Here is a 57,671-nt window from a genome sequence, read left to right as displayed (position 1 = left end):
TTCATCCGCAGCGGAAGGCGTCGCGACAAAGTCGTCGGCCCCCGTGCCCAGCAGCTCAGCCAGCGAGATATCCCCGGTATGGGCGTTATGCATCACCACGTCACGCAGCGAGGGACAACACTGGCGTAACTGTTGCAGATAGTCGTCGTTAGCAAAAAGGCCGTGCTGGCGGTCGGCAATCAGCAATGCCGGTTCAATCTGGCTGGCATAGGCGTCCAGTTCCTGGCGTTGATGACTGAATAGCGCGTTAACCGGCGCCACACCGATTTTCAACAATGCAAAAAACACCATGTAGAATTCCGCGATGTTGCCCAGCTGGACCAGTGCGGTATCGCCACAGCGCAGGCCGCGTCGCTGTAACGCGGCGGCTAACTGGTGTGCAGACTGCTCAAGATGCTGATAGCTGAACGGCCGATCGCCGTCGATCAACGCAATATGCTGGCTTGCCGCATGGCGGCTGAGAATGTCCGTCAGCGGTAAATCCAGCCAGTAGCCCCGTTCGCGGTAACGCGCAGCCAGCGACGCCGGCCAGCGGGTATAGGAAATTGTCATCAGTGATATCCTTATTGCAGACCAAATACTTTCATCATGGTGCTAAGCTTGACGCCGGTTTCATGCCATTCCGCTTCGGGGGATGACGCCGGGACAATACCCGCCCCGGCAAACAGCCGGATACGGTTCCCCGCCAGGGTGGCGCAACGAATAGTCACCACCCATTCACCGTCCCCCTGCTCGTCACACCAGCCGACAATGCCGCCGAACAACTGACGATCGAACGGTTCCAGCCGCTCAATCCATTGCCGGGCCAGTTCATGTGGATAACCGCTCAGCGCGGGGGTGGGATGCAACAGGCAGGCCAGCGATAAGGCGTTTTCCGTGGAAGAACTGACCTCGCCTTCAATGGGCGTCGCCAGGTGCCAGAGAGCTGACGTCGTGATCAAATCCGGTTTTTCCGGCACCATGAGAGAATGACTCCGGGACTGGAGTACCGCCTGCATCGCCTCAGTGACCAGACGGTGCTCGTAGCGATCTTTTTGCGAATACATCAGTCGTTCACCCACTGCACGGTCAGCATCATCGCTGCTGTCATCGCGTCGCGCCGATCCAGCCAGTGGCAAAGAGGAAAAATGGTTACCGGTTTTACGCAATAACAACTCCGGGCTGGCACCCAGTAACGTACCGCCATCCGCGAGAGGAACATGAAAGTGGTAACTGGTTGGGTTCAGCGCCATCAGCCGATCCATCATCGCGTAGGCTTTTACCGGGGTCGAGGTGGTAATATCGAACAGCCGGGACAAAACCACTTTGTCCAGTTCAGGCTGTGCCGTCGCTTCCGCTGCCTGCGCAACCATCGCCATAAACGCGTCTTTTTCTGGAATAACCTGACGCCCGGTGATGACTGGTAACGGGCCAGCCATCGCCTGCTCCGCCATCGTTACCCGCTGCTGGCGCGAAAAATACTTACAGCGCTGTGGAATAAATAACGCCGAAGGCTGGCGTGTATCGAAGGGGATCGCCCCCACCAACAGCGGCTTATCAATGCCGCTTTCTCTCGCCTCGACAAACGCGCTGCGGACCTTTTTCTGCAACTCACTCTGCAAGTCATGGCCTTGCCACGCGGGGGTATCCAGGGTGGTAAAGCATCCCTGCGTGACAATACTCTTCCAGGGCGATGTAAAGAAAAAGCTGTCATCTGACAGGAAATCCGGTGAACGCGCCGCGTCATCCGCACAGAGTTTATTCATAATGGCCTCCCGCCATAAAAGATTAACTGATAATGATTACCACTTATGCCATCACCACTTTCTTTCGCTAAAAGCCATCCTGTATTTATTTATCGGTGATAGTTTCCGTCACTGGCGTGGGCGCGGGCTGTCGATAACGGCGCAGCGCCCCCAGCAATAAGGTCAGCGCAACGCTGATAACAGCCAGTCCTGTCCCACCGCTGCTGGCGGCAAGCACCGGAGTCATTACCGCGGTCAACATCCCCAGTAACAGCGCGCCCAGTGAATCGCCCAATACGTTCTGTGCGGTCCATAAACCGTTAATACGTCCCAGCATCACGTCGGGTGTTTGCGTCTGGATCAGCGTGTATTGCAACAACGCGCTCAGCCCGCTGAGGTAGCCAAACAGAATCAGACAAAGCGCCCCCGGCAACCAGTAAGGCATCAGGCTAAAAATAGCCAGCATCGCCAACGCCGCGATTGCACTTAACAGCAACACCATGCCAGGACGGGAATGCCGGGCCAGATTGCCGCTGGTCAGCGCGCCAGCGGCAGCGCCAAGCGGAACTGCGGCATACAACAGACCAATCTGCCCGGCACTCATCTGCCAGTGGAGGGCCAGCGCCGGGTAGAGCACCCGTACCGCAGAGGCCATAGTGAGCAACGCGCCAGTCAAGGCGATCCCCCCCAGTAACGGATGACTGACCAGATAACGTCCCCCTTCAATCAACGCCATCAGCGGCTTCGCCTGGTGATCGGCTGGCGGCGCCAGGGGGGGCAAACGCAGCAACGGTAACAGGGTGATAAAGGTTCCGGCCGCGGCCAGGCAGTAGTTCCAGAAAACCCCACCGGAAGCCAGCAGCAGTCCGCCGAGCATCGGCGATATCACCGACCCCAACCGCACCGTCAGCATGGTGATGGCCCCCGCCTGCATCAGGTTATCTCTGCCGACCAGCGCCGGTGTGGCCGCCAGCAGCGCCGTCACGCCTATCGCCCCAAAAAAACCGTCCCACAGTCCAAGGAGGTAAATCATCAACAGTGAGGGGGAAGGCAACGCAGCATTCAGGCTCAGGCCAATAAAACCCAGCCCACAGGTGGTTCGGGCAAACAGGATCAGTTTCCGCCGTTCATAGCGATCAGCCAATACCCCGCCCATCATCAAGCCGGTAAACATCGCCAACCCAGTCAGGGTAACGCCAAGGCTGACCTGCAGCGATGAGCCGGTCAGTTGTTGGATCTGTACCGGTATGGCAACCGCCAGCAGGCCCAACGCCAGAATTGAGATAAAACGGGCCAGAAATACCGCCCGAAACGCCGGGTTGGTCTTCAGCAGACTGAGATTAAGAAAAAAAGAGTGTTTTTTCATTTTTCGGCCTGCTGCAACAGATCATTAAGACGTGGGCCAATCAACTCAAAGGCCGCTGCCGAAATAATATCGACATGCGAACAATCAACAAACGACGTCTGCAATTTACCCATCCAGTCCGCCCAGGCACTTTCAGCCTGCTGATACGGTTTCAGCGTGCGTTTCGCCACAAACAGAACCGCTTCACCATTGAAGCGTCTGCTTTTGGCGGTCGCCAGCAACCTGACCGCATCAGCGTAATTGCCCTCAATAGCGGTAAACAATTCGCCGCTCTGATCGGCTTCCAGCGACTGACGCAGTTCCTGCTGGGCGCCGATAAAGGCTTCTCGCTCACGGTTGATCTCCTGTAACACTTCTTCATCCAGCACCAGCCCCTGCTGCTGTTGCGCCCAGTATTGTGTTTCCGGTGGCCAGGTATCCAGCAATCCAAGGAACGCCACCTCTTCTCCTGCCGCCTCCAGGCGTGCCGCGATGGCATGCGCCAGGGTGCCGCCAAGGGAGTAACCCAACAAGTAGTAAGGGCCATGAGGCTGCTGTTGCCGCAAGATTCGCAAATGACTGTCACACATTTCATCCAGGCTGGTGGCCTGCTGCAATGGGCCGCCAGGCCGCGGCGACTGGATCCCGGTCAGCGACCAGCGCGCATGAAGATAACGCTGCAGAATACTGAACTGCCAGGCAAAGCCCGAGGCGGGATGGAAGCAAAACAGGGTCGGACCGTTACCACGGCGTAGCGGCAGAATGGCGTCCATACCGGCACGGCAGGCTTCCTCTTCGCTTTGTTGCAGCGCGAGCTGTTCTGCCAGCGCCAGCACACTGGAGGCAACCATCACCTGTCCGACCGTCACCGGTCTGGCAAGGCGACGACGCAGATCGACCGCCAGACGCATCGCCAGCAAGGAATGACCACCAAGGGCGAAAAAGTCATCATTGACCGAGTGGATCTCACAATCCAGTACGCGGGCAAACGCCCCGGCAATAGTGATCTCCAGTTCCGTCTGCGGAGGGCGTCCTGCCGCAGTGGAGGCCAGTTCAGGTTGCGGCAGCGCTTTACGATCCAGCTTACCGTTAGCGCTTAAAGGAAATGCCGCGATCTGCACCAGCGTCACCGGGACCATATGCGCGGGCAGTCGCTCACTGAGGATTTCACGCAGGCGAAGCGCATCCAGCGGCTGGCCGTGGCTGGCAACGACATAGCCCACCAGTTGACGCTGATCCCCACCTCCTGCGCTGTCTTTACGCAACACGCAGGCACAGGTCACCGCCTGCGCCACCCCTTCCAGCGCCAGCATCGCCTGATCGATTTCGCCCAGTTCGATACGCTGACCGCGGATCTTCAGTTGATCGTCGCTACGGCCCAGGTATTCCACGGCGCCATCGGGCAGCCAGCGAGCCACGTCCCCGGTACGGTACATGCGTTCGCCTGCGTTTTGTGGATCGGCGATAAAGCGGCTGGCAGTCAAATCGGCTCGCGCCAGATAGCCCTGCGCCAGTTGTATGCCAGTCAGATAGAGATCGCCAGCGATGCCTGGCGGCACGGGCTGCATATTGCCATCCAGAATACGCAGACCCGTGTTCCATACCGGGTAACCGATCGGTACGCTGGCCCCCGTCACCTGTTGCAGCGATTCGCCAAAGGCCGGATACCAGCTGACATCCACCGCGGCTTCGGTCGGACCATATAAATTGTGCAGCGGCACAGCGGTTTTGTTTTGCCAGACATGGCACAACTCAGTGGGCAACGCCTCACCACTGCAATACACCCGTTTTAACGAGGCGCAGTGCGCAATCGCCTCATCATCATGCAATGCTGCCACAAAAGCGGCCAGCATCGACGGGACGAAGTGAGTGGTAGTGACGTTGTAATGTTTAAACAACTGCAACAAAACCTGTGGATCGCGGTGCGCTTCAGGAGGCGCCATCACCAGTTGAGCGCCGACGATCAACGGCCAGAAAAACTCCCAGACCGAGACGTCAAAACTGCAAGGTGTTTTTTGCAGCACCACATCATCCCCGGTCAGTTGATAGTGTTGCTGCATCCACAGCAGCCGGTTAACTATCGCGCGCTGCCCAACCATCACCCCTTTCGGTCTGCCGGTTGAGCCTGAGGTATAAATAACATAAGCCGTATGCTCAGGTCGGGAAGCGCGACTGACCGTTGCCGTCGCGGGCAACAGGGCGTGATAGTCAAAACAGTTCAGGCCTTTTACCTGCGCAAAACGCGCCGTCTGAGTGGTAATCAGCAGACGCGGACGGGCATCCTCCAGCATCATTATCAGCCGATCGTCGGGATAACCCGTATCCAGCGGTAACCAGGCGGCGCCCAATTCAATGATTGCCTGTAGCGACAGCGACAGGAAAACGGATCGAGGTAGCGCCACCGCCACCACATCCCCCGCCTGCACGCCCTGCTCCGCCAATTCTGCCGCCAGTGCCTGTACCTGCTGGCGCATTTGCTGATAGCTGAGCTGAACATGCTCATCGGCCAGCGCGGGGGCATCCGGCGTGCTGGCCGCCTGACGAGCAATCAAACTGCTGAGCGTCTCCTGCGGCAAACTCACTGCCGTGTCGTTAACCTGTTGTAAGAGCGCTATTTCCTGTGGGTGTAACAGGTGTACCTGACCGCAACGCAATGCCGGTTGGGCAGCAAACTGCGCCAGCAATAACGGCAAACGGTCCAGATGTTTTCTCAGCGTATCGGCCTGATAACGACTGGCATTGGCCAGAATCTCCAGCGCGGCATTGCCCTGTTCATCGATGTACAGCGCTATCTCCAGATCCCGCACCGGCCCGGATGCCAGTTGGTGGGTAATGCCTGCGATACCGTTAAAATCGAGCCGGTAGTCAAACATCTTCAGGTTAAGCACCGGACCAAACAGCGGCTCGTTCAGTTGCCCTATATCACGCTGGATTTGCTCAGCATCGTAACGTTGGTGGCGACGGACTTTTTTCAGTTGCTGCGCCAGTGCGCAAGCCAGTTGCGGTAAAGTCTTCTCCGCCTCGATCTTCACCCCCACTGGCAGTACATTCAGTACCGCCCCTCCTGCGCTGATCGCGACCGACCCCAGACGCCGCATAAAAATAAATCCGGCGCTGTATTCATTACGGCCACACAGACGCCCCAGCCATAACGCCACCAGCGCTAACGCCATATCCGCGGGCGTGAGATTGTCTTGTGCCGCGTGGTTATCCAGCAACTGACGGAAGTGCGGGTGGTCAAAAGTCAGAGTCTGACGGATCAATTGCGTGGTGGTACCCTGGCCACTCAACGGCAACAGCGAAAGGCTGGCTGGCATTGGCAACTGCCGCGCCTGCTGCTGCCAGAATGCCGCGTCCCGCTGCCAGTTCGCCGAATCGTGATAGCGGATATACTCATCCACCACCTCACTAAACTCGGTGAACGGTGTGGGTGCGGGCTGCTGCTGACGACACAACGCGGTATATATTTCCGCAATCCGCCGGGTGATAGCGGTAAAACTAAAACCGTCCACCACCAGATGATGGAAACGCTGATACCAGAACCAGCGGCGCTCCGACAGGCGAAAAATGATGTGGTGATACAGCGGGCGACCGCTGGCGATCCGGTTATCCTGCTCCAGGTCCTGCTGCATCAGAGCCAGCGCAGCCTGCGTCGGCGCCTGGTGCTGGCGTAAATCAACAAACTGCGGCGGCGTAAAGCAGGCCGAGGTATCGACCCATTGCACCGGTACACCCTCCTCCTCTGAAAAACGCAGGCGCAGGGTATCCACCTCCGCCATACCGTTCAGCACCGCCTGGACCAGTAGCGCTTCATCCAGGCAACCGTTTAACTCAACATAGTGCGCCACGCTCCATGCGTTTACTGCCGTTGACAGCTGTTCCGCCATCCAGATCCCTGGCTGAGCGGCCACCAATGGCATGACCCTCTCTTTTTTCCGCATCAACGATTCGCTCATCATTTTTCCTCTGCGCAAGGTGCGGCAAAAGAAGCCGGAATCAGTTGTTGCCAGTGCTGATTCAGCCAGTCGTGGCACTGCTGCTGTTCATGAGGGCCAGAAATAATCCGCCATCCCTCTGGCAATGCGCAATGCTGTGGCCACAGACTGTATTGCTGTTGCGGGTTTTGTAGGATCAGGAACTGTCCCTGAGGGCAATCGAAAGGATTACTGTATTCCATGTCAGGCTCCATTTATGACTCATTGTCCTGCTGCAACGCCGTCAGGTCTGGCCATCAGGCTCCCCTGCCAGCAGAGCACAACCGCCGTCAAACTGGCGGCACAAAAGAAAGAGGGATATTTTTTGCAGAAGAGAAACCTGCCTGCAGAACGTGACGGTATCGGCAGCCCTGCTCTTATCCCTGTGGGCTGCCCACTAAAAACCTGTTGTTGCCACGCCGTGTGGGCTATCCGATCGCCACCACCAGTCATACCAATAACCTTACTTTCCTAATAATGAAACATTTCACGATATCAGATGATAATAATATTGATAATTATTTGCATTTGCAACACAGAAGGGAAAATCAGATCAACCTTGCCAATGATGAACGGATCAAAACGACACTGGTAGGCGTGAAGAATGCGCTCTAGTGGCTGAGCCGCAGAGCGATTTAATCATTATGATGTCAGCTTATGCCTGGGGAAGACTGACTTCTTTTATCTCAGGTTCGTTATGCAAACGCTGACGGCGACGCAGACTGGGGAACAATTTCATCCACAATGCGACCACCATTAACGTGCCAATCCCACCGACTAGCACGGCGGGTACGGCGCCCAGCCAGGCCGCCAGCATACCGGATTCAAATTCACCAAGTTGGTTTGAAGTATTGATAAATATCGAATTCACCGCACTGACGCGCCCGCGCATTTCATCCGGTGTATCCAGTTGTACCAACGAGCCACGGATCACCACGCTGACCATATCGCAACCACCCAGCGCGAACAGCGCCAGCATCGACAACCACAACGTCGTTGACAGCGCAAAAAACAGCGTCGCCAGGCCAAAACCCGCCACGGCGGCAAACATCGTCATCCCGACGTTACGCTCCAGAGTCCGGCGGCTGAGCCAGAAACCGACCAGCAACCCACCAACCGCCGGGGCGCCTCGCAGTAAACCCAACCCCCACGGCCCGGTATGCAACACATCTTTGGCGAAAATCGGCAACAGTGCAGTGGCTCCGCCCAGCAAAACGGCAAACAGGTCCAGCGAGATAACGCCAAGAACATCGGGCCGGTTACGAATAAACTTCACTCCGGCAAAAACACTGGCAAACGTTGCCGGAGTGCGTGACGGTGGCACATGATCGTAGTGAAGGCGGCTGACCATGGTTATGGAGATCAAATACAACATCGCGGTCGCGGCGTAGACCGTTCCCGGCCCGGCGACGTAAAGAAAGCCCCCCAACGCGGGGCCGAGCATGGATGCGGTCTGCATCGAAGCGCCATTGGCCGCCGTGGCGCGGGCCAACATCGCGGGAGGCACCAGGGCCGGCAGCATCGATTGCAATGCGGGTGCCTCCAGCGTACGGGCAATGGAGATGATAAAAATCAGGCCGAGGATAATCCGTTCGTCGGTCATCCGCATCAGAGTCAGTGTCGTCAGCACAACAATTGCCAGCCATTCGGTTATCTGCCCCCACAACACCACCCGTCGCCGGTCAAACTGGTCAGCGACATGTCCGGCAGGCAGCGCCAGCAGCACAGCAGGCAGAAACTGGGCCAAACCAATCAGACCAAGATCCAACGCCCGCCCCGTAATGGCGTAAATCTGCCAGCCCACCGCAATCGACAGCATCTGAAAACCGAAGCTGGAGCTGGTGCGGGCCAGCCAGAAAGCCACAAAAGAACGATACTGAAACAGCGAATCCGCCCTGGCGGAAAATGGCGACTGCATAGCAATTCCTGAATTGAGGAGAATTTTTTATCGACCTGGCTTTGTTCCCCCATTGGCACTCAATGCGGGCGCGGTTCAAAAACGTGTCTCGCCCCTTCGTCCAGCACATATACGCCAGTGTGAGGCGGCGTAATAGTCAACCATCAGGCGAGGTTGCCGGTTTGGCATATTTCCATAGCCAACGCCCACTGTTCATCCTGCGATAGAAGAAGATGCCACGGACTATCCAGTCAAAAAACATTCCCAGCCAGATCCCCACCACGCCGAACCCCAGCAGCACGCCCAGGGTATAACCGGCGACAATACGGCATCCCCACATTCCCAACAGCGAGATCCACATGGTGAAACGTGCGTCGCGCGCACCTTTCAGACCGGCGGGGAGCACCCATGAGGCGGCCCAAAATGGCATAAAGGCGGCATTCAACCACACCAACACTTTGACCACATGGATAACATCCTCTTCACGGGTGTAGAACGAGGCCAACAGCCCCGCAAAGGGGACTGTCAGCGCCGCCAACAGACACAGGCCAATCGTCGACAGCCAGAAAATATGCCGTAACTGACGTTCAGGCTGCCCGAGTTGCCCTTTACCCAGCCGGGTGCCGACAATAATGGTGGAAGCCGAACCCAACGCATTCCCCGGCAAGTTTATCAGCGAGACAATAGAGAAGGCGATAAAGTTACCGGCAATCACGTTAGTCCCCATCCCGGCGACAAAAATCTGCGTCAGCAGTTTACCGCCGTTAAACAGCACGGATTCGATGCTGGCAGGTACGCCGATCCCCAGCACTTCCATCAAGATGCTGATATTCAGGCGAGAAAAATAGCTACGCAGGGTGATTTTTAACTGAGGATTAAAGCCGATCATCAGGACGTAAATCACCGCGACAGCCCCAATGTAACGAGAGAGGGTCAACCCCAGTCCGGCACCAACAAACCCCATCCCCTTCCACCCCAGACAGCCGTATATCAATACGGTACTGAAAACGATATTAAGGATGTTCATCCCGCCGTTAATCAACATCGGGATTTTGGTGTTGCCCGCTCCGCGCAACGCACCACAGCCAATCAGCGCAATGGCCGCCGCCGGGTAGCTCCAGGCGGTAATATTCAGATAAATTAGCGCTAATTCTTTGACTCTGGGTTCGGCGTTACCGGCAATAACGTTGATAATATGCGGACCAAAGAATTCAATGCCAATCGCCAGCAGGATAGCGAATAACGTCATCAGCACCAGCGACTGGCGTGCGGCCGCCTGCGCCCTGTCGCGGTTCAGCTTACCGAGGCTGAAGGCGACCACCACTGTGGTCCCCAGGTCGATTGCCGCGAAAAAGGAAATCACCACCATGTTGAAGCTGTCAGCCAGCCCCACTCCCGCCATGGCTTCTTTCCCTAACCAACTGACCAGAAAGGTACTCAGCACCCCCATCAGCAGGACGCAGAGATTTTCGAAAAAAATCGGCACCGCCAGCGGCGTAATCTCGCGCCAGAATAAAACCCGGTAGGAACGTCGTTTGGGATACCACGCAGAATGCTTAACCGCCTGCAGCAGAGAAACTCTGAAGTTTTGCAAGATTATTCCAGCCAGAAAAAGAAAAAAGAGTTATCGACGTCATACTTCAAACCACAGGTGCGTTGACAACATCCTGTCAGTTGAATCCTTTACCCGGTGAGCACATCAGGATGCCTTGACCTGGCATGAGAAGTATAAAGGGTATAACAAATGATGGTAATAGCCTGACGACTCTGCAAAGTCTTTTTCTGGTTTTTTTGTGCTACATAGCGGAGGCGGGCGTATTTACTGGCGGGAAAGACGGAAAAGTTTAGGGGCAACCGGCACCAGTCTGCCCCTTTTACGCTTTACAATGGCCGTACCGTTTACTGCGTCTTAGGCTCGCCCATCGCCTTCAGTTTTTTCGACAGTTCACGACGTTCTTTCGACAGATCGGCGTTTTTGATGATGTAATCATCAACACGATCTTCATAGTCACTGCGCATGCTGCTGATAATTTCCTGAATCGCTTCAATGCTCATACCCGGTTTGATGTATTCACCCAGGTTATCCAGCAGCAGGACACGTTTCTGGTTATCACGAATTTTTTTCTCGTTATCGTGAATCTCGCGCTGTAGCTTGTTCTTACGACGGAACATTCGCACAAATTCCAGCACGTCCTGAAATGATTGCTTTGCATTTTCCATGGAGACACCTTTCATTAAGGCCTGTTCGCACAGGCGTCATTATCGTCGCTCTCAGCTTAGCGGTGTACCGCGGCCGATGGCAATGTTGAGTCGAACTGTGGCTATCTTACCGCGAAGCACCTTTGCCCGCAGTAAGTTGTTGCAAATCACTTATTTTCTCAGCACCAGTCGCATCAGGTCGGATAACCTTTCCAACTGCCCGGCCATTTCCAGATTCAGCCAGACATAACCATGAATGGGCGTTTCCACCAGCTCATCGCTGTTCGATTCTTTAATCAACTGCCGCAATTCACGGCTGATATCGGCCAGTTCGGCGCTGTTAGCGGCAATCTTTTCCGTGCTGCCTTCCACAATTGCCGTGGACAGCGCGCGCAGGGTATTTTCCGTCATCTGCTGCGTTCGCCGCAACGTCGGCGCATTAAGCATAATCAGATGGCTGGCGCGCGATGCCCACCAGGCATTCAGCAACAACTCCAGCGTACAGACCATATTGCGGTTCAGCGTCTGGATACCTTCAAACACCGAGCGCGGCGTACGCGTCTCCTTGCTCGATGGTTCGATCAACGAACGCATCTTTACCACACTGGTCAACAGACGTTGCAAGGGGCGCGTCAGACGGGGTTTCTCTACCAGATTCGGCGAAAAACCGGCATGGTAAATCTTGGCCGTTTCCAGCAAGGTATCCGATAATTTAATTCGCCAGTGGATATACGCTTTCTGCGGATAGATGCTGGTAAACAGCAATGCCAGGATCGACCCCAGAATAACATCGCCCCCACGCCACAGCGCGGTGGTCATATCCCCCGGCGGCGCACCGCAAATGACCGCCAGCGTAATGCCAATCAGCAGCGCCATATACGGATGCTTGCCTAAGGTCAGAAATCCGCACAAAAACATCACTGCAGTACACCAGGCCAGCATCACCGGCAGCGAGTACAGCTCCAGCTTCAGGGCAACCAGACCGGAGACCGAACCGGCGATGGTGCCCGCGATCCTTTGCAACGCACGGGGAAACACATTCCCCCATGATGATATGGGCCCCATCACCACCACCAGGGTAATCAGCGGCCAGCTCCCTTCCGGGATCGCCAACAGGCGAACCAGCAAAAAGGTTAGCACAAAAGCCAGCGCAATCCGGATACCATGGACCGTGCGGTAATTGCGGTAGAGGGCGAATTCGAAGGTCGATAATGGCTTGTCGGGACGCAATGCTTTCTCCTGAACAGGTGTAACCGTGGCTGATCATACCCGATAAAAATCCCGGAAGATGAATGCTGCTCTATTTTTTATGCAGGAATTTCCCTGCGCCATAGGGCAAGGGGGTATCTTCTGAGCCAAAACTTCAGCAGACCGGACGCCCTGCTCTGATGATTCACCAGACCTCCTGGTGGTCAGCGTCTGGCTCTTTCTCCTGAAAGCGGCAGCGGCCAGCGTCACAGTGATCGTTGGCCGCATAACCTTCAGGCGAACCGCTATCGGCTCGCCAGCAACTTACAGTTTCTGTTTGATATAATCGGTAAGACGCGTGATCATTCCCGCTTCATCAACCGCATTCAACGTGACCAGCGGATATGAGGCCAGTTGTTTGTCGCCATCGACCAGTTGAATAGTGCCTACCTGCTCATGCAGTTTCAGCGGCGCCTGCAAGTCTTTACGATCAAGAACGTATTTCGCTTTGATCTTATTCACTTCATCACGCGGCAACGCCAGATAGAGATCTTTATCGCTTCCAACAGCCACCTGATGCGGATTGCCGTACCAGACATTTTCATGCCCAATCGCTTTCTCAGCGTGGAACAATTGCACCGTGTCGAAATTGTTTTGACCCCAGGTCAGCAATTTACGCGCTTGCTCTTCACGGCCTTTGGGACTTTTACCGCCCATAATCACCGCGATCAGACGGCGCTGACCATCAACGCTGGACGCGATAATGTTATAACCGGCGGTTTCGGTATGACCGGTCTTCAAACCATCAACTTGCAGAGTTTTATCCCATAACAAACCGTTACGATTTTGCTGAGTAATGCCGTTCCACGTCAGCGATTTCTCGCTATACATCCGGTAAAAATCGGGTTCACCGTAAATAATTGCGCGGGTCAGTTTCGCCAGGTCGCCCGCCGTAGTGTACTGTCCCGGCGCGTCCAGACCATGTACGGTCTCAAAGTGCGTATTGGTCAGTCCCAGTTTATTGACATACTGATTCATCTGATCGACAAAGGCTGCCTGGCTACCGGCGACATAATCCGCCAGCGCCACACAGGCATCATTACCAGAATCGATGATCACCCCCCGGCTGAGATCGCGTACAGACACTTTCTCGCCCGGTTTGAGAAACATCAACGACGACCCTTTAAATACCGGGTTACCCGCAGCCCACGCGTCTTTCCCGACGGTAACCATGTCGTCACGACTAATGCGCTTACTGTCGATCGCGCGGTCAACGACATAACCGGTCATCAGTTTCGTCAGACTGGCTGGATTACGGCGTTCGTCAGCATTGCCCTCGGTCAGAACCTGACCCGTGGTGGCATCCATCAATACCCAGGACGCGGCATCAATGGCGGGCGGCGTGAGCGGAAATGTTAACGGATTTTCATCTGCGTGTGCCACGGCGGCAAAAGCCAGAACCAAACTCAAACTTGCAAGCTGACGCTTCTTCAACGGAAAACCCTCGATAATAATTTTATGATGAAAAAAATCAGCTTGTTGTACGGGATCCCCGGCGACAGAGTGTTAATAAATTGCAAGAAAATATTAACTTTCAGCCGATTAGCGCCACTATCCTCTCCTTTCAGATTCAGCTGGTTTAAGACCAGTGATTAATATCGGACCAGGGAAAATCTGATAAGTTTTACTTTAGGAACATAACCCATTGATTATAATAACAACTATTCTACCCTCTCCTCTATATAATACGAATATTGACAGAACAGGGGTAAAATATGTCATCAACGAGAGGCTGGTCCACGGAACTGGAAGGGCTACGGGGAATTGCGTCACTCTGGGTACTACTCGGTCATATCAGTTTGCTGATCCATTGCCATATCTTGCTGATTTCCTCACCGGGTATCGGAGTTGATCTCTTTATTCTGCTTTCAGGTTACCTGATGGCGAAGAACTACATTGAGCGTCAGCAGAAAGAACCCTGGCAAAGTGCCAGCACCATAAAGAAATTCTGGACCCGCCGCTTTTTCCGTATTGCCCCCCTCTACTATTTGCTGTTGATCATCGCCCTGATGTACGGCCCGTGGTTTGGTGAAATGCGCGATACTATCGCCCACTTCTATTCCGGTACCGCGACAGAAAGTTCCCGCTACACCGACCAGTCACTGGCAAATATCCTGACACACTTCAGTTTCCTGTTTGGTTTGTTGCCCGCTTATGGCTTTAACACGGTCCTGCCGGACTGGAGTATCGGCCTTGAAATGCAGTTTTACCTGCTGTTCCCCTTTATTATGTTGGTGACGATGCGCTGCGGTTATGCCGCTTCACTGATTGGCATTATGGTGCTGTGCTGCGTCGGTCGCTATCTGCTGGCTGACTATTACCAGGCCTTTAGCATGCCTTCGATGATCCTGATAAAGCTGAATATTTTTATTTCTGGCATGCTACTGGCCGAAGCGGTACGCCGCAAATCACTGCTTTATGTGGTGCTGGCCCTGCTGGGGCCGGTCGCCAGCATAATTATCGGACTGAGGGCGATCCCGCTGCAAATCGCCATGGAAGCACTGATGATTGTCGGCATGGCCGTGTTCCTCTGGCCGCATGCCGAAGGGAGCCTGATGGCACGGCTGATAGCCTTCCCACGCAAGCTGCTGAATAATCGTCTCAGCACCTGGCTGGGCGACGTATCATTTTCCGTTTACCTGCTGCATCTGCTGATCGTCATTCCGGCGATTGCCCTGCTACTGACCCACACCGACTTGAGCCATAAAAGCGATTTCATGCGCTTCGCCACGGTCTGCGTCGTCTGCATCCCTGTTATCTACGCGCTGGCTTATTTGTTGTTTAAGTTTGTCGAAAAACCGGGCATTTGGCTGGGAAAAAAAGTGCTGGCGCCACCACCGGCGCAACAGGATGTCGTGGGATGAAGTATTGTTCAGGCTGAAATAATCAGCCTGAACTGAAATATTTACTTTTTACACTTATCGCCATATGAGTTTTATTGATAAGACTGGCGGGGGCAGCGTCTGTTTACCTCACTGGATAAGCTACAGCTTTATGCAACACCGTGGCAATGGTTTTATAATCACGAAAGACCTAATATGGCACTGAACGGTTATACACCGATGCAGCATATGGCCTGATTCTACTTAAGTCCTCCGTTAAAAATGGGGGATTACCGTGCTATGATCAGAATCGCTCAGCCCAGTTGGCGATTTGGGATATTCAGCGATTGTTCAGATCGCATAATCTGGACTGAGTTCCCTTAAAAGGATCTACTATTCGGCGCAGCTATTGCGGTAGTGAACTCTTCATTTCCTAACGATAATTTAAGGAATAAATTTTCCAATATAATCTGATTGGACAAATCCTTCTATATTGATTGTTTCTTCAATTATTTTATCAAAAAGATCTGGGCTATATTCTTTAAGTAACCCTGTTGAAATTTCTAAAGGGGAAGGTAATATATCTTCTATTTTATTGAAGGTACTTACTGAAGATATTTTTTTTACAATTGATTTAGTTCCTTCATTAAAATATAAATTCACCTTTTTCTTGTGAATTTCGTAATCTAACAAACAAGTAGACACTGTCGAAATTGCCATTTTACAATAAGGAATAAGATCATTGCTACCTTCTATGTTATGAAAATAAATATCATTATGTAATCCATAGAGTAGAACATTCTTGGGCCTAAATTTGCTAATCATGGCACTATAAGTATTATCATTCAGTTCTGCAGGATGTGGACTCCAAATGAAAATTTCTTCAGGTTTAGTGATTGCGTAATCAAATACAAGTTTAAAAAACAATCTTTTGTCAAAAAGACTATAAAGATACCAATTTGTATTAGAGGTGATAAGATTAAATTCAGGTAAGATTCTCTCCTTATAATTGTATTTATATATGGTTCTTGGATATCCTACACCACCAGGGCCATACCACCATATTTTTTTTGTTGATATTGAAGGGAAGTTTTCACCAAATCCATAATAATATGACATGTTATCAATTATTTTCGAAGAATCTGTTAAATTGTAGCCGGATTGAAAGAGACCATGTGGCATTTCATAGATAGGTTTTTTTAGTTTAAGGGCTGCTGATAGAATTTGATTATAATAATCAGGAAGAAATAATTGAATACTACCAATAAAAACTACAATTTTATCTATATCTTTAAAGAAGGATACTAATGATTGTAAATTGTTAAATAATTTTACTTTGTCTTCTTTTAATGAATCTGATAGGTAAGCAATGTGCTGTTCCATGTTTTCAATAAAAATATAACTTTCATGTTTACTATGTTTAGCGATAATGCAGGCCATTTCAAATTGTGAGCGATTGCAGGGTAGATAAAGTACTTTTAAAACCATCTTGTTGCCATTTTTTATTTCTTCGAAATTACCTTTTATATTATTAAGCATTTTGCTTCCTTTTAATATCAAGTTCATTTGAAAATATCATTCATATGAATATAATTCAAAAGCCTTATCATAAGCTTTCAAACCAGCAGTGAGAGATAATTCCGGTTTTTCTATGATGCTTTTTATTGTTGAATACCAGTCATGTTCGTACTGACAAATCCATCCATTAATGCCATGTTCTATAGATGAAGAAAATTCTTCTGCTGGAGAGGCTATAACAGCTGTACCTTGTGATGCAGCTTCAATAAATTTTATGTTAGACTTGGCATCATTGAAGATTGTTTTTTCTAAAGGTACCAATACCAAATCATGTTTACCTATTGTTTCTAGCATAGATTCAAAACTTTCATAAGAAATAAAATGGGAATCAATGTTCAATATCTCTAATATTTTAGATTGATCTTTAAGTTCTCCCATAAAGTTAAATTCTATCTTATCATGAAAATCTTGGCACAATTTTAATAGTGGGCCACTAATTAAACTATAATCTTTCAAGTGGGTAATAGTACCTGATAAGTATAATATTTTAATTTTTTGGGGATGTTTTTTGGTTTTTGATTGAATAATGTAATTCTTATCACGAAAGAAAGATTTGGGGAGTTTGTTTTTTTGTACAGTAATATAACTATTCAGATGTTTGTATTTATCTAAAATCAATTTAGTTGTGCACGTTATTTCATCAGACAATGTCAGTAGTGCAGAATCTATCATTAAATGATTAAACATTAATTTGTAATCTGCTACATCAGACCTTATTGCTCCTTTCTCATCAGTATATTCCGGTAGCATTAAGTCATCAAAATCATAAATAACTCTTACTCCTAAAACTCGACTTAGTTGAATAAGAAATATAGTTTTTTCATTGTTACTTGGTCTGACAAAAACACAGGATTTCGCTGAAAAAAAGGAAGTTAGAATGTCAATAAGCGTAGATTCGTAATTAACAATTACTACATCTTTCTCGGTTCTAGAAGGGAAGTCTATTCGATAAAGAAAAGATCCATTATTGGCAGGGAGTTGAGAAAAATAGACTTTTTTACTCGGTATCGAAGATAAGATTGGTGCTCTGTTATGTAACATTGGAGGAAAAAAAGTTCTTCCTTCAGATTCGCCATAAGAAAAATAATGTTCAATTGGACATATCCCTGCATCTTTAACATCTTGGTATGTTGAAAGATAACAATCACCATCCATAATAAGTGTCTTAATGATATGTTTGGGGATATCAGGGCGAAGATTAGATAGTACTGAAAGAGTGTCAGTATTTAAATCAACCTCTTGAGTGTTTGCTTTTTTACTGCCAAATAAGAAGTGCATCTCAATAACCTGAGTTATAAAAAATAGTAATACTACTATTCTATACTATGAACTCAATAAATCTCAAGATGTAGATTTGAAGCTCTAAAAACGATTTTGAATTCCATATATCAGTGGGATTGTCTTTTCTGGTAGTATGGTAGAAAAGAAGTGGATATGATATCCTACAATTATTTACTTTCTTTAAAAAATATTATAAATCATAATGATAGGGGATTATTTTTGCATATATGACTCTACTTTTATGCTATTCATTTGCCACTTGTACTCAACTTGGCTAAGAGTCTATCCCAATAGGTTTTTATTCCAGACAATGAGGCCTCAGGAAAAATGCATCATCGCCTCATAATTTTCGACTTTCTTTTCCCAGCGGATCAGAACCCGACGGAAGCAATTCATCCAGTCAGGCGATTGGGGGCACCGGGCGTATCACTGTGGTTCTTCGATCTTCCGGGGAGTTTTGCCATCGTTGCCAGGTTCGGACACTGAGCTCAACTTCGCGGCAGGCCACCGACCGGCGGGCTCCGGTCGCGACAGCTTCATTTATCCACGCGATAAACTGTTGCCGTTCATCACCTGATGTCAGTCGTCCCCGTCCGTTTCCCCGTAGTAGTCCCTGAGCTTTTTTCGCAGCACCAGTAGGCTGCCGCCTCCGCCAGCGCCTTCTCTTTACGGACCAGTTCACGCTTCAGTTGTTTAATCTCTTTCTGATTCTGCTTCAGCGTTGCACGGTCATCCACTGATGGCACCTGCAGGAATGCCTGTTTCCACTGGATTATCTGTTCAGGGTAAAGGCCTTTTTTACGGCAGTATTCCGCTTCACTGAGTGTGGCGGTTTCGATTATCACGGCAAGGCGGGCTTCGGCTGGCCACTGTTCACTGCTTTTCTCTGCACCCGGCACCGGTTTTCTCTCATGTTTAGCCTGATTTCGCCAGTTGTAGAGGGTAGCTTCCGATATCCCTTCCATCTGTGCAACCGCCGCGACAGTCATGTTGTAAGGTGGCAGCAATTTCGCCAGTACACTGGCCTTACGCTCCGGGGAAATACGTTTCATTTGTCACTCCGTCGCCTTCAGATTGATTTTTCAGAGGGGGTGACAACTGTCCTGAGACTGAGGGTTACCCCCGGTCTGTAGGGTTCTGTCCTGTTTTTTGAGCCAGACAGCGGTGATTTCGTCATACAGCCATCCATCGAGAGCCATAACGAGTCAATGGAGTCCTGTTGCTCACAGGCCAGCAACCCGTTCTGCCAGAAGCGTTCAAAAACCCGGCGTCACGCCATTCCTGGAAACGACGATAGGCCGGGCTGATGAGCAAATATCAGTCGCATTCTGTGCATTATACGATAATCCCTTGTGGGATAGGCTCTAAATCGAATGAAAAAGCCAGTCAGGACAGACGTCGAATACTCGACAAACGGCTGTACAGAAAACGCAATGTCGTGGAACGTTGTTTTGCGATGCTAAAAGAAAATCGTCGTATTGCAACACGCTCAGAAAAAACAGCAAGAAACTACCTGAGTATGCTAAAACTGGGAGCTGTCAGGCTGTTTTTAAAGCGGTTGTTAAGTTAAGGGACACACCCTGGCAGCATGGCGCAGCACCTTTTTCATCCTGACAGTCAGAGAAAGTGCTGTAGTTAGCATCGTTTCTGTAGCAAATTATTATATCTCTTTACGAGTTCTTGCTATTCATCCTTTTTCAGTGGCAAAATCAGAACATTCTCAAATGCAGAATAATTACATGTTGAAATTATTTACAATGTATACCTCTGTTGGTATGTTCAACACAGCTATCCACTGGCTCATTTTTGCAGCCATGCTTTATGCCGGGTCAAGCCAGTCCACTGCGAATCTGGCTGCATTCTGTGTCGCCGTGACATTCTCTTTTTTTGCTAATGCAAAGTGGACGTTCAGTGCGAAGGCGACAACCATTCGCTATGCCATGTATGTTTTTTTTATGGGAGCTATGGCAGCAGGTGTGGGGAACATAGCTGACTATGCACACATTAATCCTGTAATCACGCTCATTTCATTTTCAGCGATAAGCCTTGTGGCTGGCTTTATCTACTCAAATTTCATTGTGTTCAGGGAGAAGAAATGAAGATATCTCTTGTTGTCCCGGTATTCAATGAAAAGGACGCCATACCTATTTTTTATCAGGCAGTGCGTAATGAACTGGCACAGCATGATGTGGAGATAGTCTTTGTTAATGACGGCAGCACTGACAATACAGAGAAAATTATCAATGCCCTGTCGGTTTCTGATGAGCTGGTGATACCAATCAGTTTTACGAGAAATTTCGGCAAAGAACCCGCACTGTTCGCAGGTCTTGAGGTATCTACTGGCGATGCTGTTATACCGATTGACGTTGATCTACAAGATCCGATATCCGTTATCCCGAAATTGATTGAAAAATGGCAGGAAGGCGCTGACGTTGTTCTGGCTAAGCGCCGCGATCGAGAATGTGACGGTTATATGAAGCGCAGAACCGCAGAATGGTTCTACCGCCTACACAACATGATCAGCAATCCTGAGATCGAGGAAAATGTCGGTGATTTCCGGCTCATGTCACGTGAAATAGTTGAAAACATAAAACGCCTGCCAGAACGGAATCTGTTCATGAAAGGGATCCTGTCGTGGGTTGGTGGGAAAACGGAAATTGTCGAATACACCAGATCTGTGCGGGTCGCTGGTCAGACTAAATTTAATGGCTGGAAACTGTGGAACCTGGCTCTCGAGGGGATTACCTCGTTTTCAACATTTCCACTGAGGATGTGGACATATGTTGGGATATTTGTGGCTGCCCTGTCATTCCTGTATGGCGCGTATCTAATTGTTGATACTGTGGTTTTTGGAAACCCAATCAAAGGTTACCCGTCAATACTTGTATCAATCCTTTTCCTTGGCGGTGTTCAATTAATCGGGATCGGTGTGCTCGGTGAATATATAGGAAGGATTTACACGGAAACAAAAAAAAGACCTCGATATATAATTAAAAGGAACTTCAAATAAAATGATAAAAAATATCAATCATAAATTAGGGGTTGTTTCAATAACAGGATTTATGATCCTTTCATTCATTATCATCGCAATGCGAAGACCTGACGTAATAACTGCTGCTCAACCGTGGGCTGAAGATGGTAAAGTATGGCTGGCCGGAATATACAATGATGGCTTTTGGAATTCAATCATTCTACCTCAGAATGGATATTACCAGACAATTTCCAGGATTACATATGGCATTGCATTGTTATTCGGATTATCTAACGCACCTTTGGCGGCAAATATAATAGCAATTCTAATTAGGTGTTTCTTTGTTGGTTTTATTTTATCTGATAGGATGGGATTTGCTCCTTTAAAATTCAGAATTTCTGTCGCAGCATATTTTATTCTGATGCCAAATATTTCCGAAGGATTTGTAAATATTACAAATGCGCACTGGTATCTATCAATGTACCTCATGGCCGTGTTGATGGCTAAAGAACCTGAAAGCCCTGTGGGGAAAGTTCACGACTTCATTGTTCTTGTTGTTAGCGGTCTGAGCGGACCTTTCGTTGTATTCATCGTACCCTGCCTTATCATAAAGCGAATCTGTCTTCGCGGAGGCATCATCAAGGCTGTGCGTGGGATCAACGCTTTCGATGTGGTTATGGCTTTATGCTGCATCATTCAAATCATCGCCATTCTTAAAACATCAGGCGCAACCCGAATCGATGCCCCTCTTGGCTATAGTTTTGGTCTTCTGTCAGACATCATTTCCTGTAGATTGATTTATGGTTCATTCCTGCCATTCTATTTAGCAAGGGAAATGGCAGTGCATGGAAATGTAAACATTTTTTTGTTTATTATCCTTTGTGCCGCCTTGTTTTTTTCTTTCCTGAAATATAACTGGAGAATAAAATGCCTTATTCTGTTCCCAGTTCTGATGATAGGGTTTGCCCTTAAGAGTCCAGTTATAGCTTTCAATCAGCCACAGTGGCCTCTAATATTTAACACCGAGGCTGGCGAGAGATATTTCTATGTAACAAATGTGGCACTTGCATGCCTCGCAGTTTCGCTAGTTTCGGTTATACCGAAGTTCAGAACAGTAACACTGATTGTTGGATTGATAATTTTTGCAGCGATAGTGCCGAAGCACTTCAGATTGCCAAATTTGCCAGAATCCGGATACGCACAAGACATACAGGCTTTTAATTTCAAACCAAAAGGAGAGAAAGTTGAGATAAGAATTCTCCCTCCAGGCTGGACAATGAAGCTGATTAAGAAGTGATAAAGACCCCCACCGGAAGGTGGGACTTTTTTAAGCCAGTTCAATGTTACCAGTATTTACACTTCCCTCTCCAGTATCCAGTGCCGTCGTAGCGCAAGTGTGGTACGAGTCACCTTCAGACAGGGAATGGGTTTTACCAGTTGTGCGAAATGAGTCACCAGAAAATATGAACCGCCCCGGAAATCCTGGAAACCAGGGCGTGTCCCGTAACTATTTTTTGAACAATCTGGCTCATGGTTTAACTACAAAAAATTCTTCAATTTGGCTCGTTACGATTTCCCTGATGATGCATGGGCGCTGATTTCCCCCATACTGCCAGCTGAAAGAGGTTCTTCCTGAGGTGGACACCCTTACTTTTCGCACAGACATGTTATGAATGGCATATTCTGGGTACTCTGTTCTGGCGCCCCCTGGCAAAATTTACCTGAACGCTATGGTCACGGGAAAACGATTTACAACCGTTTTAACCGGTAGTCTAAAAGCTGGGAGCTGTCAGGCTATTTTTAAATCGGTTGTTAAGTTAAGGGACACACCCTAGCGGAAGATGGGATCAGCGATCACTTCATGCATGGCCAAAGATGGTTTACCATGTAAACAGCTCGATACCACGCCTGCTAATGATATATTTATATTAATATATTTTTCAGTTAGTTATGTAAAAATCACCGATAAAGAACAAAAATGAAAAACCAGCCAGTCCCGCCAACATTCCTTTTTCATGATTACGAAACCTTCGGTAAAAGTCCGTCTCTGGACCGCCCTGCGCAGTTCGCCGGGGTGCGCACGGATATGGATTTCAACATCATTGGCGAACCGGAAGTCTTCTACTGCCAGCCTGCTGATGACTACCTGCCCCAGCCGGAAGCGGTGATGGTCACCGGGATAACACCGCAGATAGCACTGGCGAAAGGGATCAACGAGGCAGCATTCGCGCAACGGATCCACCCGTTGTTTAGCGCACCAGGCAGTTGTATTGTCGGCTATAACAATGTGAGATTTGATGACGAAGTCACTCGCAACCTGCTATACCGCAATTTTTATGATCCCTATGGCTGGAGCTGGCAACATGGCAACAGCCGTTGGGATTTGCTGGATGTGATGCGTGCCTGCTATGCGCTGCGGCCAGAAGGGATTGAGTGGCCGGAGAATGATGACGGCTTCCCCAGCTTCCGCCTGGAACATCTGACCAAAGCCAACGGTGTGGCACATGAGAATGCGCATGATGCAATGTCTGACGTCTATGCCACTATCGCTATGGCCAGGCTGGTAAAAGAGAAACAACCGCGGCTGTATGACTTTTTATTCAGCCACCGCAACAAACAAAAAATCACTACGCTGATTGATATCCCCCAGATGAAACCACTGGTGCATATCTCCGGCATGTTTGGCGCTTTTCGCAGCAACACCAGCTTAATCGCCCCACTGGCCTGGCATCCGGTGAATAAAAATGCGTTGATCACCTGTGATCTGGCTGGCGATATGGCTCCCCTGCTGGAGTTGGATGCCGATCAACTTCGTGAGCGTCTTTATACGCCCAGGGATCAACTGGGTGATAATTCCCTTGTGCCGCTCAAACTGGTACACATCAACAAATGCCCGGTCATCGCCCCCGCCAATACCCTGCGCCCACAAGATGCTGAGCGGCTGGGAATCGACCGTCAGAACTGCCAGAATAACCTTACCCTGCTGCGCCAACATCCGGAAATTCGTGAAAAGGTGGTCACGTTGTTTGCTGAAGCCGAGCCTTTCACACCTTCTGACGATGTCGATGCCCAGTTGTATGATGGCTTCTTCAGCGATGCGGACCGTGCGGCAATGAATATCATCCGGCAAACTGCGCCAGAGCACTTACCGGCACTAAATCTGACCTTTAATGATGACCGTATTGCCAAACTATTATTTCGTTATCGCGCCCGGAACTTTCCTGGCACGTTAGATGAAGCTGAGCAAAATCGCTGGCTGCAACACCGGCGCGAAATACTGAATCCGCAACGGGTACAAAACTACGTGCAGGAACTGGAGAGGCTATTTAATCAGTATCAGGGAGACAACGCGAAACTGTCTCAGCTCAAAGCGTTGTTCGATTATGTGCAGGCGTTGGTTTCCTGAATCCGCTATACCGTGCTTTATTGGCCGGGATCATTCCAGGCTAACAGGGCGCCGCAGCGCCCTTTTCTTTTCATCCGCAATATTACAACAGATCTTCAGTACACTGTGGTACCGGATTGCGGAAACTGCGAGTGACGAAGGCCAGATATATCAGGCCAATCGCACCCCATATCAGGCCAAGGATCATCGAGCTCTTTTCCAGATTAACCCATAGCGCCCCCACCGTCAGCGCGCCACACAGCGGCAATAGCAGGAAGTTAAGATTGTCTTTCAAGGTTTTATTGCGCCCCTCACGGACCCAGAATTGCGATATCACTGACAGATTCACAAAGGTGAAAGCCACCAGCGCGCCAAAGTTAATCAGCGCCGTCGCCGTGACCAGATCGAAGGTGATCGCCGTCAACGCAATCACCCCGACCAAGAGCACATTCAATGCCGGCGTCCGCCATGTAGGATGGATGTAACCAAAAAAACGTTCCGGGAACACACCGTCGCGCCCCATCACATACATCAGACGGGAGACGCCAGCATGTGCTGCCATACCAGATGCCAGTACGGTCACACAGGAGAAAATCAGGATGGCAAACTGGAAAGTTTTACCCGCCACATAAAGCATAATTTCCGGCTGCGACGCATCAGGATGTTTAAAACGCGAGATATCGGGGAAGTACAGTTGCAGGAAGTAAGACACCACCACAAAAATCACCCCACCAATCAGCGCCGTCAGGAAGATCGCTTTCGGGATCACCCGCCCCGCGTCTTTCGTCTCTTCAGACAATGAGCTGATGCCGTCAAAACCGAGGAATGAGAAGCATAAGATGGTCGCACCGGTAATCATCGGCACAACATGCGCGTTTTCAGACCAGAAGGGTTTGCTGCTTGCCAGCGTCCCGCTACCTTCACCATGAGCCACGCCGTAGATGACCATGCCAACAATGGCCACCATCACCACCACCTGCAAAACCACGATAACGCTGTTGAAATTGGCAACCGTCTTGATGCCTTTCAGGTTAGAAAGCGTCATAAATCCAACCAGGACCACTACAAAAATCCACGAAGGGATCCCCGGGACTAACGCTTCAAAATAAATTTTTGCCAGCAAAATATTGATCATCGGCATGAACAGGTAGTCCAGCAGCGATGACCAGCCGACCATAAAGCCAATATGAGGGCTGAGAGCCTTCTGGGCATAGGTATACGCCGAACCCGCAGACGGAAAGCGGCGAATCAACTTGCCATAGCTCAGCGCAGTAAACAGGATCGCAATTAAAGCGAAAACATAAGCCGTGGCCACATGGCCATCGGTCAGACCAGAAACAATGCCAAAGGTATCAAACAAGGTCATCGGCTGCATATAAGCCAGACCGATCATCACCACCGGTAGTAAGGTCAGTGATTTTTTCAGTTGCGCGCGCGACTGAGTCGCTGGAGTCTGAGAATTAAGCGACATGGTTCAGTCTCCCCATTGCGTCAACCTTTCTACGTTGATCCTCGGGGAAACGTCGCGTGGTGCGAGAGTTTTGCTTATCTGGGGTAATGGATGGGTTGGTGGACATGAAGGTAAACCCCGTTGCCGCGCCATAGTCGTCACGCAGATGTTTGCCGGCCGCCGCCGGGGTAATAAAGTGTTGCCCCATTTTTACTTATCCTCAACAAGACACGTCAATGCGTGCTTAAAGCGTGTATCTATCCGGTAGTGAACCGGCTCCTGAATGCAATCGTGTTTTTTCAGCAAAAAATAACCGACGCAATCAATAAGCGTCGGTTATAGATATCATTTTACCGGGCGCATATTCTGCACCACCCGATGGGAAGAAAACAAGCCGTTCAGAGCCACCGTGATAATTAAGATGTTTTTACCGCCTACCGTCAATTGTAGTCGCGATGATCAACGGTTCACTCGGTTTTAATATTAGCCATTCCTCCAATGATCAGCTTGATAAATCACCAGCCGATGCGGGAAATCAGTCCCGGTTTGCAGGCACAGTCGCAAGCGAAGGGAAGTCCAGGGATAATTCACATCACCTACACCTACCTGTTGGGGTCTTTATACAATGCAATGCACAACTCATTGCCATGGCATATTCCCCGGGTCAGGGTACTGATACGCAAAGCCCAGATCACGGCAGATCTGACTGCCATCAATTATCTTGCCGGCGGCGGGTTCCGTCTCTTCGCGGAAAGTGGGTGCGGGCAGCCCCAACTGACGGGCAGCGGCGGGATAGAATACCTTGCGGGCGGGGTGTTTTGGCGCACTGAGGTTGTAGATATGGCCGCCTTTCGGGGTTTGCAGCAGCAATGTGATCGCCTCAATCACATCTTCCAGATGCACCAGGTTAACTCCGTGGCTGCCATCGGCTACCTCGGTTTTACCCGCCAGAAAGCGCCCCGGATGTCGCCCCGGGCCGACTAACCCGGAAAGCCGCAGGATATCGACCGAGGTGCCAGGCAGATGATGCAGCCAGTCTTCCAGCATCTTCAACGTGTTACCAGCTTCGGTCACCGGTTCAAGCGGACTGCTCTCTTGCGTTACTCCGCTCGCACGGCCATAGACGGCAGTAGAACTGGTGAAGATAATCCGAGGGATAGCAAAGGCTAACGCGCTGTCGACAAGTTGCTGCACCGCCAGCAGATAATTTCCGCCCCCAACAGCGGTACGACTGGCTGGCAGCGTGATCACCAACGCATCGACACTCAGCAAGGCACGGAGGTCGCCGGGTTCACAAACCAATTCAGGCGTCAGTGTCAAACAATAGCTTTCAATACCACACATCCGCGCCGCTTCCACACCGTCCGCAGTGGTTTTACTGCCAGTCACCTGCCAGCCCCGGGCGGTTAACGACAACCCCAGAGGCATCCCCAGCCAGCCTAACCCCACTATCGCAACGCTTTTCATCCCCTGACTCCCGTGATTATCCGCACCATTAAGCCCTAAAACTACGCCAGCCATCGGTCAGAGACAATCAGTAGATGATGAGAGAATCGTGCGTCATTAACAAAAAAGGGTTGCACGGCGCGCGCATTCTGGTTAGGTTATTGCTCACGATAAGGACCCAACATTTATCTGAGAAAATTTTATGACTCGCGTTCAATTCAACCACCATCATCACCATCATCCTGACTAGTCTTTCAGGCGATGTGTGCTGGAAGACGTTTAGGATCTTCCAGTGGTGCAGGACGCAAGAGAAGCCCCCGGAAGATCATCTTCCGGGGGCTTTTTTTTGGACGCTTGTCCGGCCCGCAATGGATGAACTGCTGAGCTCATCAGGTCACAGGAAAAGAGGATAAGTACCGATGTTAGATAACACGCGTTTACGCATAGCTATGCAGAAATCCGGCCGTTTAAGCGATGATTCACGCGAACTGCTGGCCCGTTGCGGGATCAAAATCAACCTGCAACAACAGCGTCTGATCGCCTTCGCCGAGAACATGCCCATCGATATTCTGCGGGTTCGCGATGACGATATCCCAGGGCTGGTGATGGATGGCGTGGTTGATCTCGGCATCATCGGTGAAAATGTGCTGGAAGAAGAGTTGCTGACTCGCCGCGCTCAGGGTGAAGACCCGCGCTATTTTACCCTGCGTCGCCTGGATTTTGGCGGTTGCCGCCTGTCGCTGGCTATGCCGGTTGACGATGAATATAGTGGGCCACAATGTTTACAAAACGCCCGGATAGCCACCTCTTATCCTCACCTGCTGAAGAAATATCTCGACCGACAGGGGGTGGCTTTTAAATCCTGCCTGCTGAACGGTTCTGTCGAGGTGGCGCCGCGTGCCGGTCTGGCGGATGCCATCTGTGACCTGGTATCAACCGGCGCCACACTGGAAGCTAATGGCCTGCGTGAAGTTGAAGTCATTTATCGCTCCAAAGCCTGTCTGATCCAGCGCGATGGCGAAATGCCCGCAGCGAAACAGGAACTGATTGATAAACTGATGACCCGAATTCAGGGCGTTATCCAGGCCCGTGAATCAAAATACATTATGTTGCACGCCCCGAGTGAGCGTCTGGAAGATATTATTTCCCTGCTGCCTGGCGCCGAACGCCCTACGGTACTGCCGCTGGCGGGCGATAAAAGTCGCGTGGCCATGCACATGGTGAGTAGCGAAACGCTGTTCTGGGAAACGATGGAAAAACTGAAGGCGCTGGGCGCCAGTTCCATTCTGGTGCTGCCGATTGAGAAGATGATGGAGTGACTGATGGCTAACTTCGCAACCCCGATCGACTGGCAGGCATGCAGTGCGGAGCAGCAACAGGCGCTGCTGACCCGCCCGGCGATTTCCGCGTCAGAAAATATCACAACCACCGTCCGCGAAATCCTTGATAAGGTGAAAGCAGAAGGTGACGAGGCGCTACGCTATTACAGTGCCACCTTTGATAAAACCCAGGTTAATGCCCTGCGCGTGACCGAAGAACAGCTGGCAGCGGCTTCCGCGCGCCTTGGCGATGAAATCAAGCAGGCGATGGCTATCGCCGTTCGCAATATCGAAACGTTTCACGTGGCGCAGCAACTGCCGCCGGTTGATATTGAAACTCAGCCTGGGGTGCGCTGCCAGCAAATCACCCGTCCGCTGGCCTCTGTCGGCCTGTATATCCCCGGTGGCTCTGCCCCGTTGTTTTCTACCGTACTGATGTTGGCGACCCCCGCCCGCATCGCGGGTTGCAAACGGGTGGTTCTGTGTTCTCCGCCGCCGATCGCCGATGAGATCCTGTATGCGGCAACCCTGTGCGGCGTGCAGGAAGTGTTTCAGGTCGGCGGCGCACAGGCTATTGCTGCGCTGGCGCTGGGCACCGAATCTGTGCCGAAAGTCGACAAGATTTTTGGGCCGGGCAATGCTTATGTCACCGAGGCCAAACGCCAGGTTAGCCAGCGTCTTGATGGCGCGGCGATTGATATGCCCGCCGGACCATCAGAAGTCCTGGTGATTGCCGATGAGCGCGCCACCGCGGATTTTGTCGCCTCTGACCTGTTGTCTCAGGCGGAACACGGCCCGGATTCCCAGGTCATTTTGCTGACCCCGTCATGGGATATGGCGCAAGCGGTTGCCAGCGCGGTAGAAACACAGTTAGCGGCCCTGCCGCGTGCTGAAACCGCACGCAAAGCGCTGGCCAGCAGCCGGTTGATCGTGGCGAAAGATTTGCAGCAGTGTGTGGAGATCAGTAACCGCTACGGACCGGAGCACCTGATCATCCAGACCCGCCAGGCGCGCGAACTGGTCGACAGCATCACCAGCGCCGGTTCGGTGTTCCTGGGGGACTGGTCGCCAGAATCTGCCGGTGATTATGCTTCGGGCACCAACCATGTGTTGCCCACCTATGGTTACACCGCAACCTGTTCCAGCCTGGGGCTGGCCGACTTCCAGAAACGTATGACGGTACAGGAACTCAGCAAGCAGGGCTTGATGCAGTTGGCCCTCACCATTGAAATTCTCGCTGCGGCAGAACAACTGACCGCCCATAAAAATGCCGTTACCCTGCGCGTTGCCGCGCTCAAGGAGCAACCATGAGCAACAAGATTGCCGCACTGGCCCGGGCGAATGTTCGCGCCCTGACGCCCTATCAGTCAGCCCGCCGTCTGGGCGGTAATGGCGATGTGTGGCTGAACGCCAATGAATATCCGCTGGCGGTGCCCTTTGACCTCCGTCAGCAAACACTAAACCGCTATCCGGAATGCCAGCCGAAACAGGTGATTGAGCGCTATGCCGCCTACGCCGGAGTGACCACCGATCAGTTGCTGGTCTGTCGGGGGGCTGATGAAGGCATTGAGCTGTTGATCCGCGCTTTCTGTGAACCAGGCAAAGATGCCGTCCTGTTCTGTCCCCCCACCTACGGCATGTACCACGTCAGCGCAGAGACTTTTGGCGTGGAACACCGCACAGTGGCGGCGCGTGATAACTGGCAGCTCAACCTGCCCGCGATTGCTGCACAACTGGATGGCGTAAAGGTGGTCTATGTCTGCAGCCCGAACAACCCCACCGGTAACGTTATCAATCCTGATGATATCCGTCAGTTACTGGAGATGACGCGCGGCAAAGCGCTGGTGGTGGCCGACGAAGCCTATATTGAATTCTGTCCGCAGGCCACGTTGAGCAGCTGGCTGCAAGACTATCCACAACTGGTTATCCTGCGCACCCTGTCCAAAGCCTTTGCGCTGGCGGGTTTACGCTGTGGTTTTACGCTGGCTAATGCTGAAGTGATTGAGCTGCTGATGAAGGTCATCGCACCTTATCCGCTCTCCACCCCGGTGGCCGATATCGCCGCCCAGGCATTGAGCGAACAGGGCCTGGTGCTCATGAGAGAACACACCCGCCAACTGATTGCCAACCGCGAGAAGTTGATCGCCGACCTGCGTGAATGCGGGTGCGTAGAACAGGTCTATAACAGCGACACCAACTACGTGCTGGCGCGCTTTACCAATTCCAGTCTGGTGTTTAAAAACCTGTGGGATCAGGGCATTATTCTGCGTGATCAGAACACACAGCCGGGGCTGTCAGGATGCCTGCGTATTTCTATCGGCACCCGTGAAGAATGCGACCGGGTGATCGCTGCATTACAGGCCCTGGCGGGCGCGTCTGTTTCCAGGGAGCAAGCATGAGCCAGAAAGTACTTTTTATCGATCGTGACGGGACCATTATTACTGAGCCACCGGAAGATTTTCAGGTGGACAGCCTCAACAAACTGGCTTTTGAGCCGGATGTCATCCCCACCCTGCTGTCGCTGCAACAGGCTGGATTTAAACTGGTGATGGTGACCAATCAGGATGGCCTCGGTACCGCCAGTTTCCCGCAGGCAGACTTTGATAGCCCACATAACCTGATGATGCAGATCCTGACTTCTCAGGGGATCCACTTTGACGCGGTGCTGATTTGCCCGCATAAGCCGGAAGACAACTGTGACTGCCGCAAGCCAAAAACCAAAATGGTCGCCGCCTGGCTGGCCGAAGGGGTGCTGGATACCGCTAACAGTTATGTAATTGGCGATCGGACCACTGACCTGCAGTTAGCCAGCAATATGGGAATTCAGGGGCTGCATTATTCGAAAGATGGCCTGAACTGGCAAACGATTGGGCGGCAACTGACCCAACGTGATCGCCACGCGGTGGTTGATCGTCATACCAAAGAAACCCAGGTCCACGTAGAAGTCTGGCTGGATCGTGAAGGCAATAGCCAGTTCAATACCGGCGTCGGTTTCTTCGACCATATGCTGGACCAAATCGCTACCCACGGCGGTTTCCGCATGAACATTGAGGTGAAGGGGGATCTTTATATTGACGATCATCATACGGTGGAAGACACCGGTCTGGCGCTGGGTGAGGCGCTGCTGAAAGCGCTTGGCGACAAGCGCGGTATTGGTCGCTTTGGTTTCGTGCTGCCGATGGATGAATGTCTGGCTCGCTGTGCGCTGGATATCTCTGGTCGACCTCATCTGGAATACAAAGCCGAATTCAATTATCAGCGTGTCGGCGATCTGAGCACCGAGATGGTCGAGCACTTCTTCCGCTCACTCTCTTACGCGATGGCCAGCACCCTGCACCTGAAAACTAAAGGCAAAAACGACCATCACCGGGTTGAGAGCCTGTTCAAAGCCTTCGGGCGCACCTTGCGCCAGGCGATCCGCGTTGAAGGCAACACCCTGCCCAGCTCGAAAGGAGTGCTGTAAATGAATGTGGTGATCCTCGACACTGGCTGCGCCAATCTCTCTTCGGTGAAATGGGCGATACAGCGCCTTGGCTATGAGCCGCAGGTCAGTCGCGAATCCGCTGTCGTCTTGCAGGCGGATAAACTGTTCCTGCCGGGCGTCGGTACGGCGCAGGCGGCAATGGATCAGCTACGGGATCGCGAACTGGTCAGTCTGGTCAAATCCTGTCGCCAGCCCGTACTGGGTATCTGCCTGGGCATGCAGTTACTGGGGACGCAGAGCGATGAAAGCGGTGGTGTGCCAACCCTCGGGATTATCGACCAGCCAGTGTTGCGCATGCAGGATCACGGCCTGCCATTACCCCATATGGGGTGGAACCGCATCACTCCACTGGCCGGAAATCCCCTGTTTCGCGATATCCCGGACGGCAGCTGGTTCTATTTCGTCCACAGCTACGCGATGCCGGTGAACCCATACACTATCGCGCAATGCCGCTACGGTGCGCCGTTTACCGCCGCGGTACAAAAAGACAATTTCTTCGGTGTGCAGTTTCACCCGGAGCGTTCCGGCACCGCAGGCGCTCAGTTGATGAAAAACTTCCTGGAGATGTAACGGGTATGATTATCCCCGCATTAGATTTGATTGATGGCAAGGTCGTACGTCTGCATCAGGGCGACTATGGCCAGCAACGCGATTATGGTAACGATCCCCTGCCCCGATTACAGGATTACCAGGCACAAGGCGCTGAAGTCCTGCACCTGGTGGACCTGACCGGCGCCAAAGATCCCGCGGCACGACAAATTCCGCTGTTAAAAAAACTGTTAGCGGGCGTCAGCGTTCCGGTACAGGTTGGCGGCGGTATCCGCACCCGTGAAGACGTGGACGCGCTACTGACAGCCGGAGCGACCCGCGTGGTGGTAGGTTCCACCGCGATAAAACAGCCGCAAGCGGTACAAAACTGGTTTAAACAATACGGCGCAGAGGCTATCGTGCTGGCGCTGGATGTCAGGATTGATGCTGACAACCGCAAAGAAGTGGCGATCAGCGGCTGGCAGGAAGCGGCGAATGTGACCCTGGAAGAGGTCATCGAACAGTTTCAACCCTTTGGACTGCGGCACGTGCTCTGCACCGATATCTCCCGCGATGGTACGTTGAGCGGTGCTAATGTCGCACTGTATCGTGAAGTATCCGCCCGCTATCCACAGATTGCCTTCCAGTCTTCCGGCGGCATCGGTTCCCTGGCGGACATTAACGCCCTGCGCGGCTCTGGTGTACAAGGGGTCATCGTCGGCCGCGCCCTGCTGGAAGGAAAATTCACCGTATCGGAGGCGATCTCATGCTGGCAAAACGGATAATCCCCTGCCTGGACGTCCGTGACGGCCAGGTCGTCAAAGGCGTTCAGTTCCGCAATCACGAGATTATTGGTGATATCGTGCCCCTGGCCCAACGCTATGCCCAGGAAGGGGCTGACGAACTGGTGTTTTATGACATCACCGCGTCAGCGGATGGGCGTGTGGTGGATAAGAGTTGGGTGTCGCGCGTGGCGGAAGTGATTGATATTCCGTTTTGCGTGGCGGGCGGGATTAAAACGGTGGACGATGCCGCTCAAATCCTCTCTTTCGGCGCGGATAAGATTTCAGTCAACTCCCCGGCGCTGGCCGATCCTGAACTGATTACCCGCCTGGCTGATCGCTTTGGCGTGCAGTGCATTGTGGTGGGGATCGATACCTGGTATGACCATGAAACGGGCAAATACCATGTTAACCAGTATACCGGTGACGAAAGCCGTACCCGAGTGACCACCTGGCAAACGCTGGACTGGGTACAGGAAGTACAACGGCGCGGCGCGGGTGAAATCGTCCTGAACATGATGAATCAGGACGGGGTGCGTAACGGCTATGATCTGATCCAACTACAAAAAGTACGTGCCGTGTGCAAAGTACCGTTGATCGCCTCCGGAGGCGCAGGCAACATGGAACATTTCTATCAAGCCTTCCGCGATGCGAATGTGGATGGCGCGCTGGCCGCGTCCGTCTTCCATAAGCAGATTATTAATATCGGGGAGCTGAAAACGTTCCTGACTGAAAAAGGTGTGGAGATTCGCGCGTGTTAACAGAACAACAGCTTACCCAACTGGATTGGGTAAAAACCGACGGCATGATGCCGGCCATCATTCAGCATGCTGTTTCTGGCGAGGTGCTGATGCACGGTTATATGAACCAGCAGGCGCTGGCGAAAACGCTGGAAAGCGGCAGAGTCACTTTCTGGTCGCGTACCAAACAGCGCCTGTGGACCAAAGGTGAAACCTCTGAGCACTTCCTCAGTGTCGTCAGCATCACCCCGGATTGCGATAACGACACGCTACTGGTGCTGGTCAACCCTGTCGGCCCCACCTGTCATCTCGGCACTTCCAGTTGCTTCTCGCCCGCCGCCCCGGACTGGACATTTCTCTGGCAACTGGAGCAACTGCTGGCTGAACGTAAACATGCCGATCCTAAAAGCTCTTACACCGCCAGCCTTTACGCCAGCGGCACTAAGCGTATCGCGCAGAAAGTGGGCGAAGAAGGCGTCGAAACTGCGCTGGCGGCCACCGTCAATGACCGTTTTGAGCTGACCAACGAAGCCTCGGACCTGATCTACCACCTGCTGGTGCTGCTGCAGGATCAGGGGCTGAGTCTGAGTACGGTTATCAATAATCTGCGTCAACGGCATAAAGAATAAGCCATATTTAGGAGCGACCATGACCACTTTCGAGAAACTGACCGCCCTGCTTGATGGCCAGCTCGCCAATTATAAACGGGTAGAACATGCGCCCTGCGGAAAATGTGAAGAGGTGGCGGCTATACGTGGCACAGCGATTAGCCAGGGCGCTAAAGCACTGGTTTGTCATGTCAAAGGCAACGGCGTTAAGCAGTACGTACTGGCGGTGCTTCCCGCTGATCAACAGGCGGATTTGAGCAAGGTGGCCAACGCTGTCGGCGGTCTGCGGGCTTCGCTGGCCAGCCCGGCGGAAGTGGATCGCCTGACAGGCTGCGTGTTCGGTGCCATTCCTCCGTTCAGTTTCCATGACGAACTGCAGGTGGTGGTCGATCCCACGCTGTGCGAGCGTAACCGTGAGATCGCTTTTAATGCCGGACGGCTGGAAACATCGATAGTACTGGATGCACAGGACTATCAGCGGATAGGCCGCTTTACGCGGGCGGATATCCGCAAATAGTGATTCACAGGCTGCGGGTGAACAGGTACGCTGTCGGCCAGTCTAACGCTATTAAGATGAAAGGAATTATGACTAAAATGACATTCTCCACTCGCCTGCGTCAGGTGACGGTTCTGGCACTGCTGGCGGGTTGCGCCTTCGCCGCTCAGGCAAAAATCGACCAGGTGCGCTTCGCGGTTGACCCAACCTACCCCCCTTTTGAATCAAAAACACCACAAGGCAAGCTGGTGGGTTTTGATATCGATCTGGGTAATGCACTCTGCGCCCAGATGCAGGCGAAGTGCGTCTGGGTTGAAAGCCAGTTTGACGGGATGATCCCGGCGCTGAAAGCGCGTAAGTTTGATGCGATCCTGTCAGATATGGGGATCACCGCAGAACGCCTGAAGCAGATCGACTTCACCGTACCGCTGTACGATACCAAAACCCAACTGGTTGCCCGTAAAGGCTCAGGGCTGCAGCCCACCGCCGAATCCCTGCAAGGGAAAACGGTCGGCGTGGAACAGGGTACGGTACAGGAGCGCTATGCGCTGCTGAAATGGCAACCGCACGGCGTGAAGGTGGTGCCTTACGGCGATCAGGCCCAGGTTGAGAGCGATCTGGTCTCTGGTCGTCTGGATGCGGTATTCACTGACGCGGCACAGGCGGCGATGGGCTTCCTCAAACGCCCGGAGGGAAAAGATTTTGAGCTGGCCGGACCGAAAGTGGAAGATCCCATTATCGGCCCCGGCACGGCGATTGGTCTGCGTAAAGGCGATACCGAGCTAAAAACGGCGCTGGATAATGCCTTCGCTGAAATTACCCGCAACGGTACCTTTGACCAGCTTCAAAAGCGCTATTTTGACATCGATATCTCCGTCAAGCCGTAACGCCGCGACCTGACCAGTAAACACGGTGCAAACAACTTAATCATGCGCAACTCGGGGGACCCGTGTTATTCCCCCGACTTTTTTCACTGCCAGTAAAGTGACCTGACTATGCAACAACGCCATCATCCCCTGCTCAGCGCCTCTCTGGGCACACAACGTGAAATCATCAGCTACCACTTTGGCGAAAATTGCCCACGCCAGGTCTATATCCAGGCGGCGCTGCACGGCGATGAGCTGCCCGGTGTGGCCGTTGCCTGGTATCTTAAGCAGAAATTCAGCGAGCTGGAAGCGGCGGGACACCTGCTGGCACAGGTTACCCTGGTGCCGGTGGCCAACCCACTGGCATTGGGGCAACATTGGCACGGTAGCCATCTTGGCCGCTTTGACGTCCATTCCGGCCAGGATTTCAACCGCCGGTTCCCGGCACTCGGCCCGTCGCTGGTAACACAACTTTCTTCTGTATTAACTCAGGATATCACACAAAATCGGCAGTTAATCCGCGACGCCATTCAGCACTATTTCGATGCTCATCAGCCAGTTACCGAACTGGAATCACAACGCCATACCCTGATGCGCATGGCCTGTCAGGCCGATCTGATGATTGATATGCACTGTGACTGGGAAGCCATTCCCCACCTCTACACCACGCCACAAGCATGGCCCGACATTGAGCCGCTGGCTCGCTATCTGGGTAGCGCGGTGCAACTGGTGGCGGAAGTCTCGGGGGGAGAGCCTTTTGACGAGGCCTGTTGTGAACCATGGCAGCACCTGCAACGCACTCTCGGCGATCGCTTTCCACTCCCCCAGGGACTGAAACCGGTAACGCTGGAACTACGCGGTGTGAGAGATGTCAGCCATTCTCAGGCACAGCAGGATGCTGAGGCCATTATCAATGCGCTGATAAGAGGTGGCTATATTGCTGGAACCGCGGCTGAATTACCGCCGCTGATACATCCCGCCATGCCGCTCGCCGCCTGTGAGTATATCGCCACCCCCCATTCCGGCGTCATCCTGCACCGCCGTGACATTGGCGAATGGATCAAACCCGGCGAGGTGGTGGCCGACATTCTCGACCCACTGACCGATCAACTCACCCCGCTGCAGGCAGAACATGGTGGACTGCTTTATGCCCGCCACTGGATGCGATTCGCCACCACCGGGATGCTGGTCACCCGCCTGGCCGGTACTGACGCTATCCGCGAAGGGAATTTACTGGTTCCCTGAGGCCACACAGTCATTCCCCGATGGCATCAACGAAAAAGGGCTTCCCGTGGGAAGCCCTTTGCCTGATTGCTGAACTAAATTAATCCAGCCATTCAGTGTGGAACACACCTTCTTTATCAATACGCTTGTAAGTATGCGCACCGAAGTAATCACGCTGAGCCTGGATCAGGTTCGCTGGCAGCACCGCTGAACGATAGCTGTCATAGTAAGCGATAGCTGCGGAGAAGGTCGGTGTTGGGATACCGTTCTGCACAGCATAAGCCACAACATCACGCAACGCCTGCTGATACTCATCCGCGATATTTTTGAAATACGGCGCCAGCAACAGATTAGCGATGTCCGCGTTATCGGCATAAGCATCAGTAATTTTCTGCAGGAACTGTGCGCGAATGATACAACCCGCACGGAAGATTTTAGCAATCTCACCGTAATTCAGGTTCCAGTTGTTTTCAGTAGACGCCGCTTTCAACTGAGAGAAGCCCTGGGCGTAAGAAACGATTTTGCCCAGATACAGTGCGCGCCGAACTTTCTCAATGAATTCAGCTTTGTCACCGGAGAAAGCCTTAACTGCCGGGCCACTCAATACTTTAGAAGCCGCGACACGCTGTGTCTTCAGTGAAGACAGGTAGCGGGCAAACACCGACTCGGTAATCAGGGACAGTGGCTCGCCGAGATCCAAAGAACTCTGGCTGGTCCACTTACCGGTACCTTTGTTGGCGGCTTCATCCAGAATGACATCAACCAGGTAGTTACCGTCTTGATCTTTCTTGGTGAAGATATCTTTGGTGATATCGATCAAATAGCTGCTGAGTTCACCCTTGTTCCATTCGCTGAAGGTCTTAGCCAGCTCTTCATTACTCAGGTTCAACGCGTTTTTCAGCAGCGAATAGGCCTCTGCGATCAGTTGCATATCACCGTATTCGATACCGTTATGCACCATCTTTACATAGTGACCGGCACCATCTGGACCAATATAGGCCACACAGGCTTCGCCTTCAGCGCGCGCGGCAATTTTGTCCAGAATGGGGGCGACCAGATCATAGGCTTCTTTCTGCCCACCGGGCATGATGGATGGACCTTTCAGGGCGCCCTCTTCTCCACCGGAAACACCGGTACCGATAAAGTTAAAACCCTGTGCAGACAGTTCGCGGTTACGGCGGATAGTGTCTTTATAGAAGGTATTACCGCCATCGATCAGGATATCGCCCTTATCCAGATGTGGCGTCAGGGAAGCGATGGTTTTGTCCGTTGCTTCACCGGCCTGAACCATCAGTAAGATGCGGCGCGGTTTCTCAAGAGAAGCCACAAATTCTTCGATGGTGTAGTAAGGAGCCAGTTTTTTGCCTGCATTCTCAGCGATAACTTCATCAGTCTTCTCACGAGAGCGGTTAAAGATGGATACAGTATAGCCGCGGCTCTCAATGTTAAGAGCCAGGTTACGACCCATTACTGCCATACCTACAACGCCAATCTGTTGCTTGGACATTACATACTCCTGTCTGAAGGTCACTCACAGCGTTTTCAGCACGCCGCATGTTAAAGTGGCAAATATGTTAACTCAGGATAGCCGATAAAAGGTAGCGATTGGTGCAATTGGTAATATTTGTTGCAAAAGAACAAATTAATAAATATTAGTCCACATAGAACGAAGATGACCAATTACCTGGTTTTATACTAAATCAGCTTTTTTAATGTGTGTTTTGAAGTATAAGGGCAGAATATCTTCCGGCTTACCATCCATCTTGACCGTTCCATGTTCCAGCCAGAGAATCCTTGTACACACCTTCGCCATCAAATCATGACTGTGGCTAGCCAAAATCAATATTTTAGTGGCATTGATGATATTGCTCAGTCGGGTTTCTGCTTTTTCTTTAAAACTTTCATCCCCTACCGATAACCATTCATCCATCAATAATATTTCAGGAGTAAAGATTGTCGAAACGCTAAACCCTAGTCTCATCTGCATGCCAGACGAATACGTTCTAACTGGCATATCGATAAAATCCCCTAAATCAGTAAAGTCGATAATTTCATCGATCTTACCGTCGATATCTTTCTTACGTAGACCAAGTAATGCCCCTCGAATATAAATATTCTCTCGACCAGTAAATTCTGGATTAATTCCAAGAGATATTGAAATCAATGATCCAATATCACCTTCAATAATAGCGGCACCAGAGGTTGGATGGTAAACACGGCTAAACATACGCAACAGTGTTGTTTTTCCTGACCCGTTATGACCAATTAGACCAATACGCTCCCCATCCTTGATTTCAAAATTTAAATTATTTAGTGCGGATACGACAACCTTACCATTATTCTCACCAACTTTCCCACCGGTGGCAAAACTCATAAAATTCTTTTTTATCGACCGGGAAGCCGCATCAAATATGGGGAAATCTATGCCCACATCTTTAAATTTGATAATAGCCATAGTAATTCCTAAACCCAGTAGGGCACACGATATTTAAATTTGCCAGTCATGATTGTAGAAAAAACAACACCTATAATTGCCATGACAATAGTAACAATCCAAGTGGTTACTGAGGGCGCCTGTCCGAGTAAAGGAGATCTTACCACATTAATAAAATGATAGAATGGATTAAAATCTAGCAGAACTGTACCTATTCGATGCGTCAATAACTGAGGCATCCAGATTACGGGAGTCAGATAGAAAATAACCTGCATTATGCTGAGAATTATTTGAGTCATGTCTCGAAAGCGCGCACATATTAATGACATCACCACTAACATCCAGGATATATTTAGCGCAAGTAAGATAAATCCTGGAATAGCTAACACTACATGCCAGTCAACTCCTTTTCCAACGGCCAGTAGAACCAAAGGAAAGATGACTATATTATGCATAAAAATAATGAAGTTTTTCCATACTACGCGTAGAACATGTACATGTAATGGCACCGGGAGTTGCTTAATGATACCCTCAGCAGAGATGAGGGAATCACAACCCTCTGTAATACAACTCAGCAAGAACCCCCAAATGATCAAACCAAGAGTAAGGTAAGGTAGGAAATCATGTAGCGGTGTTTTAAAAAGATTACCAAAAACAAGCCCCATAGTAGTAATCATTACCGCCATACTAATGGTAATCCAAAATGGTCCAAGACGAGAACGTTTATAACGCTGACGAATATCCTGTCCTCCCATTACACGGATAACATGAAATGATTTCATTGCACCGACCAAATCATCAAGGCCTGGAGTGTTCTTTAAAAGAGACATTATAAAATCCCATGCTGATATGCCAGTCGATTAAACCCAACCAAGAATTTATCACCACAAAGTCTTGTTGACATCAGCGCCATAAATTCATCCTGCTGTGACTCATCGAGTTGGTCTCTCAATTTTATCAAATCATTCATATTACAAACACAGCGGAATAGTAAGTCGAGTTTAATGATAGGAAGTCCCAAGTAATGCATTATGAGACAATTAATATGAATTTGAGATCCCCAAGTGAACTCTTCCATATAAAGAGCAATGAGTTTTTCCTGTAGGATATTACCAAAAGGAACAGTTTTATAGTCCAACCGTGAAATAAAACTCAAGAAATCTATATAATTAATTTCCTTTTCATCCTCATCTTTCTTAGTAACATAATCGGAATCCCGATTCTCTAACTTACACTTAGAGATATAATCATCAAGAAATGATTTTAGAATCCTATCTTCTTCAAAATAGTTAAGAAGGTTTTTATTAGACCAGGCACGATCACCTTCCCTTCTAAAATAAAAGTAATTATCGAGGATATAGGGATCAGACTTCAATTTTTTTTCTAACAGCAGTACATTATAAAGAGACTTGAATTGCTGTTCAGAACTGACCAGAGACTTCAATAGTTTACTTAGTGCAAACTCCCCTCGTTTAATAACAAGCGGCCTGACATTTGATGATTTATAATTTTTCCAGAAATTTTCAAATTTTTTATCTCTTGCTATATTTCCACAGACTGACACACAAAAAGATCCCAAATGATGTGAATGCTGACTATTTTCTGTAGCACCTAAAACTTCTAAATCAGTTGAAAAGAGTTGACTTATAAATTCATCAAGCCCTTTAAGGGAGAAAAAGACACTATCATTAATAATTAACAACCGAGAACAAGATTCGGAAATTTTACTCTTATAAAAATAATTCATTCCGGTCTGATAGCTACCAAAATCTCTCCCATAATTTTCACGTTCAATATAAATATCAATAAGCTCAGGAAAATAACATTCTGGCTTTAATTTTAAAGTATTTACAGCAATGATGTAAATATCTTGCTTCTTAGCAGCTTTTAATAGCTCAACAGTATCACTTCTCAGTTGTGATTTTTCATAAAGCGCTAATAACATTACTTTTTGCCCATTATATTCCTTTTTATGAACAATATTTTGATATTTTTTTATTTTTATTCCATCTCTAAAAGAAAGGAACCCATAGTAGGAAAATAATATAACTTTCAAAAACATCCATTTCAACTTGTTAATAAATACTCTCATTTTCTCACCAAATTCAATCCTATATTAGACTAATTTATTGAAAATATTAATTAGAAAAAATAAAAAAGTTTCAAATCCAGACTGACGATAAACTTTCGCCGACTTAAATCCTTTTATTCTACGCAAAATATTACTGCTACCGCATGAATAAAAATAGTTAATCACCTCTTGCTGAGCGGGGGGGAACTCCTGATAATAAAAATCAAGACTCTGCTTATTTATAAAATTCCATTCTGCAAACTGCCCCTGATAGAGACGCCGGAAACGTTCTATTTTCGATAGTAATCCTAAATTACTACCAACCAAATTACTAGAATGCTGTCGGTAAAGAATCTGAGGTTCAGGGTCATAAATATTAATGCCACAAAAGGCAGAGCATATAATATATAGATACCAATCATGGGAGACAATTGAAATATCTTCAGGTAGTAATTCAATTTTCTTTTTCAAAACATCATTAAAAAGCATTGTATTTCCACCAGAAAAACTTTGCAGTAGTGCATTTTCTAATGTCAAATCACAATTAAAAATGGAAGAATGACCAATGACTTCTTTTTTTTCATTAATAAGCCTGGTTCGCCCTCCATAGAGAATACATTGCGAATTATATGATTTTTCAATATCTTTTATAGCATTCACTGCACGTTCTAGCTTCGTTTTAAGCCAGATATCATCCTGATCACTGAACGCATAGTATGATGACTGAATATCAGGTTTTTTCATCAAAGATAGAAAGTTAGCTGCAAAACCTTTTTGAGGACCGTCCAACAAAACTAACTTATTCTCTGGTAGTTTTTCCCTATATTCATTGATAATATTAAGAGTGTTATCTGTTGAACCATCATCAGATATATAAAGAGTCCAGTTCCTATATGTCTGTTCAATAATGGAATCAAGTTGCTCCCTAATATATTTTTCACCATTATAGCTACAAAATAGGATGCTTATATTGTCATCTTTAAACATTTCAGAACCATACTATCATTGGATATCATAATATAATCTATAATAAAAATAACTTCAGTTATTATAACATCCCAGCATAAAAGAATAATGATGCCATCATTATTCTTTTAAAGAGTAATTACATTTTTAATATCATTTAAAATAAACTGCTTCGTGGAAAAATTTCCCAGCCTGATCCTTAGCCGAAAGCAGTGGTTCATTACCAGTAATAATAGGCCATTCAACACCAATAGTAGAATCATTCCACTGCAATGTATGTTCATGACTCGGATTATAATAGTCCGTACATTTATAAACGAATTCTGCAGATTCAGATGTCACATAAAAACCGTGAGCAAAACCTTCCGGCACCCAAAGCTGACGTCTGTTATCTGCTGAAAGGAAAACCCCAACCCATTGTCCGAAGGTTTCAGATGACTCTCGCATATCTACCGCTACATCAAATACTTCTCCAGCAACAACACGAACCAGTTTACCTTGGGTATTTTCAGTCTGATAGTGCAGACCACGTAGGATACCTTGAGTGGACTTAGAATGATTATCCTGAACAAATTGACGTTGAGCAACCAATTCTTCAAATTTCTTCTGCTGCCACGTTTCCATAAAAAAACCACGCTCATCGCCAAAGACAGTGGGTTCGATAATCTTCACATCCGGAATACTGGTTTCAATCACTTTCATCTCAGATCTTCCCCTCTGCCAGCACCATCAAATATTTACCATAGTCATTTTTGCACAGTGGTTTCGCCAGCTTTTTCAGCTGTTCTGCATCAATGAACTTCTTACGAAAAGCTATCTCTTCCGGGCAGCAAACTTTCAGTCCCTGACGGGTTTCGATGGTTTGGATAAAATTGTTGGCCTCCATCATGCTCTGATGGGTCCCGGTATCCAGCCAGGCATGCCCACGTCCCATGATCGAAACAGAAAGCTGACCGTTCTCCATGTAAATACGATTCACATCGGTAATTTCCAGCTCGCCGCGAGGCGAAGGCTTCAAAGATTTGGCAATTTCGACTACGCTGTTGTCGTAAAAATAGAGACCAGTCACGGCATAGTTACTCTTGGGATGTTCAGGTTTCTCCACCAGAGAGATAGCTTTCCCCTCTTTATCGAACTCGACGACGCCATAACGTTCTGGATCCTGAACGTGATAAGCAAAGACAGTCGCCCCTTGTTTTTTATTGCAGGCGTCTTCCAACTGCTTACTCAGCTCATGCCCATAGAAAATGTTATCACCCAGAATCAATGCGCAAGCATCATCACCGATAAATTCTTCGCCAAGAATAAAAGCCTGCGCCAGACCATCTGGGCTTTCCTGGACTTTATACTGGATTGATAACCCCCACTGAGAACCATCCCCTAACAGGCTTGCAAAACGTGGCGTATCCTGCGGCGTGCTGATGATCAAAATATCGCGAATACCTGCCATCATCAGGGTGCTCAACGGGTAGTAAATCATCGGCTTATCATAGATAGGCAACAGTTGCTTACTGACGGCCATCGTAACAGGGTAAAGTCTTGTTCCGGAGCCACCCGCCAGGATAATACCTTTATTCTTTGTCATAATACATTGTCACCAATTTATCAGCATTTTTCTGATGCTGAATTTTAGAATTTATCCAATAATTTCAGCGAGCATACGCTCTACACCAATACGCCAGTCCGGCAGCATCAATTCAAAACTCTGCTGGAATTTTGTAATATCCAGTCTTGAATTCGCTGGTCGCTTAGCCGCTGTTGGAAATGCCGATGTAGCGACAGGGATAACTTTATTGACCTGCAACGCCAGCCCTTTTTCTCGCGCTTTTTTGATAACGAACGCGGCATAATCGTGCCAGGTTGTCGTGCCACTGGCAATCAGATGATAAACACCTGCAAGCTGCGGCTGAACTTTGGTTTTGCGGATAGCATGCGCAGTACAGTCCGCGATCAATTCGGCGCCTGTTGGCGCACCAAACTGATCGTTGATAACTGACAATTCCTCTCTTTCAGCTGCCAGTTTTAGCATGGTCTTCGCAAAATTCTTACCTTTTGCCGCATAGACCCAGCTGGTACGAAAGATCAGATAGTGGCTACAGGCTGCCGCAATCGCATCTTCCCCATCGCGCTTGGTTTTACCATAAACGTTCAGCGGATCAGTCACATCTGATTCAACCCAGGGTTTTTCTCCCCGACCATTGAACACGTAATCCGTGGAATAATGGACCAACAGAGCCCCAACTTTCTCAGCCGCTTCGGCCATTGATGCCACTGCAGAGGTATTCAGGATCGCAGCCATGTCAGCCTCGGCTTCGGCTTTATCAACAGCGGTGTATGCTGCAGCATTGACGATAACATCAGGTTTTATCGCTAAGATAGTCGCGGCAATACCCTCTGGGTTGGATAAATCACCACAATAATCGGTTGAATGACGATCCAGGGCGGTCAGATTACCTAACGGTACCAGCGCCCGCTGCAATTCCCAGCCAACCTGACCATTTTTACCCAATAAAAGAATCTTCATCAGCCACGCTTCTCGTAATGTTGTTCGATCCAGCTCTGGTAAGCGCCGCTTTTCACGTTATCAACCCATTCACTGTTGCTCAGGTACCACTGAACTGTTTTTCGTAATCCACTTTCGAATGTTTCCTGCGGTTTCCAGCCCAGCTCTTTCTGAATCTTTGTTGAGTCGATGGCATAACGGCGATCATGGCCCGGACGGTCATTCACGTAAGTAATCAGATCGGCATAGTGGCCATCTGTGGGCTTTAGCTCATCCAGCAATTTGCAAACAGTCTCAACAACGTCGAGGTTTTTTTTCTCATTGTGACCACCGATGTTATAGTTGCTGCCAACTTCAGCTTCAGTCACCACTTTGTACAATGCCCGCGCGTGATCCTCGACATACAGCCAGTCACGGATCTGATCGCCTTTACCGTAGACAGGTAATGGCTTTTTCTCCAGTGCATTGATGATTATCAGTGGGATTAATTTCTCTGGGAAATGATAAGGGCCATAATTATTAGAACAGTTGGTGATGATTACCGGCAGCTTATAGGTACGTCCCCATGCCCTGACCAGGTGATCACTGGCCGCTTTGGTGGCAGAATAAGGACTGCTTGGCGCATAAGACGTTGTTTCGGTAAACAGCGGCAATTCACCGCTCATTTCATCCGGATGAGGTAAGTCGCCATAAACTTCATCGGTGGAAATATGGTGGAAGCGGAACGCCTGCTTTTTGTCTGCGCTGAGTGTGCTCCAATATTGACGGGCGGCTTCGAGCAAACTGTAAGTTCCCACCACATTGGTCTGCACAAAATCGGCGGGACCAGTGATAGACCGATCAACATGGCTTTCCGCCGCCAGATGCATGATGGCATCCGGCTTTAACTCGTTCATTACTTTGATCAGGCCATTGGTATCACAAATATCCAACTGGACAAATCGATAACGCTCACTGCTGCTGACATCTTTGATGGATTCAAGATTACCCGCATAGGTCAACTTATCCACGTTAATAACGGAATCCTGCGTATCCTGGATGATATGTCTTACCACCGCTGAACCAATGAATCCAGCACCACCAGTGATCAAAATCTTCATAGCGCGTCTCTAAACGGAAGTGATTTGGAACAATAACAGTAAATTATTGAGTTTCCCCGATCATGTTGATTGGGTGAATTTCAGCCATGCTACCGCCCTTGGGTTAGCGGCCCCACTGTGCAGACTAAAATTTTGAGCTGAATCCTTGCTCACGCTTCATCTCACCATGGTATGAACAAGCACCCGGTTATCTAACACTATGAATATAATCCTTTATTTACCATACTTTATCCCATATGGCTCAGTGCTATAACTGACAATTGTAGCATTCTGCCATTATGAAAACTAACTAAAATCAGAACTATCCAGACAGTTCTTACCCGGATAGTCCATCGTGCAACAATATAGCCGATCAGGCAGAAATCAGGATAATGTATCAGCGATATCGTTCGTTCAGGAGTGGAACATATTCTTTCCCGTGCAATTAAAGGTTATCTTTTAACCAAAAAAGATAAATTTCATCACTATAATAGTATTTAAAATTTTCGCTGGCACAAATAGACAAAAACCCAGCATTATCGCTGGGTTTATTGATCAAAGTTGAAATCCTGAAATAGCGCTTAACGGTATCCTTCCGGGTTCTTACTCTGCCAGTTCCAGGTATCGCGCATCATTTCGTCGATACCGCGGGAAACACGCCAGTTCAGTTCTTTCTCCGCCAGTGAGGCATCGGCCCAGAAGGCGGCCAGGTCGCCAGCCCGGCGAGGGGAAATTTGATAAGGTACGGAACGACCAGACGCTTTTTCAAATGCTTTGACCATTTCCAGAACGGAATAGCCTTTCCCGGCGCCAAGGTTGTAAGCTTTATAACCGCTGATGGCAGGCAGATGATCCAGCGCTTTCAGGTGACCTTCCGCCAGGTCCATCACATGGATATAATCACGTACGCCGGTGCCGTCTTTCGTGGGATAATCATCACCAAAAATCCCCAACTTCTCCAGGCGTCCAATAGCCACCTGAGCGATGTATGGCAACAGGTTATTGGGAATACCGTTCGGATCTTCACCAATCTGCCCTGACGGGTGTGCGCCCACCGGATTGAAGTAACGCAGTGCAATTACGCTGAATTCCGGATTGGCTTTGGCATAGTCGCGCAGGATGAATTCCACCATCAGTTTCGAGGTGCCGTAAGGGCTGGTCGTGCCACCGATCTGCGTGGTTTCCACATAAGGAACCGGGGCATCAGCGCCATACACGGTAGCGGAAGAGCTGAAGATAAATTGATTCACACCTGCAGTGCGCATCTCTTCCAGTAACACCAGTGTGCCGGTAACATTGTTCTGATAATATTCCAGTGGCATACGGGTGGATTCACCCACGGCTTTCAGCCCCGCGAAATGGATAACCGCAGAGATATCATGCCGGGCGAACACATCGCGTAAACAGGCGCGGTCAAGAATATCGCCTTCACAGAAAACCGCTTTTTTGCCGGTGAGTTGCTCGACGCGGTTGATTGACTCGCGTGAAGCGTTGCTCAGGTTATCCAGTACCACCACCTCATCACCGCGATCGAGCAGCGTCAGTACAGTATGGGAACCGATATAGCCCGCGCCACCCGTTACTAAAATAGCCATGTTGACTCCTCACAACCGCGCTTCTGCTGCACGGCCATCATGATATTGCGAATTATTTAGCCAGAATTTTCTGAATCTCTTCGCGGAATTCGCGTCCCTGAGCATGGTTTCTCAATCCCCAGGAAACAAAAGCTTTCATGTAACCGAGTTTGCGGCCACAGTCAAAGCTGTTCCCACTCAATTGATGAGCATCAACCGGCTGCTTTTTCGCCAGTCTGGCAATGGCATCCGTCAACTGATAGCGGCCCCATGCTCCCGGTTCCAGATTTTCCAGCTCTGACCAGATATCGGCGGAAAGCACATAACGCCCCACAGCAGCCAGGTCGGAACCTAATGCCTGCGGATTTTCAGGTTTCTCAACAAAGTCCACGATCTGACTGGTCTGGCCCGGATTATCCATCACTTCCTGCGTTTTAATCACCGAGTACTCAGACAGGTCAGCCTCGGGCATGTGATGAGCCAGCACCTGACTGCGGCCGGTTTCTTCAAAACGCGCCACCATCGCGGCCAGATTATAACGCAGAGGATCGGCGGTGGCGTCATCCAATAGCACGTCCGGCAACACCACCACAAAGGCCTCATCATGCAACATTGGACGGGCGCACAAAATCGAGTTTGCCAGACCCAGCGGCTGTGGCTGACGCACATTCATAATGGTCACGCCTGGCGGGCAGATGGACTGGACTTCGCTCAGCAAAGAACGTTTAACGCGAGCTTCCAGCAAAGCTTCCAGCTCATAAGAGGTGTCAAAATGGTTTTCAACTGCATTCTTGGACGCATGAGTGACCAGGACAATTTCCTTGATACCCGCTGCCACGCACTCATCGATGATGTACTGGATCATCGGTTTGTCCACAACAGGCAGCATCTCTTTAGGAATGGCTTTTGTAGCAGGGAGCATATGCATACCCAGACCCGCAACGGGGATAACTGCTTTAAGCTTGGTCATATTTTTTCCATATAAATGAAGTAAAAAACGTTGAATGATTATGCAGTAAAGGGATGATTAGCCAGTATAATATTAATCTGAAAATGTCGCTCTCGCTGGCCCGAAAATTTCAGACAAACCCCATTGCTGGATTTTTTGAGCGGGTTGTCAGTCCGGTAATAAAAAAGGCAACTCCCTGAGAAGCCACCTTTTTATTATTACGCGTTTAGATTACCACCAACCGCTAAACCATTCGGGCCTGACGAATAAATTATAATAACTGACTAACGCGATGATCCCGACAAACACCACTGAAACCGAAATCCACTGACGGGCATATGGCAAAAAGCGAATACCAATTACGGGTCGGATAAAGAACGGATGAGCAAAAGTGGAAATTAGCACCTGGGAAATCGACAGCGTCAGCGCCACATACCAGACATTTGGATAAACCCACGTGGTCGCCAGTACCAACACCACAATGATGCTGGCCACCACATTCCAGTAGAATTCGACGTTAGTGCGTCCATTGGCCTGGGAAATTGCGCCAGTCAGTCCGCCCATTGGGCGTAGCATCCCAAACAGCAACATCAGCGGGATCAGATGCCCCACCGCTTCATGTGACGCGCCATAGAGCATCCGCACGATAACCGGCGACAGAATGCCAATCGCCAGATACATCAGGCTACTGAACAGCATGATCGCGAAAGTTCCCTTCAGGAACAGCTGCTGCAACTGCTGCGGTTCATGTTGTTTTTCGGCAAATCGAGGCAGGGCCAGGCGGTTAATCACCGGCGACACCAGCTTCAACGGTTGCAATATCAGCTCTTTCGCCAGTGAGTAAACACCCAGCATATCCGCGCCCATCACCTTACCAACAATTAATGAATCAGCCTGAGTACGCAACTGGTTAATTGTCTGGGAACCTAACTGATAAACGCCATATTTAATCGAGCTGAAAAAAGTTGTCTTATCAAATTCGAATGTTGGCCGCCAGGATTTTTCACCCAACCAAATCATGCAAAGAATACGCATAGCGGCATTCGCAAATAATCCGAGTATGACGGCCGAAACACTGAGTGAAGATAAATAAAGCATTCCGACAGTAAACAGAAAGGCCAGAAATTTAGTGGCCATTTCTATTTTCGCCAACAACACCATTTTCTTGGCTTTAATAAATTGCGCCTGATATTGCGACAGCGACCCCAGCACCAAAAAATTCAGGCTGGTCAGCATAATCAGTCCGGTTAATCGCGGAATATGGTAAAAATGAGCGATCGGCCAGGCAATTGCGATCAACAACAAACCGGTCAGCAGGCTCAATAGCACATTCACCCAATAAATAGTGCTCTGCTCTTTACGGGTTATATTCTGTCGGTGAACGACGTAGCTACTCATCCCCATGTCTTGCAGCACCATCGCCACCGCGAGAATCGCGTTGATTATCGCGAGGATACCCAGTTCATGCGTCTCCAGCTTGCGTGCCAACACGCCTAACTGCACCACCTGTAATACAGCGGCAAAGCAGGTGCCGCCAAAAAGCCATACGGCTTGTGACTTTAAACTACTCACGCTAATTGCTCCAGGAGTTCAGCCAACTGACGATAGGCAATGTGCTGGTTGAATTCCACTTCCACCTTTTTACGTGCCGCCGCAATAACAGGTGCGATATCCACATCGCTATTCGCCAGTTTTAACAGTATACCGGCCAGCGCTCTGGCATCACCTTCCGGAGCCAGCCAGCCTGAGACGTTATTTTCAATCAGCTCGGGAATACCGCTATGGTAGCTGGAGACCACTGGCAGGCCGACAGCCATGGCTTCCATCAGCGCCACCGGGATCCCTTCCATATCCCCATCCGCCGCAGTGAGGGAAGGCAACAGAAAAATATCCGCCTCGTCGAGATGGCGTTTGATCTCTTCCTGTGGCTTAAACCCCAATAGCTGCACATGATCCTGCAGGTTGGCTGAGTGGATGGCCATGCGCAACTCTTCTTCCATATCACCATTGCCAATGATGGTGTATTCGAAGTTGGCGCCCTGCTCTTTCAGGTATTTGCAGGCTTCCACCGCAACACCCAAACCTTTCTTCTCAGTCAGACGTGCAACTGAAACGATGCGCAGCGGCGAATGCAGCCCCTCGCGAACGTTCAGATTGAATTTTTCTGGCTCAATCCCCATCCGCGTAACACGAATTTTCTCCGGAGGGCATCCCATGGCGATCAGTTTGTTTTCCCACAAATGGCTGATCGGCAACAACAGCTCGCTCTGGCGAAACAGGTTGATGTAATCCTGCTTATGCTCTTCGAGAATATGACGACGGGAAATGTCAGCGCCATGGAACACTGTTGCCTGTTTACCCCGTAACACACCGAGCTCACGCAGTTTATTCGCCAGCGCCCCCGCATAGCCAAAATGCACCAGGAAAATATCAGCAGTAAAAGTCTGTTTCGCGCCGGCGACAATCGCTGGCAACAGAAGCTTGCTGGACTGAGCGCCATAACGACTGATATTCAGTGAACGAAGCGTCCTGGGACTGAATATTTTCGGCAGCATAATTTTCAGGCGCTGCCTGAGCTTTTCCGCATTTGAGGTACTGTCTTCCGGCAACAGATAGTGCGTCTTTTCTGCCAGACGATAATGGTCGAACGCACCGTGCCGGTTAGCCAGATCGCCAGGAAAGACGGAAATAATCTCGACGTCATAGCCCTGATCGATAAAATACGTCACCTGATTCAAAACAAAGGTCTCAGATGCCACCGGAAAACGCATTGTGAAAAACGTAAGTTTCATCTGTTCACCTTAAGCTCTGACAACGTCTTCAGTGATTTTATTACCACGTACCCGCTCCTGAGCGACCGCGGTGGCAACCTGCTGTTTAATCACATCATAATTTTCCAGGATGTCGTTAACTTTGTTAATGAGCGAGCCATCCATCAAGCTTTTCACATCCGAAGACATCTCTGGCAGACCAAGCTGGTTCATCACCCCCAGAGATTTGTGCTCGTAATTGATGGCGACAGCTGGTGTACCAAAATTCATTGAAATGATTGCCGAATGCAAGCGGGTGCCAATCGTAAGATGCCCCTCACCCAGCAGAATACCCAGTTCCAGGTCGTTAAACTCATCCATCACAACATGATATTGGTCTTTCTGTACCACGTGATCGCGCAGTGTCATTGCCACCATCCGATCATCTATGTAGCTGTCAATACCGGTGCAGGTTGATAACGCCACAACCTGATATCCCTTATCGATAACCGCATTGATAACGTTAGCAAAGGCTATCTCGTACTCCTGCTGGGTGACGCCAAGGCGTTTATCGAAAGGAGCCAGTTGGCGAACGGTGACAAAAATGGTTTTTGTCGAGGCGATCAGTTTTTGCCAGTGCAACAGATTATGCCCCGGCTGCTCGATAGAACGGGTACGCACCAGGAAGGCAGTGTCAGCACCGGAAATCACTTTTTCTGTGGTGATATTGCCCTGCTTCATCATCTCCAGGCTGACGCTCTCACGCAACACCAGACTGTTAACGCGAGAAAATACAAAGTTAGCAATTTTGTTGAATCCTTCTTTCTGGAAAGGCCCCACGCTGTGACCCACCATAAAGATCGGCTTTTTCGCCAGCAACGCACACAGCGCGTGCTCGAACTGCAACGGGCCGTACAGATCGACAAAAAATGAACCACCAACCTGAATGATCACATCATACTGCCGCAATTTATTGGTAAAATCCTGCAAATATGGCGGAACAGAGAAAAACTTAAAAAAGCCGCGACCACTGATGTGAGCCATCATAATTTTCGGCATCAGACGGCGTTTGACCTTATCGGTCATCTTGTTCTTCCCTTTTTTGGTCTCAAGGAACAGTTCATCCGGCATGATTTTCTGCTGGAGCAGGTAACCTGAACTGGTTGGATAGCGACTGATTACCTCAATTTCGAGGTCATTCCTTGCCAGATTAAGCGAATCAATAAGACCGCGTAATATTGCGCCATCACCACGGTTACCACAGGTATGATTGCCAACTAGTAAAATTCTCATAAACACTCCAGAAAAAGACGGTTTATCCCGCAGGAATAAACCACCAATAAAATGCTGATAAATAAGTCTATTTTCGAACTAATTATTTCACCCGGCGCAAATTTTTATCTTAATACGGAGCCCCCCTGTCAAAGCGCTCCGACAAAATTCAGGAACAGTCTCCCCCAGTCCCCGAGAACATCACTTCTTGATCGCGAAATAAGGCACAGCCACCTGCTGGCCGTTAATGACCATGGAAACGTAGCCTGCCGCCTTTGAGATATCCACCTCGTCAGCATTCAGCACTCGCGACTGCATCAGTACATCCCCCTGTTCGTTGGCGCCTATCCCCGCCTTACCATTGTGCAAAGTAAAACGCTGAACCGCCCGGTGAACATTCGCGCCAGCTGGCTGTTTAACTTCCGCCATTTTACTGTCGAAACGTGCACAGGCGCCGGTCATAAAACGATCTTTCGCGGTGGACTTCATCAACACGCCGGCAGACGCTAACCAGCCAGCCAGCTTGACATAAACGCGGGCATCGGTGTCATAAGGCGTCTCAATCATTACGTCGACGATGGGGCTGGCGCCTTCAGCATGCCAGTTGGCTTCAAACTTATGTGTTTTCCGCTGCAGATTGATCATCGCTTTGCCGCCAGTAGCGGCCCCTCCCACCACTTTTTCCAGCGTTTGTTGGTCGGTCCCGTTACTGAAACCGGCCTGGCCGATAATCTCAATTTCCCAACTATCACCGACTTCCGGGGTGAAGATGTTACCGAGCTCGATCCATTTTTCCTGATTACTGTTATTCACCAGACGAAAGCGTGAGAGCAGGTAGTTGTACTTCATGCTGCCGTCAACAGCGATACCATAGGACTCCACTCGTGTAGAGCCTTGTTCAAAAGCACTCAACCAGGCACCTTCAGCGCGCGAGTTATCAATCCAGCTTCCGGCCTGCAAGTTGGTCTGGCGCATATTCAAACGAGAGTTATGCGCAATCAGCGGGTTTTTACAGGTTTCAATGCTCAGCGCATCAATGATCCATTGACCATTCGAGATGTTGCCCGGATTTTCCGAATGCTCAATCCAGCCATTATGGATAATCGACTGACTACAGCGATCCAGGTTCAGTACCATCCCTTTACTACAGTGCTGAGCATTGAAGTTGGATAACTCAATGGCGGTACTGTGATCCCACTTACCCGTTTTCTGCCCTGACCACACGGATTTGATCACGTCCCCCGTACACTTACTGGCATACCACTGATCAATCTTGCAGTCGAGGGTATCCATCAAGCTCAGCGAAGTACCGCCTACCGCCTTAAAATACAGGCAGGCGCCACGGAAATACTGGCCCCCCGGGCATTTATTGTTAAAAAAGCCCTGCTCATTGGGATGATGGTCAGCGCGACCGTTAAAAATAAGGTTGCCAATCTCCACCCAACGGCTATTGACCTCAAAAACAAAGTCGGATTTGCCGTCAGAGACAATGGTGGTGGCCGGGAAATAGCCGAAGTTGACCATTGCCCCGGACACCCGGAAAAAGCGCGTCTCCTCTTGCGAGAAATCACAACCGCTGACGAGGAAGGTTCCCGCGGGAAATTGCACACAAATGGGCTGATCCGCTTTCCGTGACCAGTTGTACATTGCTCTGACAGCTGGGGCCGTATCCGTTTTACCGTCATCAATCGCCCCAAAATCAAACAGGGTCAGACGATTAAAATCCTGCACCACGCGACGCCAGTGGAAACCGGCACCGGCGAAGGTCACCCCACCATCGTCCGTGGCAGGGCTGAAGCTGCCGACGAACTCGCCGCCGCCCTGTTCTCGTCCTTCGTGCCAACTGCTGAGTTTCACCTTCGCCCCTTCAAACAGCGGCCGGGTCTTACGCAGTTCGTTTACTGAACTGATTTCTCCAATCAACTGATAACCTGCCGGCTGAACCAGACGCTGACTGAAGTTATTCGCCGCCAGACGACTGATATCAGGAATATTGAACAGGACATGGCCGTTGTCATCCAGCACCGCCATCGAGTGAACAGGGTTGGCTATCAGCGCCGCGTTATCAGCGATAAATGTCTGGAAATTTCCCCGGTTAAGCGCCACCGGCTGCGCAATTTTAGAAAGTTTGCCATCAGCATTACGCAGGAACACATCGATCAGATTGCCGGCCTGGGTCGGGTCTGTCCCGGCCTTACCGATATAGAGTTTCCCGCTGAAATTTTCCCAGAAACGCTCTGGCATGGCGTAGATGTTTTCCGGCGTCAGAATAGGAACATCATCTTTCGGTATATCGCCAGCATTGACGTCAGTCATCGAAACGGAAGCGTCTTTTTTAGCGGCCTGGCTGGAAAACGAACTCACAGAAAGGGCTGCAAGAATCGATGAGAACCCAGTAATTAATTCTCTTCTTTTCATTCATGTAATCCCATAGTCATTAGTGCCGTTGCGGCGTGAATGTAAATTCCAGAGGGGTATTTTTAAACCAGCGAAAGCCAGGTTTCTTTAATAATCTTGCCGTCGAATTTAAGTGACGTTGTTTTTGTTTTTTCACTCATGGCATAAAACAGCGCATCGTTGTGCGCGAGTTGGTGCATTTTTTCAATAAAGCTGGCACGATCATTCATTGCCACCAGGAAACCATCCTCATTGTTATTGATGATTTCCTGCGGACCGGTTGGGCAGTCATAGGCTACAACGGGTAACGCCCAGGATTTAGCTTCCAGTAAAACCAGCGGTAAACCTTCATAACGCGAGGTCATTAAGGCCATATCACTGTCACGGTAGTAGTCATTGATGTTGGAGACCCGACCAACAAAGGCCACACTGTCCGAAATGTTCAGTGCCGCTGCCTGAGCGATCAGTTGATCTTTCAATTCGCCGTCACCGGCGATGACCAGTTTCCAGTCCGGATTAGTCGCCTGGAAGCCCTGCCAGATATCCAGCAGCAGGTCGAAGCCTTTCTGGAAATCAAGACGGCCCACGGCCAGCGCCTGATACTTGCGTTCAGTGCGCTGAAAATTTTTGTACACCACAGGATTAGGGATAGTCTTACTTGGGATGCCCCACTGCGTAAATACGGCATGGTCTTTATCGGTCAACACGATGACACGGTCGTAATAACGCAGAAAGAGATATTTGAGGAACTTAATCGGTTTACTGAAGGAGTTAATTGCAATATGTTCGCAGGCGTAGGTTTTCGCCTTTTTCTTTTTCAGCGATAATATGCTGTACAGCGCGAACATCACACTCAGGCGGCCCATGCTGATTAAAAACACCGCATCGAAACCTTCCTGATTAATCCGCTTTACTGCACTGCGGATAGGATTTTTTTCACCCTGAAAACTGACCATCTGTTTAACCTTGTTAAACGGATAAAATGGCTTCCCCGCGCCTTCCAGGGAATAAACGCTCACTTCATGGTCATCACCCAAACACTCAGACATGAAGTTACAAATATTTTCGGTTCCGGCATAGGAATAAGCGTCTTTAATCACCAGCACTATTTTTTTCATCGTGGACTCGCCACCTCAATCACATCAATGTTAAAAGTCTGTCTCGCCAGGCAATCAATGCCCACATTCAGGAAAGGCTGCGACATTTGTCATTGCAAGACCGATACGTTTCAAGCCCGGCAGGTTATCTGTGCTTCAATGTGAACAGAACGCCATTAACCATGTACCAAAGATAATAATAATAGACTTTCAGCGAGTTATTTTTATAGATGAATTTTAATAAATCAAGATGCCACTTCGCCGCTTTATTTTTATTACGCGACAGTGAATCACCCAGCTCATAATAAATAACCAGATTTTGTTCGATAACGCGAGCCTGCTTATATTGCTCAAATAATTCATAGAGGAATAAAAAGTCCTCATGTCCCTTTTTCTGAAAAGTGATATTGCGTACCGGACGACGATAACAGACGGAAGAGAAGCAGATGCGAAACTGCTTTTTCACAAAATTCTCTTTCAGCAGATAAGGTTTGCTGTAGGTAACGTCATAAGCTTTGGTGCGGGATTTATAACCGTAATGGGAGATAATCAAATTGTCACCCGCAGCCAGCGCTTGCACCTGCAACATCAACTTGTCTTTTTCCCATTCATCATCGCTGTCGAGGAAAGCGATAAACTCTTCAGTGGCAGCGTTCAGGCCAACATTACGGGTCTCGGCCACCCCCAGATTCACCTCGTTACTCAGGATAGTAATCCGAGGATCGCGGCAATGCTCCTGCACCAGAGCCAGTGAATCATCGGTTGATTTATCATTAATCAGATAGACTCTCCAGTCCGTCCAGGTTTGCTCAAGAACCGACTGTACCGCACGTAAAACAGTATCACGCGCGTTGTACATAGGGATGATAATACCTACTGTGCCGAATTGATTGTTCATCTGATACCCTGCATATAAATCATGAAAGTCAAAAAACTAGCAATAAAAAAGGCCAGATAGCTGGCCAGTCAATCAAAAAATCCTGAAGAACGGCGCAATACTGTAACCGTCAATCGACTGCACCGAGAGGATGGTATTGTAGGCCAGATAATACGTCGTCATCGCGAACAACAGTGCAATGTTGAACAACGGGTTCCTGATACGTGTCATAATCAGCGCCAATAATAATGGCTCCGTGTGCAGGAATAAATTGCCCACTCTTCCCCCGAGGATGGAGAAATCGGAGAAAACAATACGCACGGCAGCCCCGGCGG

51 protein-coding genes, 4 pseudogenes and 1 other annotated feature (2 of these 56 cut by a window edge) are annotated in these 57,671 nt (G+C 49.7%); of the genes and pseudogenes, 20 read left to right on the top strand and 35 right to left on the bottom strand.

The genetic code is table 11. The features are described 5' to 3' along the window. The 10 genes from EH228_RS15480 to dacD form a co-directional block, all read right to left on the bottom strand. A protein-coding gene (locus tag EH228_RS15480) for a (2,3-dihydroxybenzoyl)adenylate synthase (protein ID WP_152322515.1) crosses the window boundary here: on the bottom strand, positions 1-552 show its 5' portion. The gene continues 1,065 nt to the left of window position 1, outside the view; the window shows 552 of its 1,617 coding nt (coding positions 1-552); the start codon lies at positions 550-552; the stop codon falls past the left edge of the window. An 11-nt stretch (positions 553-563) separates the two neighbouring features. Further along, positions 564-1,745, bottom strand: a complete 1,182-nt coding sequence (locus EH228_RS15475; RefSeq protein ID WP_152322514.1) for an isochorismate synthase — start codon at positions 1,743-1,745, stop codon at positions 564-566. An 85-nt stretch (positions 1,746-1,830) separates the two neighbouring features. Further along, positions 1,831-3,090, bottom strand: a complete 1,260-nt coding sequence (gene entS, locus EH228_RS15470; protein WP_152322513.1) for an enterobactin transporter EntS — start codon at positions 3,088-3,090, stop codon at positions 1,831-1,833. Continuing rightward, positions 3,087-7,025 (bottom strand): enterobactin synthase subunit F, encoded by a 3,939-nt coding sequence (locus EH228_RS15465; protein WP_152322512.1) that lies wholly within the window; start codon positions 7,023-7,025, stop codon positions 3,087-3,089. Before EH228_RS15465 ends, entS begins: the two co-directional genes overlap by 4 nt. Next, positions 7,025-7,246 carry an MbtH family protein gene (locus EH228_RS15460; RefSeq protein ID WP_152322511.1) on the bottom strand — a complete coding sequence of 74 codons (222 nt, stop codon included), beginning with the start codon at positions 7,244-7,246 and terminating at the stop codon, positions 7,025-7,027. Before EH228_RS15460 ends, EH228_RS15465 begins: the two co-directional genes overlap by 1 nt. A 452-nt stretch (positions 7,247-7,698) precedes the next feature. Continuing rightward, a complete protein-coding gene (locus EH228_RS15455) occupies positions 7,699-8,961 on the bottom strand; it encodes an MFS transporter (protein WP_152322510.1) in 1,263 nt (420 codons plus the stop codon). A 136-nt stretch (positions 8,962-9,097) separates the two neighbouring features. Beyond that, a complete protein-coding gene (locus EH228_RS15450) occupies positions 9,098-10,534 on the bottom strand; it encodes an EmmdR/YeeO family multidrug/toxin efflux MATE transporter (RefSeq protein ID WP_152322509.1) in 1,437 nt (478 codons plus the stop codon). A 305-nt stretch (positions 10,535-10,839) separates the two neighbouring features. Further along, a complete protein-coding gene (locus tag EH228_RS15445; RefSeq protein WP_152322508.1) occupies positions 10,840-11,160 on the bottom strand; it encodes a DUF496 family protein in 321 nt (106 codons plus the stop codon). 150 nt (positions 11,161-11,310) lie between these two features. Beyond that, positions 11,311-12,369 (bottom strand): FUSC family protein, encoded by a 1,059-nt coding sequence (locus EH228_RS15440; RefSeq protein ID WP_152322507.1) that lies wholly within the window; start codon positions 12,367-12,369, stop codon positions 11,311-11,313. Between the two features lie 282 nt (positions 12,370-12,651). Next, a complete protein-coding gene (gene dacD, locus EH228_RS15435; protein WP_152322506.1) occupies positions 12,652-13,821 on the bottom strand; it encodes a serine-type D-Ala-D-Ala carboxypeptidase DacD in 1,170 nt (389 codons plus the stop codon). Between the two features lie 281 nt (positions 13,822-14,102). Here dacD and EH228_RS15430 point away from each other — a divergent pair, with 281 nt between their 5' ends. Further along, the gene (locus EH228_RS15430; RefSeq protein WP_152322505.1) at positions 14,103-15,251 is read left to right on the top strand and encodes an acyltransferase family protein; all 1,149 of its coding nucleotides are present in this window, start codon (positions 14,103-14,105) and stop codon (positions 15,249-15,251) included. An 81-nt stretch (positions 15,252-15,332) separates the two neighbouring features. Beyond that, positions 15,333-15,467: pseudogene (locus EH228_RS15425) on the top strand (integrase core domain-containing protein); the annotation flags it as partial. A gap of 186 nt (positions 15,468-15,653) precedes the next feature. Here the strand turns inward: EH228_RS15425 and EH228_RS15420 are convergent. The 4 genes and pseudogenes from EH228_RS15420 to EH228_RS15405 form a co-directional block, all read right to left on the bottom strand. After that, a complete protein-coding gene (locus EH228_RS15420) occupies positions 15,654-16,748 on the bottom strand; it encodes a hypothetical protein (RefSeq protein ID WP_152322504.1) in 1,095 nt (364 codons plus the stop codon). Between the two features lie 36 nt (positions 16,749-16,784). After that, the gene (locus tag EH228_RS15415; RefSeq protein WP_152322503.1) at positions 16,785-18,065 is read right to left on the bottom strand and encodes a glycosyltransferase; all 1,281 of its coding nucleotides are present in this window, start codon (positions 18,063-18,065) and stop codon (positions 16,785-16,787) included. Between the two features lie 572 nt (positions 18,066-18,637). Next, positions 18,638-19,120, bottom strand: coding sequence for a transposase (locus tag EH228_RS15410; protein ID WP_193323359.1), 483 nt, complete (start codon positions 19,118-19,120; stop codon positions 18,638-18,640). 67 nt (positions 19,121-19,187) lie between these two features. Next, positions 19,188-19,417, bottom strand: a pseudogene (locus EH228_RS15405) (IS5/IS1182 family transposase); the annotation flags it as partial. Positions 19,418-19,425: 8 nt separating this feature from the next. On the opposite strand from EH228_RS15405, the pseudogene EH228_RS15400 reads away from it, so the two are divergent. From EH228_RS15400 to sbcB, 6 genes and pseudogenes are all read left to right on the top strand, one after another. Continuing rightward, positions 19,426-19,638 (top strand): annotated as a pseudogene (locus tag EH228_RS15400) (IS5 family transposase); the annotation flags it as partial. A 169-nt stretch (positions 19,639-19,807) separates the two neighbouring features. Continuing rightward, on the top strand, positions 19,808-20,167 hold the full coding sequence (locus EH228_RS15395; protein ID WP_152322502.1) for a GtrA family protein: 360 nt from the start codon (positions 19,808-19,810) through the stop codon (positions 20,165-20,167). Then, on the top strand, positions 20,164-21,078 hold the full coding sequence (locus EH228_RS15390; RefSeq protein ID WP_152322501.1) for a glycosyltransferase family 2 protein: 915 nt from the start codon (positions 20,164-20,166) through the stop codon (positions 21,076-21,078). The genes EH228_RS15395 and EH228_RS15390 overlap by 4 nt, the downstream gene beginning before the upstream one ends. A gap of 1 nt (position 21,079) precedes the next feature. Continuing rightward, positions 21,080-22,336 carry a glucosyl transferase gene (locus tag EH228_RS15385; RefSeq protein ID WP_240116306.1) on the top strand — a complete coding sequence of 419 codons (1,257 nt, stop codon included), beginning with the start codon at positions 21,080-21,082 and terminating at the stop codon, positions 22,334-22,336. 261 nt (positions 22,337-22,597) lie between these two features. After that, a pseudogene (locus EH228_RS15380) lies at positions 22,598-22,807 on the top strand (transposase); the annotation flags it as partial. A gap of 210 nt (positions 22,808-23,017) precedes the next feature. Further along, complete coding sequence (sbcB, locus tag EH228_RS15375) at positions 23,018-24,445, top strand: exodeoxyribonuclease I (protein WP_152322500.1); 1,428 nt, start codon at positions 23,018-23,020, stop codon at positions 24,443-24,445. 82 nt (positions 24,446-24,527) lie between these two features. On the opposite strand, the gene EH228_RS15370 is transcribed toward sbcB, so the two are convergent. The 3 genes from EH228_RS15370 to EH228_RS15360 form a co-directional block, all read right to left on the bottom strand. Beyond that, positions 24,528-25,895, bottom strand: a complete 1,368-nt coding sequence (locus tag EH228_RS15370; protein WP_152322499.1) for an APC family permease — start codon at positions 25,893-25,895, stop codon at positions 24,528-24,530. Next, on the bottom strand, positions 25,885-26,082 hold the full coding sequence (locus tag EH228_RS15365; protein WP_152322498.1) for a hypothetical protein: 198 nt from the start codon (positions 26,080-26,082) through the stop codon (positions 25,885-25,887). Before EH228_RS15365 ends, EH228_RS15370 begins: the two co-directional genes overlap by 11 nt. A 431-nt stretch (positions 26,083-26,513) precedes the next feature. Then, positions 26,514-27,341, bottom strand: coding sequence for an SDR family oxidoreductase (locus EH228_RS15360; protein WP_152322497.1), 828 nt, complete (start codon positions 27,339-27,341; stop codon positions 26,514-26,516). Positions 27,342-27,522: 181 nt separating this feature from the next. On the opposite strand from EH228_RS15360, the gene hisL reads away from it, so the two are divergent. The 12 genes from hisL (at position 27,523) to EH228_RS15300 (ending at position 37,388) form a co-directional block, all read left to right on the top strand. Beyond that, the gene (gene hisL, locus EH228_RS15355; protein WP_100396937.1) at positions 27,523-27,570 is read left to right on the top strand and encodes a his operon leader peptide; all 48 of its coding nucleotides are present in this window, start codon (positions 27,523-27,525) and stop codon (positions 27,568-27,570) included. Next, positions 27,546-27,668 (top strand) — a sequence feature (His leader region). Its footprint overlaps the gene before it by 25 nt. A gap of 71 nt (positions 27,669-27,739) precedes the next feature. Next, a complete protein-coding gene (gene hisG, locus EH228_RS15350) occupies positions 27,740-28,639 on the top strand; it encodes an ATP phosphoribosyltransferase (RefSeq protein WP_152322496.1) in 900 nt (299 codons plus the stop codon). 3 nt (positions 28,640-28,642) lie between these two features. Beyond that, positions 28,643-29,950 carry a histidinol dehydrogenase gene (gene hisD, locus EH228_RS15345; RefSeq protein WP_152322495.1) on the top strand — a complete coding sequence of 436 codons (1,308 nt, stop codon included), beginning with the start codon at positions 28,643-28,645 and terminating at the stop codon, positions 29,948-29,950. Continuing rightward, positions 29,947-31,038, top strand: coding sequence for a histidinol-phosphate transaminase (hisC, locus tag EH228_RS15340; protein ID WP_152322494.1), 1,092 nt, complete (start codon positions 29,947-29,949; stop codon positions 31,036-31,038). The genes hisD and hisC overlap by 4 nt, the downstream gene beginning before the upstream one ends. Next, positions 31,035-32,102: a bifunctional histidinol-phosphatase/imidazoleglycerol-phosphate dehydratase HisB gene (hisB, locus tag EH228_RS15335; protein ID WP_152322493.1), complete on the top strand. Its 1,068-nt coding sequence runs from the start codon at positions 31,035-31,037 to the stop codon at positions 32,100-32,102. The genes hisC and hisB overlap by 4 nt, the downstream gene beginning before the upstream one ends. Beyond that, positions 32,103-32,693, top strand: coding sequence for an imidazole glycerol phosphate synthase subunit HisH (hisH, locus tag EH228_RS15330; RefSeq protein ID WP_152322492.1), 591 nt, complete (start codon positions 32,103-32,105; stop codon positions 32,691-32,693). 5 nt (positions 32,694-32,698) lie between these two features. Continuing rightward, complete coding sequence (gene hisA, locus EH228_RS15325; RefSeq protein WP_152322491.1) at positions 32,699-33,436, top strand: 1-(5-phosphoribosyl)-5-[(5-phosphoribosylamino)methylideneamino]imidazole-4-carboxamide isomerase; 738 nt, start codon at positions 32,699-32,701, stop codon at positions 33,434-33,436. Next, a complete protein-coding gene (gene hisF, locus EH228_RS15320) occupies positions 33,418-34,194 on the top strand; it encodes an imidazole glycerol phosphate synthase subunit HisF (RefSeq protein WP_152322490.1) in 777 nt (258 codons plus the stop codon). The genes hisA and hisF overlap by 19 nt, the downstream gene beginning before the upstream one ends. Next, the gene (hisIE, locus tag EH228_RS15315) at positions 34,188-34,802 is read left to right on the top strand and encodes a bifunctional phosphoribosyl-AMP cyclohydrolase/phosphoribosyl-ATP diphosphatase HisIE (RefSeq protein WP_152322489.1); all 615 of its coding nucleotides are present in this window, start codon (positions 34,188-34,190) and stop codon (positions 34,800-34,802) included. Before hisF ends, hisIE begins: the two co-directional genes overlap by 7 nt. Before the next feature lie 19 nt (positions 34,803-34,821). Beyond that, complete coding sequence (locus EH228_RS15310; RefSeq protein WP_152322488.1) at positions 34,822-35,298, top strand: YbaK/prolyl-tRNA synthetase associated domain-containing protein; 477 nt, start codon at positions 34,822-34,824, stop codon at positions 35,296-35,298. 68 nt (positions 35,299-35,366) lie between these two features. After that, positions 35,367-36,164, top strand: a complete 798-nt coding sequence (locus EH228_RS15305) for an ABC transporter substrate-binding protein (RefSeq protein ID WP_152322487.1) — start codon at positions 35,367-35,369, stop codon at positions 36,162-36,164. Between the two features lie 108 nt (positions 36,165-36,272). Then, positions 36,273-37,388, top strand: coding sequence for a succinylglutamate desuccinylase/aspartoacylase family protein (locus tag EH228_RS15300; protein WP_152322486.1), 1,116 nt, complete (start codon positions 36,273-36,275; stop codon positions 37,386-37,388). Positions 37,389-37,467: 79 nt separating this feature from the next. On the opposite strand, the gene gndA is transcribed toward EH228_RS15300, so the two are convergent. The 18 genes from gndA to EH228_RS15210 all read right to left on the bottom strand — a co-directional run. Then, positions 37,468-38,874, bottom strand: a complete 1,407-nt coding sequence (gene gndA, locus EH228_RS15295) for an NADP-dependent phosphogluconate dehydrogenase (RefSeq protein WP_152322485.1) — start codon at positions 38,872-38,874, stop codon at positions 37,468-37,470. 183 nt (positions 38,875-39,057) lie between these two features. Beyond that, positions 39,058-39,822, bottom strand: coding sequence for an ABC transporter ATP-binding protein (locus EH228_RS15290; RefSeq protein WP_152322484.1), 765 nt, complete (start codon positions 39,820-39,822; stop codon positions 39,058-39,060). 8 nt (positions 39,823-39,830) lie between these two features. Further along, positions 39,831-40,631 carry an ABC transporter permease gene (locus EH228_RS15285; RefSeq protein WP_152322483.1) on the bottom strand — a complete coding sequence of 267 codons (801 nt, stop codon included), beginning with the start codon at positions 40,629-40,631 and terminating at the stop codon, positions 39,831-39,833. Then, positions 40,631-41,863: a rhamnan synthesis F family protein gene (locus EH228_RS15280; protein WP_240116313.1), complete on the bottom strand. Its 1,233-nt coding sequence runs from the start codon at positions 41,861-41,863 to the stop codon at positions 40,631-40,633. Before EH228_RS15280 ends, EH228_RS15285 begins: the two co-directional genes overlap by 1 nt. Before the next feature lie 54 nt (positions 41,864-41,917). Further along, entirely contained in the window at positions 41,918-42,859 is a 942-nt protein-coding gene (locus EH228_RS15275; protein WP_152322481.1) for a glycosyltransferase family 2 protein, read from the bottom strand. A 132-nt stretch (positions 42,860-42,991) separates the two neighbouring features. Beyond that, positions 42,992-43,540 carry a dTDP-4-dehydrorhamnose 3,5-epimerase gene (gene rfbC / locus EH228_RS15270; RefSeq protein WP_152322480.1) on the bottom strand — a complete coding sequence of 183 codons (549 nt, stop codon included), beginning with the start codon at positions 43,538-43,540 and terminating at the stop codon, positions 42,992-42,994. Between the two features lies 1 nt (position 43,541). After that, positions 43,542-44,423, bottom strand: a complete 882-nt coding sequence (gene rfbA / locus EH228_RS15265) for a glucose-1-phosphate thymidylyltransferase RfbA (RefSeq protein ID WP_152322479.1) — start codon at positions 44,421-44,423, stop codon at positions 43,542-43,544. A gap of 51 nt (positions 44,424-44,474) precedes the next feature. Beyond that, complete coding sequence (gene rfbD / locus EH228_RS15260) at positions 44,475-45,362, bottom strand: dTDP-4-dehydrorhamnose reductase (protein ID WP_152322478.1); 888 nt, start codon at positions 45,360-45,362, stop codon at positions 44,475-44,477. Next, a complete protein-coding gene (rfbB, locus tag EH228_RS15255) occupies positions 45,362-46,441 on the bottom strand; it encodes a dTDP-glucose 4,6-dehydratase (RefSeq protein ID WP_152322477.1) in 1,080 nt (359 codons plus the stop codon). The genes rfbD and rfbB overlap by 1 nt, the downstream gene beginning before the upstream one ends. A 560-nt stretch (positions 46,442-47,001) precedes the next feature. Beyond that, entirely contained in the window at positions 47,002-48,015 is a 1,014-nt protein-coding gene (gene galE / locus EH228_RS15250) for a UDP-glucose 4-epimerase GalE (protein WP_152322476.1), read from the bottom strand. 52 nt (positions 48,016-48,067) lie between these two features. Beyond that, the gene (gene galF, locus EH228_RS15245) at positions 48,068-48,964 is read right to left on the bottom strand and encodes a UTP--glucose-1-phosphate uridylyltransferase GalF (protein ID WP_152322475.1); all 897 of its coding nucleotides are present in this window, start codon (positions 48,962-48,964) and stop codon (positions 48,068-48,070) included. Between the two features lie 210 nt (positions 48,965-49,174). Continuing rightward, positions 49,175-50,515 carry a lipopolysaccharide biosynthesis protein gene (locus EH228_RS15240; RefSeq protein ID WP_152322474.1) on the bottom strand — a complete coding sequence of 447 codons (1,341 nt, stop codon included), beginning with the start codon at positions 50,513-50,515 and terminating at the stop codon, positions 49,175-49,177. Beyond that, positions 50,512-51,735, bottom strand: coding sequence for a glycosyltransferase (locus EH228_RS15235; RefSeq protein WP_152322473.1), 1,224 nt, complete (start codon positions 51,733-51,735; stop codon positions 50,512-50,514). Before EH228_RS15235 ends, EH228_RS15240 begins: the two co-directional genes overlap by 4 nt. A gap of 9 nt (positions 51,736-51,744) precedes the next feature. Beyond that, positions 51,745-52,986 carry a colanic acid biosynthesis pyruvyl transferase WcaK gene (wcaK, locus tag EH228_RS15230; RefSeq protein WP_152322472.1) on the bottom strand — a complete coding sequence of 414 codons (1,242 nt, stop codon included), beginning with the start codon at positions 52,984-52,986 and terminating at the stop codon, positions 51,745-51,747. A 180-nt stretch (positions 52,987-53,166) separates the two neighbouring features. Continuing rightward, positions 53,167-55,383 (bottom strand): phage tailspike protein, encoded by a 2,217-nt coding sequence (locus EH228_RS15225; RefSeq protein WP_152322471.1) that lies wholly within the window; start codon positions 55,381-55,383, stop codon positions 53,167-53,169. Positions 55,384-55,445: 62 nt separating this feature from the next. Next, the gene (locus tag EH228_RS15220; protein ID WP_152322470.1) at positions 55,446-56,480 is read right to left on the bottom strand and encodes a glycosyltransferase family 4 protein; all 1,035 of its coding nucleotides are present in this window, start codon (positions 56,478-56,480) and stop codon (positions 55,446-55,448) included. A 124-nt stretch (positions 56,481-56,604) separates the two neighbouring features. Beyond that, on the bottom strand, positions 56,605-57,357 hold the full coding sequence (locus EH228_RS15215; RefSeq protein ID WP_152322469.1) for a glycosyltransferase family 2 protein: 753 nt from the start codon (positions 57,355-57,357) through the stop codon (positions 56,605-56,607). Positions 57,358-57,429: 72 nt separating this feature from the next. Further along, positions 57,430-57,671, bottom strand: partial view of an EpsG family protein gene (locus tag EH228_RS15210; RefSeq protein ID WP_152322468.1) — the 3' portion only. Its footprint extends 883 nt past the window's final position; only the last 242 of its 1,125 coding nucleotides appear in the window; the start codon falls outside the window, past its right edge; it ends in the stop codon at positions 57,430-57,432.

The organism is Erwinia endophytica, assembly GCF_009295515.1.
GTDB lineage: Bacteria > Pseudomonadota > Gammaproteobacteria > Enterobacterales > Enterobacteriaceae > Erwinia > Erwinia endophytica.
This window is presented reverse-complemented; position numbering and strand designations above follow the sequence as displayed.

What these genes read in the sequence shown, in the direction of transcription:
- sbcB (WP_152322500.1), top strand. Translation starts at nt 23,018, where the DNA reads ATGAAAAACCAGCCAGTCCCGCCAACATTCCTTTTTCATGATTACGAA.
- wcaK (WP_152322472.1), bottom strand. Translation starts at nt 52,986, where the DNA reads ATGAGAATTTTACTAGTTGGCAATCATACCTGTGGTAACCGTGGTGAT.
- gndA (WP_152322485.1), bottom strand. Translation starts at nt 38,874, where the DNA reads ATGTCCAAGCAACAGATTGGCGTTGTAGGTATGGCAGTAATGGGTCGT.
- hisB (WP_152322493.1), top strand. Translation starts at nt 31,035, where the DNA reads ATGAGCCAGAAAGTACTTTTTATCGATCGTGACGGGACCATTATTACT.
- EH228_RS15410 (WP_193323359.1), bottom strand. Translation starts at nt 19,120, where the DNA reads ATGAAACGTATTTCCCCGGAGCGTAAGGCCAGTGTACTGGCGAAATTG.
- EH228_RS15280 (WP_240116313.1), bottom strand. Translation starts at nt 41,863, where the DNA reads ATGTTTTTGAAAGTTATATTATTTTCCTACTATGGGTTCCTTTCTTTT.
- galF (WP_152322475.1), bottom strand. Translation starts at nt 48,964, where the DNA reads ATGACCAAGCTTAAAGCAGTTATCCCCGTTGCGGGTCTGGGTATGCAT.
- hisC (WP_152322494.1), top strand. Translation starts at nt 29,947, where the DNA reads ATGAGCAACAAGATTGCCGCACTGGCCCGGGCGAATGTTCGCGCCCTG.
- EH228_RS15390 (WP_152322501.1), top strand. Translation starts at nt 20,164, where the DNA reads ATGAAGATATCTCTTGTTGTCCCGGTATTCAATGAAAAGGACGCCATA.
- EH228_RS15395 (WP_152322502.1), top strand. Translation starts at nt 19,808, where the DNA reads ATGTTGAAATTATTTACAATGTATACCTCTGTTGGTATGTTCAACACA.
- EH228_RS15365 (WP_152322498.1), bottom strand. Translation starts at nt 26,082, where the DNA reads ATGGGGCAACACTTTATTACCCCGGCGGCGGCCGGCAAACATCTGCGT.
- hisH (WP_152322492.1), top strand. Translation starts at nt 32,103, where the DNA reads ATGAATGTGGTGATCCTCGACACTGGCTGCGCCAATCTCTCTTCGGTG.
- galE (WP_152322476.1), bottom strand. Translation starts at nt 48,015, where the DNA reads ATGGCTATTTTAGTAACGGGTGGCGCGGGCTATATCGGTTCCCATACT.
- hisA (WP_152322491.1), top strand. Translation starts at nt 32,699, where the DNA reads ATGATTATCCCCGCATTAGATTTGATTGATGGCAAGGTCGTACGTCTG.
- EH228_RS15300 (WP_152322486.1), top strand. Translation starts at nt 36,273, where the DNA reads ATGCAACAACGCCATCATCCCCTGCTCAGCGCCTCTCTGGGCACACAA.
- EH228_RS15475 (WP_152322514.1), bottom strand. Translation starts at nt 1,745, where the DNA reads ATGAATAAACTCTGTGCGGATGACGCGGCGCGTTCACCGGATTTCCTG.
- hisF (WP_152322490.1), top strand. Translation starts at nt 33,418, where the DNA reads ATGCTGGCAAAACGGATAATCCCCTGCCTGGACGTCCGTGACGGCCAG.
- hisD (WP_152322495.1), top strand. Translation starts at nt 28,643, where the DNA reads ATGGCTAACTTCGCAACCCCGATCGACTGGCAGGCATGCAGTGCGGAG.
- EH228_RS15310 (WP_152322488.1), top strand. Translation starts at nt 34,822, where the DNA reads ATGACCACTTTCGAGAAACTGACCGCCCTGCTTGATGGCCAGCTCGCC.
- EH228_RS15225 (WP_152322471.1), bottom strand. Translation starts at nt 55,383, where the DNA reads ATGAAAAGAAGAGAATTAATTACTGGGTTCTCATCGATTCTTGCAGCC.
- entS (WP_152322513.1), bottom strand. Translation starts at nt 3,090, where the DNA reads ATGAAAAAACACTCTTTTTTTCTTAATCTCAGTCTGCTGAAGACCAAC.
- EH228_RS15385 (WP_240116306.1), top strand. Translation starts at nt 21,080, where the DNA reads ATGATAAAAAATATCAATCATAAATTAGGGGTTGTTTCAATAACAGGA.
- rfbB (WP_152322477.1), bottom strand. Translation starts at nt 46,441, where the DNA reads ATGAAGATTTTGATCACTGGTGGTGCTGGATTCATTGGTTCAGCGGTG.
- EH228_RS15290 (WP_152322484.1), bottom strand. Translation starts at nt 39,822, where the DNA reads ATGGCTATTATCAAATTTAAAGATGTGGGCATAGATTTCCCCATATTT.
- EH228_RS15445 (WP_152322508.1), bottom strand. Translation starts at nt 11,160, where the DNA reads ATGGAAAATGCAAAGCAATCATTTCAGGACGTGCTGGAATTTGTGCGA.
- EH228_RS15275 (WP_152322481.1), bottom strand. Translation starts at nt 42,859, where the DNA reads ATGTTTAAAGATGACAATATAAGCATCCTATTTTGTAGCTATAATGGT.
- EH228_RS15285 (WP_152322483.1), bottom strand. Translation starts at nt 40,631, where the DNA reads ATGTCTCTTTTAAAGAACACTCCAGGCCTTGATGATTTGGTCGGTGCA.
- EH228_RS15305 (WP_152322487.1), top strand. Translation starts at nt 35,367, where the DNA reads ATGACTAAAATGACATTCTCCACTCGCCTGCGTCAGGTGACGGTTCTG.
- hisG (WP_152322496.1), top strand. Translation starts at nt 27,740, where the DNA reads ATGTTAGATAACACGCGTTTACGCATAGCTATGCAGAAATCCGGCCGT.
- EH228_RS15455 (WP_152322510.1), bottom strand. Translation starts at nt 8,961, where the DNA reads ATGCAGTCGCCATTTTCCGCCAGGGCGGATTCGCTGTTTCAGTATCGT.
- EH228_RS15420 (WP_152322504.1), bottom strand. Translation starts at nt 16,748, where the DNA reads ATGCTTAATAATATAAAAGGTAATTTCGAAGAAATAAAAAATGGCAAC.
- EH228_RS15370 (WP_152322499.1), bottom strand. Translation starts at nt 25,895, where the DNA reads ATGTCGCTTAATTCTCAGACTCCAGCGACTCAGTCGCGCGCGCAACTG.
- EH228_RS15220 (WP_152322470.1), bottom strand. Translation starts at nt 56,480, where the DNA reads ATGAAAAAAATAGTGCTGGTGATTAAAGACGCTTATTCCTATGCCGGA.
- EH228_RS15460 (WP_152322511.1), bottom strand. Translation starts at nt 7,246, where the DNA reads ATGGAATACAGTAATCCTTTCGATTGCCCTCAGGGACAGTTCCTGATC.
- rfbD (WP_152322478.1), bottom strand. Translation starts at nt 45,362, where the DNA reads ATGAAGATTCTTTTATTGGGTAAAAATGGTCAGGTTGGCTGGGAATTG.
- EH228_RS15215 (WP_152322469.1), bottom strand. Translation starts at nt 57,357, where the DNA reads ATGAACAATCAATTCGGCACAGTAGGTATTATCATCCCTATGTACAAC.
- rfbA (WP_152322479.1), bottom strand. Translation starts at nt 44,423, where the DNA reads ATGACAAAGAATAAAGGTATTATCCTGGCGGGTGGCTCCGGAACAAGA.
- EH228_RS15360 (WP_152322497.1), bottom strand. Translation starts at nt 27,341, where the DNA reads ATGAAAAGCGTTGCGATAGTGGGGTTAGGCTGGCTGGGGATGCCTCTG.
- EH228_RS15235 (WP_152322473.1), bottom strand. Translation starts at nt 51,735, where the DNA reads ATGAAACTTACGTTTTTCACAATGCGTTTTCCGGTGGCATCTGAGACC.
- rfbC (WP_152322480.1), bottom strand. Translation starts at nt 43,540, where the DNA reads ATGAAAGTGATTGAAACCAGTATTCCGGATGTGAAGATTATCGAACCC.
- EH228_RS15415 (WP_152322503.1), bottom strand. Translation starts at nt 18,065, where the DNA reads ATGCACTTCTTATTTGGCAGTAAAAAAGCAAACACTCAAGAGGTTGAT.
- EH228_RS15430 (WP_152322505.1), top strand. Translation starts at nt 14,103, where the DNA reads ATGTCATCAACGAGAGGCTGGTCCACGGAACTGGAAGGGCTACGGGGA.
- EH228_RS15465 (WP_152322512.1), bottom strand. Translation starts at nt 7,025, where the DNA reads ATGAGCGAATCGTTGATGCGGAAAAAAGAGAGGGTCATGCCATTGGTG.